Source organism: Kitasatospora sp. NPDC018058 (genome assembly GCF_044327205.1).
GTDB lineage: Bacteria > Actinomycetota > Actinomycetes > Streptomycetales > Streptomycetaceae > Kitasatospora.
The window spans coordinates 1-56,857 of record NZ_JBIRFA010000036.1; the positions used below are offsets into that span (position 1 = coordinate 1).

The 56,857-nt window shown below is 70.1% G+C and carries 49 protein-coding genes and 3 pseudogenes (1 of these 52 cut by a window edge); 28 read left to right on the plus strand and 24 right to left on the minus strand.

What is annotated here, in order from left to right; translation table 11 throughout:
- Positions 1-401 precede the first annotated feature (401 nt).
- The 3 genes from ACH4E7_RS34795 (at position 402) to ACH4E7_RS34805 (ending at position 3,458) form a co-directional block, all read left to right on the plus strand.
- The gene (locus ACH4E7_RS34795; protein WP_396253163.1) at positions 402-1,412 is read left to right on the plus strand and encodes a hypothetical protein; all 1,011 of its coding nucleotides are present in this window, start codon (positions 402-404) and stop codon (positions 1,410-1,412) included.
- Between the two features lie 243 nt (positions 1,413-1,655).
- Positions 1,656-2,057, plus strand: coding sequence for a hypothetical protein (locus ACH4E7_RS34800; protein WP_396253164.1), 402 nt, complete (start codon positions 1,656-1,658; stop codon positions 2,055-2,057).
- Positions 2,058-2,114: 57 nt separating this feature from the next.
- A complete protein-coding gene (locus ACH4E7_RS34805; RefSeq protein ID WP_396253165.1) occupies positions 2,115-3,458 on the plus strand; it encodes an endonuclease domain-containing protein in 1,344 nt (447 codons plus the stop codon).
- A 225-nt stretch (positions 3,459-3,683) separates the two neighbouring features.
- On the opposite strand, the gene ACH4E7_RS34810 is transcribed toward ACH4E7_RS34805, so the two are convergent.
- Positions 3,684-4,490: a pyrroline-5-carboxylate reductase dimerization domain-containing protein gene (locus tag ACH4E7_RS34810; RefSeq protein WP_396253166.1), complete on the minus strand. Its 807-nt coding sequence runs from the start codon at positions 4,488-4,490 to the stop codon at positions 3,684-3,686.
- Positions 4,491-4,614: 124 nt separating this feature from the next.
- Between ACH4E7_RS34810 and ACH4E7_RS34815 the strand changes: the two genes are divergently transcribed.
- Positions 4,615-5,022 (plus strand): hypothetical protein, encoded by a 408-nt coding sequence (locus tag ACH4E7_RS34815; RefSeq protein WP_396253167.1) that lies wholly within the window; start codon positions 4,615-4,617, stop codon positions 5,020-5,022.
- A gap of 119 nt (positions 5,023-5,141) precedes the next feature.
- Here ACH4E7_RS34815 and ACH4E7_RS34820 read toward each other — a convergent pair whose 3' ends face one another.
- Together ACH4E7_RS34820 and ACH4E7_RS34825 are read right to left on the minus strand one after the other, a co-directional pair.
- Positions 5,142-5,963, minus strand: coding sequence for an ABC transporter permease (locus ACH4E7_RS34820; protein WP_396253235.1), 822 nt, complete (start codon positions 5,961-5,963; stop codon positions 5,142-5,144).
- Between the two features lie 17 nt (positions 5,964-5,980).
- Positions 5,981-6,946, minus strand: coding sequence for an ATP-binding cassette domain-containing protein (locus ACH4E7_RS34825; protein ID WP_396253168.1), 966 nt, complete (start codon positions 6,944-6,946; stop codon positions 5,981-5,983).
- Between the two features lie 318 nt (positions 6,947-7,264).
- Here ACH4E7_RS34825 and ACH4E7_RS34830 point away from each other — a divergent pair, with 318 nt between their 5' ends.
- The 7 genes from ACH4E7_RS34830 (at position 7,265) to ACH4E7_RS34860 (ending at position 16,227) form a co-directional block, all read left to right on the plus strand.
- Positions 7,265-7,708 carry a pyridoxamine 5'-phosphate oxidase family protein gene (locus tag ACH4E7_RS34830; RefSeq protein ID WP_396253169.1) on the plus strand — a complete coding sequence of 148 codons (444 nt, stop codon included), beginning with the start codon at positions 7,265-7,267 and terminating at the stop codon, positions 7,706-7,708.
- A 44-nt stretch (positions 7,709-7,752) separates the two neighbouring features.
- Entirely contained in the window at positions 7,753-10,812 is a 3,060-nt protein-coding gene (locus tag ACH4E7_RS34835) for an amino acid adenylation domain-containing protein (RefSeq protein WP_396253170.1), read from the plus strand.
- A 43-nt stretch (positions 10,813-10,855) separates the two neighbouring features.
- Entirely contained in the window at positions 10,856-12,079 is a 1,224-nt protein-coding gene (locus ACH4E7_RS34840) for a cytochrome P450 (protein WP_396253171.1), read from the plus strand.
- Positions 12,080-12,165: 86 nt separating this feature from the next.
- On the plus strand, positions 12,166-13,398 hold the full coding sequence (locus tag ACH4E7_RS34845; RefSeq protein WP_396253172.1) for a cytochrome P450: 1,233 nt from the start codon (positions 12,166-12,168) through the stop codon (positions 13,396-13,398).
- Between the two features lie 195 nt (positions 13,399-13,593).
- The gene (locus ACH4E7_RS34850; RefSeq protein ID WP_396253173.1) at positions 13,594-14,694 is read left to right on the plus strand and encodes a hypothetical protein; all 1,101 of its coding nucleotides are present in this window, start codon (positions 13,594-13,596) and stop codon (positions 14,692-14,694) included.
- A 294-nt stretch (positions 14,695-14,988) separates the two neighbouring features.
- A complete protein-coding gene (locus ACH4E7_RS34855) occupies positions 14,989-15,315 on the plus strand; it encodes a hypothetical protein (protein ID WP_396253174.1) in 327 nt (108 codons plus the stop codon).
- Between the two features lie 285 nt (positions 15,316-15,600).
- Complete coding sequence (locus ACH4E7_RS34860) at positions 15,601-16,227, plus strand: TetR family transcriptional regulator (RefSeq protein ID WP_396253175.1); 627 nt, start codon at positions 15,601-15,603, stop codon at positions 16,225-16,227.
- Positions 16,228-16,257: 30 nt separating this feature from the next.
- Here ACH4E7_RS34860 and ACH4E7_RS34865 read toward each other — a convergent pair whose 3' ends face one another.
- The 4 genes from ACH4E7_RS34865 to ACH4E7_RS34880 are packed head-to-tail and all read right to left on the minus strand — an operon-like array spanning position 16,258 to position 19,384.
- Positions 16,258-17,439, minus strand: a complete 1,182-nt coding sequence (locus tag ACH4E7_RS34865; protein WP_396253176.1) for an NAD(P)/FAD-dependent oxidoreductase — start codon at positions 17,437-17,439, stop codon at positions 16,258-16,260.
- Between the two features lie 34 nt (positions 17,440-17,473).
- Positions 17,474-17,668, minus strand: a complete 195-nt coding sequence (locus ACH4E7_RS34870) for a ferredoxin (protein WP_396253177.1) — start codon at positions 17,666-17,668, stop codon at positions 17,474-17,476.
- A 32-nt stretch (positions 17,669-17,700) separates the two neighbouring features.
- On the minus strand, positions 17,701-18,936 hold the full coding sequence (locus ACH4E7_RS34875) for a cytochrome P450 (RefSeq protein ID WP_396253178.1): 1,236 nt from the start codon (positions 18,934-18,936) through the stop codon (positions 17,701-17,703).
- On the minus strand, positions 18,899-19,384 hold the full coding sequence (locus tag ACH4E7_RS34880; RefSeq protein ID WP_396253179.1) for a hypothetical protein: 486 nt from the start codon (positions 19,382-19,384) through the stop codon (positions 18,899-18,901). Before ACH4E7_RS34880 ends, ACH4E7_RS34875 begins: the two co-directional genes overlap by 38 nt.
- 257 nt (positions 19,385-19,641) lie before the next feature.
- Between ACH4E7_RS34880 and ACH4E7_RS34885 the strand changes: the two genes are divergently transcribed.
- From ACH4E7_RS34885 to ACH4E7_RS34895, 3 genes are all read left to right on the plus strand, one after another.
- Complete coding sequence (locus tag ACH4E7_RS34885; protein ID WP_396253180.1) at positions 19,642-21,255, plus strand: alkaline phosphatase family protein; 1,614 nt, start codon at positions 19,642-19,644, stop codon at positions 21,253-21,255.
- Between the two features lie 286 nt (positions 21,256-21,541).
- The gene (locus ACH4E7_RS34890) at positions 21,542-22,597 is read left to right on the plus strand and encodes a DUF2599 domain-containing protein (RefSeq protein ID WP_396253181.1); all 1,056 of its coding nucleotides are present in this window, start codon (positions 21,542-21,544) and stop codon (positions 22,595-22,597) included.
- A 409-nt stretch (positions 22,598-23,006) separates the two neighbouring features.
- Complete coding sequence (locus tag ACH4E7_RS34895; protein ID WP_396253182.1) at positions 23,007-25,256, plus strand: multicopper oxidase family protein; 2,250 nt, start codon at positions 23,007-23,009, stop codon at positions 25,254-25,256.
- Between the two features lie 182 nt (positions 25,257-25,438).
- Here ACH4E7_RS34895 and ACH4E7_RS34900 read toward each other — a convergent pair whose 3' ends face one another.
- Together ACH4E7_RS34900 and ACH4E7_RS34905 are read right to left on the minus strand one after the other, a co-directional pair.
- Complete coding sequence (locus ACH4E7_RS34900; protein ID WP_396253183.1) at positions 25,439-26,164, minus strand: YoaK family protein; 726 nt, start codon at positions 26,162-26,164, stop codon at positions 25,439-25,441.
- Positions 26,165-26,509: 345 nt separating this feature from the next.
- Positions 26,510-26,770 (minus strand): annotated as a pseudogene (locus ACH4E7_RS34905) (SDR family oxidoreductase); the annotation flags it as partial.
- 3 nt (positions 26,771-26,773) lie between these two features.
- Between ACH4E7_RS34905 and ACH4E7_RS34910 the strand changes: the two are divergent.
- Both ACH4E7_RS34910 and ACH4E7_RS34915 read left to right on the plus strand, forming a co-directional pair.
- Positions 26,774-26,860 (plus strand): annotated as a pseudogene (locus tag ACH4E7_RS34910) (transcriptional regulator); the annotation flags it as partial.
- A gap of 197 nt (positions 26,861-27,057) precedes the next feature.
- Entirely contained in the window at positions 27,058-27,537 is a 480-nt protein-coding gene (locus ACH4E7_RS34915; RefSeq protein WP_396253184.1) for a hypothetical protein, read from the plus strand.
- A 269-nt stretch (positions 27,538-27,806) separates the two neighbouring features.
- On the opposite strand, the gene ACH4E7_RS34920 is transcribed toward ACH4E7_RS34915, so the two are convergent.
- Complete coding sequence (locus ACH4E7_RS34920; protein WP_396253185.1) at positions 27,807-28,409, minus strand: TetR/AcrR family transcriptional regulator; 603 nt, start codon at positions 28,407-28,409, stop codon at positions 27,807-27,809.
- A gap of 76 nt (positions 28,410-28,485) precedes the next feature.
- Between ACH4E7_RS34920 and ACH4E7_RS34925 the strand changes: the two genes are divergently transcribed.
- Positions 28,486-29,307 (plus strand): class I SAM-dependent methyltransferase, encoded by an 822-nt coding sequence (locus ACH4E7_RS34925; RefSeq protein WP_396253186.1) that lies wholly within the window; start codon positions 28,486-28,488, stop codon positions 29,305-29,307.
- A 63-nt stretch (positions 29,308-29,370) separates the two neighbouring features.
- Here ACH4E7_RS34925 and ACH4E7_RS34930 read toward each other — a convergent pair whose 3' ends face one another.
- A complete protein-coding gene (locus ACH4E7_RS34930; protein ID WP_396253187.1) occupies positions 29,371-30,411 on the minus strand; it encodes a transporter substrate-binding domain-containing protein in 1,041 nt (346 codons plus the stop codon).
- An 853-nt stretch (positions 30,412-31,264) separates the two neighbouring features.
- On the opposite strand from ACH4E7_RS34930, the gene ACH4E7_RS34935 reads away from it, so the two are divergent.
- Positions 31,265-31,888 (plus strand): LURP-one-related/scramblase family protein, encoded by a 624-nt coding sequence (locus tag ACH4E7_RS34935; RefSeq protein WP_396253188.1) that lies wholly within the window; start codon positions 31,265-31,267, stop codon positions 31,886-31,888.
- 460 nt (positions 31,889-32,348) lie between these two features.
- On the opposite strand, the pseudogene ACH4E7_RS34940 reads toward ACH4E7_RS34935, so the two are convergent.
- Both ACH4E7_RS34940 and ACH4E7_RS34945 read right to left on the minus strand, forming a co-directional pair.
- Positions 32,349-32,597: pseudogene (locus ACH4E7_RS34940) on the minus strand (esterase); the annotation flags it as partial.
- Positions 32,598-33,000: 403 nt separating this feature from the next.
- Positions 33,001-34,494, minus strand: a complete 1,494-nt coding sequence (locus ACH4E7_RS34945; RefSeq protein WP_396253189.1) for a hypothetical protein — start codon at positions 34,492-34,494, stop codon at positions 33,001-33,003.
- A 286-nt stretch (positions 34,495-34,780) separates the two neighbouring features.
- Between ACH4E7_RS34945 and ACH4E7_RS34950 the strand changes: the two genes are divergently transcribed.
- From ACH4E7_RS34950 to ACH4E7_RS34960, 3 genes are all read left to right on the plus strand, one after another.
- Positions 34,781-35,404: a TetR/AcrR family transcriptional regulator gene (locus ACH4E7_RS34950; RefSeq protein ID WP_396253190.1), complete on the plus strand. Its 624-nt coding sequence runs from the start codon at positions 34,781-34,783 to the stop codon at positions 35,402-35,404.
- 184 nt (positions 35,405-35,588) lie between these two features.
- On the plus strand, positions 35,589-35,828 hold the full coding sequence (locus tag ACH4E7_RS34955) for a hypothetical protein (RefSeq protein ID WP_396253191.1): 240 nt from the start codon (positions 35,589-35,591) through the stop codon (positions 35,826-35,828).
- Complete coding sequence (locus tag ACH4E7_RS34960; RefSeq protein WP_396253192.1) at positions 35,828-36,274, plus strand: hypothetical protein; 447 nt, start codon at positions 35,828-35,830, stop codon at positions 36,272-36,274. Before ACH4E7_RS34955 ends, ACH4E7_RS34960 begins: the two co-directional genes overlap by 1 nt.
- A gap of 138 nt (positions 36,275-36,412) precedes the next feature.
- Here the strand turns inward: ACH4E7_RS34960 and ACH4E7_RS34965 are convergent, their stop codons facing one another.
- Positions 36,413-37,264 carry a DUF4389 domain-containing protein gene (locus ACH4E7_RS34965; protein ID WP_396253193.1) on the minus strand — a complete coding sequence of 284 codons (852 nt, stop codon included), beginning with the start codon at positions 37,262-37,264 and terminating at the stop codon, positions 36,413-36,415.
- Positions 37,265-37,637: 373 nt separating this feature from the next.
- Here ACH4E7_RS34965 and ACH4E7_RS34970 point away from each other — a divergent pair, with 373 nt between their 5' ends.
- Positions 37,638-38,402 carry a VOC family protein gene (locus ACH4E7_RS34970; protein WP_396253236.1) on the plus strand — a complete coding sequence of 255 codons (765 nt, stop codon included), beginning with the start codon at positions 37,638-37,640 and terminating at the stop codon, positions 38,400-38,402.
- Between the two features lie 151 nt (positions 38,403-38,553).
- Here the strand turns inward: ACH4E7_RS34970 and aspA are convergent, their stop codons facing one another.
- Positions 38,554-40,038: an aspartate ammonia-lyase gene (gene aspA, locus ACH4E7_RS34975; protein ID WP_396253194.1), complete on the minus strand. Its 1,485-nt coding sequence runs from the start codon at positions 40,036-40,038 to the stop codon at positions 38,554-38,556.
- 173 nt (positions 40,039-40,211) lie between these two features.
- Here aspA and ACH4E7_RS34980 point away from each other — a divergent pair, with 173 nt between their 5' ends.
- Both ACH4E7_RS34980 and ACH4E7_RS34985 read left to right on the plus strand, forming a co-directional pair.
- The gene (locus ACH4E7_RS34980; RefSeq protein ID WP_396253195.1) at positions 40,212-40,661 is read left to right on the plus strand and encodes an Lrp/AsnC family transcriptional regulator; all 450 of its coding nucleotides are present in this window, start codon (positions 40,212-40,214) and stop codon (positions 40,659-40,661) included.
- Positions 40,662-40,896: 235 nt separating this feature from the next.
- Entirely contained in the window at positions 40,897-42,615 is a 1,719-nt protein-coding gene (locus ACH4E7_RS34985) for a cytochrome bc complex cytochrome b subunit (protein ID WP_396253237.1), read from the plus strand.
- Here the strand turns inward: ACH4E7_RS34985 and ACH4E7_RS34990 are convergent.
- From ACH4E7_RS34990 to ACH4E7_RS35000, 3 genes are all read right to left on the minus strand, one after another.
- Positions 42,575-42,976: a cytochrome c oxidase subunit 4 gene (locus tag ACH4E7_RS34990; protein ID WP_396253196.1), complete on the minus strand. Its 402-nt coding sequence runs from the start codon at positions 42,974-42,976 to the stop codon at positions 42,575-42,577. The two genes, ACH4E7_RS34985 and ACH4E7_RS34990, sit on opposite strands and share 41 nt — an antisense overlap.
- Positions 42,973-44,676 (minus strand): cytochrome c oxidase subunit I, encoded by a 1,704-nt coding sequence (ctaD, locus tag ACH4E7_RS34995; RefSeq protein ID WP_396253197.1) that lies wholly within the window; start codon positions 44,674-44,676, stop codon positions 42,973-42,975. Before ctaD ends, ACH4E7_RS34990 begins: the two co-directional genes overlap by 4 nt.
- 225 nt (positions 44,677-44,901) lie before the next feature.
- Positions 44,902-45,192, minus strand: coding sequence for a helix-turn-helix transcriptional regulator (locus tag ACH4E7_RS35000; protein ID WP_396253198.1), 291 nt, complete (start codon positions 45,190-45,192; stop codon positions 44,902-44,904).
- A 280-nt stretch (positions 45,193-45,472) separates the two neighbouring features.
- On the opposite strand from ACH4E7_RS35000, the gene ACH4E7_RS35005 reads away from it, so the two are divergent.
- Positions 45,473-45,697: a hypothetical protein gene (locus ACH4E7_RS35005; RefSeq protein WP_355675121.1), complete on the plus strand. Its 225-nt coding sequence runs from the start codon at positions 45,473-45,475 to the stop codon at positions 45,695-45,697.
- A gap of 278 nt (positions 45,698-45,975) precedes the next feature.
- Here the strand turns inward: ACH4E7_RS35005 and ACH4E7_RS35010 are convergent, their stop codons facing one another.
- The 3 genes from ACH4E7_RS35010 to cynR all read right to left on the minus strand — a co-directional run bounded on the left by ACH4E7_RS35010 (position 45,976) and on the right by cynR (position 49,268).
- Complete coding sequence (locus ACH4E7_RS35010; RefSeq protein ID WP_396253199.1) at positions 45,976-46,893, minus strand: SigB/SigF/SigG family RNA polymerase sigma factor; 918 nt, start codon at positions 46,891-46,893, stop codon at positions 45,976-45,978.
- 360 nt (positions 46,894-47,253) lie between these two features.
- Entirely contained in the window at positions 47,254-48,159 is a 906-nt protein-coding gene (locus tag ACH4E7_RS35015; RefSeq protein ID WP_396253200.1) for a hypothetical protein, read from the minus strand.
- Between the two features lie 188 nt (positions 48,160-48,347).
- Positions 48,348-49,268 carry a transcriptional regulator CynR gene (gene cynR, locus ACH4E7_RS35020; protein ID WP_396253201.1) on the minus strand — a complete coding sequence of 307 codons (921 nt, stop codon included), beginning with the start codon at positions 49,266-49,268 and terminating at the stop codon, positions 48,348-48,350.
- Between the two features lie 127 nt (positions 49,269-49,395).
- On the opposite strand from cynR, the gene ACH4E7_RS35025 reads away from it, so the two are divergent.
- Positions 49,396-49,989 (plus strand): carbonic anhydrase, encoded by a 594-nt coding sequence (locus tag ACH4E7_RS35025; protein WP_396253202.1) that lies wholly within the window; start codon positions 49,396-49,398, stop codon positions 49,987-49,989.
- Positions 49,990-50,102: 113 nt separating this feature from the next.
- Positions 50,103-50,573 (plus strand): cyanase, encoded by a 471-nt coding sequence (cynS, locus tag ACH4E7_RS35030; RefSeq protein ID WP_396253203.1) that lies wholly within the window; start codon positions 50,103-50,105, stop codon positions 50,571-50,573.
- Between the two features lie 251 nt (positions 50,574-50,824).
- Here cynS and ACH4E7_RS35035 read toward each other — a convergent pair whose 3' ends face one another.
- Both ACH4E7_RS35035 and ACH4E7_RS35040 read right to left on the minus strand, forming a co-directional pair.
- A complete protein-coding gene (locus tag ACH4E7_RS35035; protein ID WP_396253204.1) occupies positions 50,825-52,453 on the minus strand; it encodes a B12-binding domain-containing radical SAM protein in 1,629 nt (542 codons plus the stop codon).
- On the minus strand, positions 52,446-52,679 hold the full coding sequence (locus tag ACH4E7_RS35040; protein ID WP_396253205.1) for a hypothetical protein: 234 nt from the start codon (positions 52,677-52,679) through the stop codon (positions 52,446-52,448). Before ACH4E7_RS35040 ends, ACH4E7_RS35035 begins: the two co-directional genes overlap by 8 nt.
- Positions 52,680-52,931: 252 nt before the next feature.
- Between ACH4E7_RS35040 and ACH4E7_RS35045 the strand changes: the two genes are divergently transcribed.
- Positions 52,932-55,490, plus strand: a complete 2,559-nt coding sequence (locus ACH4E7_RS35045) for a collagenase (RefSeq protein ID WP_396253206.1) — start codon at positions 52,932-52,934, stop codon at positions 55,488-55,490.
- Positions 55,491-55,829: 339 nt separating this feature from the next.
- On the opposite strand, the gene ACH4E7_RS35050 is transcribed toward ACH4E7_RS35045, so the two are convergent.
- Positions 55,830-56,857: the 3' portion of a putative Ig domain-containing protein gene (locus tag ACH4E7_RS35050; protein ID WP_396253207.1), read on the minus strand. It continues 883 nt past the right edge of the window; 1,028 of the gene's 1,911 nt are visible here — the last part of the coding sequence; the start codon falls outside the window, past its right edge — the gene reads right to left on this strand; the stop codon is at positions 55,830-55,832.

Consider the following 56,857-nt stretch of genomic DNA (forward strand, 5'->3'; position numbering starts at 1 on the left):
CCCCCAGCTCCCTGGCGATCTCGGTGACGTTCCGGTGCGGCGACGAGCGCACCAGCGCGACCGCATCCCGCTTGAAATCCGCCGTATACCGCTTACTCATGTTGCTCTTGGTTCCCACCTGAGACTGCTTCCTCCGGGCTCACATGTCCCAGTGTCCAGGTGTCCGAGCCAAGGGTGGAACTTCCCGGGGGAGGCCGGATGATCCGTGGGATGGATGTGATCCGCGCGGGTGACGGGAAGTCTTGGAGCTTCGGCAATCCGGATACACGGGGGTCACAGTGGCTGTTCCTGCGAACGCGGAGGTAGGTGGCATTCATGGGCCACCGACCGCAAGCCTGGGGCGAACGTTGTGGTGGCGGCGGTGGCCCATGTGGGTACCCACGGCCGCTGCCGTGTGGGGCGTGTTGTACGCCGCTGTCGAGGTCACCTGGGCGGTGACGGGCACCACCGTGCAATGGAAGGAACACGCCTCGTACGCGCCGGCGGTCCAGCTTCTCCTGGCGGCCCTCGCGCTCCTGGCCGGCGGCGCCTGCCTGGCCAGCACCCGAACTCTCGCCAGGCCTGGCCGGGTTGTGCTGGCGACGGCGCTGATCACGGCGCTCCCGGTGTTCGTCGTGGGGACGAACGGACTGCCGATCTATTTCGTGACGATTGCGACGCTCTCGGGGGTCGAGAGCGCCACCGGGCTGGCCCAGGTGCTGTTGAACACGGCCGGCGCCGCCCTTCTGCTCCTCGTCGGTTTGTCGTACCGCCGACGGCTGCGCGGCGACTGCCCGCGATGTGGGAGGCCGCACGCCGGCGCAGCCGACGGCCCGCTTGCCTACCCGACCGCCTCCCGGGCCCCGAGGCGGACCCGCGTCTCGGTGTACCTGCTCATGTGCGGACTTCTGCCGTGGGCGGGAGCCAAGACCATCTGGACGCTGGGCGGCAACGCGCTCGGCGTCGCGGGCGATGACTGGCAGAGGACGACGAGCGTCGGCGCGTCGGGCCCGGCGAAGGCAACCGCGTCGGCGGGGGTCGACGTGACCGTGCTGGCCGCGCTGGTCGGGATCTTCCTGCTGCTGGGGTTGCTGTACGTGTGGGGGCAGGTGTTCCCCCGCTGGACGCTGTTCCTGTCCGGACGACGGGTCCCGCGCCTGCTGCCGCTGATTCCGGCCTGGCTGACCGGTATCCCCCTGACGATGTACGGGGTCTGCCTCACCATCATGGCCCCGCTCATGGCTGTCGGCGTGCTGCCCGAGATCAAGCCGTCCCTGCCGTTCACCTCCAGCTCGGGGATCACCTGGTTTGTCGAGTTCGGCGGCCTGGCATTCGGCGGTCTGGGCATCGGCCTCGTCGTGGCCGCTCGCTCCTATGCCGCCCGCACCCGCCCCGTCTGTGCCAGCGCCCCGGCAACGCAGCGGCCCGGGTAGTCGGGTATCGGGATGTCAGCTTCCTGCCGGCGATCGACGCGCAGTTGGCGGCGGTTCCCGATCGAAGCCCTCAAGCGCATCGCGTAAGGCCGCTCCCGCCTGGACTGAACGGCCCGACCACCGGAGGGGGTTGACGTTCATGGCCGACGTGGCTCCGCAGTGTCGGCGAGGCCGGCGGCGCGCGGTGAGGTAGGTGCTCCAGTCGCGTTGAACGTGACGAGCCCACTTCAGTGCGGTGTGGATGTGGACGTCGAGGAGGTCGGCCAGCACTGGTGCGGGCAGGTCGGTGGCGAGGGCGATCAGGGCTGCGGTGCGCGCCGCTCTGGTGTGGACGCCCTGACGTACGAGCTGGTCGTTGAACGCTTTGCGGCTGAGTGGGTGGCCGGGCACGACGCCGCGGAACAGCCACGGGGTTTGGTCGGTGAGGGTTCGGGTCAGGGCAGAGCGCTGGCGTGGCGCGTCGGCGAGTGGGTGAAGGAGTTCGGCCAGGCGGGGTGGGATCCACAGTCTCGCTTGGCCGAGCTGGAGGAACGTCTTTCCCATTGCGGTGCCGTGGATCTGGTCGGTGGTCAGATGTCGCAGACGTTCACCGGGGATGCCGTAGAGGAGGACGAGGGAGCCGACGGCGCGGACCTTCAGCGGTAGGGCGGTGTCGGTGAGGCAGCGGACCGTTGCCGCGTTGCAGGCCGTTAGCCTGTCGGTATGTCGGAGCGTGTCATGCCCGGTCGCACGGACGGCCTGATCACCCTGGTCGCCGCGGACGCTCTGTGGGTCGATTTGACGGCCGACAGTGCTGTGCCGACGGCTTCTGGGGCATTCACGTGCTCTCCTGCCCGTGCCCGGATGGGGTACGTCCTGCTCGGCGGCCATGTGGTGGCGACGGTGAGGACGAGCGGCGGTCAGTGGAGTGTTCCGGAGGTTGAAGTACGCCAGGCGGCCGCGGAACTGAACGCGGTTGGGATGGATCGGCAGGACCTGGTCCGCATCGGTCCGTTTCGTGGGGCGCCGAGGCAGGAGTGCAACGAGGAAACGCCGCTGCGTTGGCGCCGGCGCATCACGGGGGAACTGCAGGAGCTGGGCGGCCCCGAGCAGGCAGCGCGACGTGAGGTCGGGCGGCCGTACCATCTGGCGGGGATCGACTGGCGACGGATACTCGTGGAGCAGACCCGCGATGGAACGCAGCGCACGTGGTGGCTGCCGCGCGCTGTGGTCAGGCTGCTGGACGCGGCCGAGCACGCCGAAACGCGGTGGGTGCAAGCCGCGCGGACCCGCCAGGCAAGCGCAGCCGTCACCGAGCCGCCCTCCCATCCCCGGCAGGCCCGAGACGCCGGCGGTCGGCAGACGACGAGCCCCGAGGGCCCCACCTCCTCACTGCGCCCGTACGACAAAGAGCTGGAAGGCCAGCTGTACTCGGTGCTCAGCAGGAAGCCCGGTACCTCCCGCAGGGTGGCCGGGTGGGCGTGCGCCGTTTGCCGCACTGCGCCCGCCACCGTGCTCGACCACTGCCACGAACACGGCTACGTCCGCGCCCCCGTCTGCCAGTCCTGCAACACGCAGGAACGCCCCGACCACCTGTACAGCGACGACATTCGCGTGGCGAACCGCTACACACGCCTCTTCCACACCGACGCCGAGACCTGGCTCCGCCACTGGCACCGCTGCCCCGGCTGCCGCGCACGCACCACCCTGCCCCTGCCGCACCTCGCCGCATGGACCGCCCACATAGCCTGCCGATCAATGCGCCCGACCCACCGCGCCCCCCGCGGGCGCAAGCCCTGCGGTGTCCTGCGCGTGTCCTGGACGGGCAGTCAGAACGCGCCCCGTTCCTGCCTGCTCACTGTCGCCGTCGACTTCTGCCCCTCCGGCGAGCACCGTGTCCTGGCGCGAGTCCCCTACCGCGAAGCCACCGAGCGGTTTCGTGCCTGGTTGGCCGAGACGGCCCCCGCCGTGGCCGCCGCGGCCGGCCCTGACCACCTGGACGGCCTCCCTGCCCCGTTCCGGCCCATCATCGCGGACACCAGCGGCGAGGACCTACAACTGTTTTGAGCGGACACCGGGAGACCTGACACTCCACCGTCACCTCGCACCTGCCGGCCCCGACCCGTTACGACCACGAGAGCTACCGCGACCAGGTACGTGCCCCGCAGATCACCCCGCACATCGTCCGGCGCGGCACCGGGCACCGGTCCGGCCTGGGCGTTTCCCGTGGGGTACCGGTCGGGCGCAGCCTGAGCCCGGAAGAATGCGCCGGTCGGCCCTCGTGCCTCGATGTCAGTGCAGGTGCTGGCCGGACCGCTCGTTGTCCTGTGTTGCCTGGAAAGCAGCACGCCATGCCGCGATGAGGCCGTCGCGGGCTGCATCGATCCCGGAAGCGGTGTTGCCGCCGGGAACCGCGACACGGTCGATCACATCGGACAAGGATGCACCGCCGCCGACCAGGAGGCCTGCTGCCTCCAGGCTGCACATGGCGAGCTGCTCCGCCACCTCCCGCGGCAACGAGGCTTTCCGCTGGCACTGAGCCTGGGCCATCGCCGCTGCGGCCGCTGCCAGCAGGGCCGGACCACAGGACGCCAGGTCGGTTGCGGCGCGGCCCTGGTCCTCGGTGATGACGAACGGGGTGGAGAACGTCCGCAGCAGCGCCAGGAGGTTCTCGATCGCAGGCTCGGTCATACCGGGCCCGGGCACCAGGAGCGTCGCGCCGGCGCCGATCTCGTTGCCCGCGCTGGGGATCAGCTTGGCCACCGGGCCCGGCACCGCCTCGGCCAGAGCGGACAACGGCTGCCGGTTGCTGATGGTGACCACGATGTGGTCGGCGGTCAGGCACGGTCGCAGGTCGTCGAGTACGGCGGGCAGGGCCGCCTGCGGCGTGCACAGGATGATCAGTGCTGCGGAGCCGGGCAGTTCCTGCAATGACGCGATCTGCGTGCCAGGGACGACCTGCTCGAACCGCGCGATGCTCGAAGCGGAGCGCGCGCTGGCGTAGACACGGCCCGGCCCGACAGCCCGACTGAAAGCCGCCGCCAAGGTCTGGCCCATGCGGCCCAAGCCGACTATTCCCACCGTTCGGAGCTCGCTCATGGCCGCAAGCATCGCAGATCATCAGCGCCATGGTGGACCTGCTGACCGGGGAGCAGTGCGGGTGGCCACGCGACCGCGTCACCGCGCTCGAGGATCCACGCCGCGGGACGCAATTGTCGAACTGGTGCCGCTGGTCCGGAACATCACCGATGTGCTGCTGGTCTATGACGTCGGCCACGGCATGCGCACGGGTGACGGACAGCTCGCCCTCGCGCTCACCGGCACCGTCGCCGACCCGGAGATCCTGTCGGACTCGGCGCTGGTCTACCCCCGGCTGATGGAGGTGCTGCGCGGCTCGCCCGCCGCCACCAAACCGGTGATCCTCGACTGTTGCCACGCCGAGCTCGGCCTGGACGCCGAGTACCACTTCCAGTCCGCTCTTGCCCAGGGCCAGGGCTGCCGCCGGGCTTGCCGTGCCGCAGAGGACCGGGGATTCTCGAGTTCCTTGAGGACGCGCTCCCGGGTCGCGGTGGCCATGGCGGGATCGTGGTCGAACGCGCAGGTCCAGTGGGTTTCGGTGACCTGGGCTTGAGTGTGCATGACGTCGCCGAGGATGAGCAGGCGCCGGGGGTCCTTGCCCGAGGGGTCGGTGACGACCAGGCTGAGGTGTCCGGGGGTGTGGCCGGCGGTGTCCAGAGGGCGACGGCCCGGTCAGCTGGTCGCGTTGCGGTACTTGCGCACCGCCAGCCAGGAGAACAGCCCCATGATCAGCAGTGACCAGAGCGCGGACGCCACGATCGGATGCTGTATCGGCCAGACGTGCGCGCCGTCGGCCCCGGGGTTGCCGAACAGGTTCCGGCAGGCCTGGACGGTGGCGCTGAACGGGTTCCAGTAGGCGATCGTCTGCAGCCACTTCGGCATGGTGTCCACCGGCACGAAGGCGTTGGAGAGAAACGTGAGCGGGAAGAGCCAGATCAGGCCGGCCGAACTGGCCGCCTCCGGGCTGCGCACCGACAGTCCGATCAGCGCCCCGATCCAGGAGAAGGCGTAGCCCAGCGCGAGCAGCAGCAGGAAGGCACCCAGTGCCCTGAGCACCCCGCGGTGCGCCCCCCACCCCACCGGCATCGCCACGATCGCCAGCACCAGCAGGGTGAAGGCGCTCTGCGCCAGGTCGGCCAGAGTCCGCCCGGCGAGCACCGCCGAGCGTGCCATGGGCAGCGAGCGGAAGCGGTCCATCAGGCCCTTGGTCATGTCCTCCGCGATACCGGCGGAGGCGCCCTCCACCGCGAAGGTGACCGTCTGGGCGAAGATCCCGGCCATCAGGAACTCGTGGTAGCCGCCGCCCGGTACGTCGATCGCGCCGCCCAGCACGTACGAGAAGAGCAGCACGAACATCACCGGCTGCAGCAACCCGAGGATCACGATCTCGGGGATCCGGGTCATCCGGCGCAGGTTCCGCTGGGCGACCACCCAGGAGTCGCGTGCCATCTGGACGACTCCGCCGCGCGGCTGCGGGATCGCCCGTCCCCTCATCACGGTGTCGACCACGGTCAGACCTCCTTGTCAGGGTCGGTCTCCCCGGCCGTGTGGCCGGTGAGGAAGAGGAAGACGTCGTCGAGGGTGGGCCTGCGCAGGCCGATGTCGTCGATGAGGATGCCCCGCCCGTCCAGCTCGCGGATGACGTCGGCGAGCACCCGGGCGCCCCCGTCCACCGGCATGGCGATCCGCCGGGTGTGCTGCTCCACGCTGGGCCGGCCCCTGCCGTACGGGGTGAGCGCCGCGACGGCCGCACCGATCAGCTCGCGCTGGTGGACCACCACTTCCACCCGCTCACCGCCGATCCTGGCCTTGAGGTCGTCGGCGGAGCCGCGTGCGATCACCCGGCCGCGGTCGACCACGGCGATGTCGTGCGCGAGGCGGTCGGCCTCTTCCAGGTGCTGGGTGGTGAGCAGCAGGGTGGTGCCCTCCGCCACCAGCATCTCGATGACCTCCCACAGCGCCAGCCGGTTGCGCGGGTCCAGACCGGTGGTGGGTTCGTCGAGGAACATCACCGGGGGCCGCACCACCAGCGCGGCCGCCAGGTCGAGCCGGCGGCGCATACCGCCGGAGTAGGTCCTGGCCAGCCGGTCGGCCGCCTCGGCGAGGTTGAACCACTCCAGCAGCTCCCGGGCGCGCGCCTTGGCGGCCCTGGTCCGCATCTGGTAGAGCTGGCCGACCATCTGGAGGTTCTCCCGGCCGGTGAGGTACTCGTCGACCGCCGCGTACTGGCCGCACAGGCCCATCAGGCTGCGGACTCGGGCGGGGTGCCTGAGCACGTCCACGCCCGCCACGTAAGCGCTGCCGACGTCGGGCCGCAGCAGAGTGGTGAGGACCCGTACTGTGGTGCTCTTGCCCGAGCCGTTGGGGCCGAGCAGGCCCAGTACCGTCCCCTCCGGCACGTCCAGGTCGACCCCGTCCAGGGCCCGTACGTCGCCGAAGGTCTTCACCAGGCCCTCGGCCCGGATGGCCGCCCTCATGCGCCTCCTCCTTCTGCCGGTGAACCACCTGACGGCCGGCGCTGACAGGACCCCTCATTCTGCTTTCCGGCAGGGGAGCGGCCCGGTAGCCCACGCGCTGGCGGGCCCCGTGTTGGCAGTGGCCCGTCCGGCACCCCGGATGCGAGTCACCCAGGTGTGGTGGAAGCCTGGGAGAGGGACCGGAGCGGCCGAGTCGCCGGGTTCCCGAAGGCCGTATGCACCGGCCGAGGGGGTGCGGAGCCGCACGGACCCACGGACACCGGACGCGTTTTCCGTCGGACCCTCTGCCGAATCGAGGCGGTACCAGTGGATCTCAGGATGTCGGTCGAAGCCCGGGAGGAATTCCTCGCCGGAGTGCACGTGGGGATCCTGGGGGTGGACGATCCACGCGACGGCGGTGGGCCGTTACTGCTCCCGATCTGGTACTCCTACCGGCCCGGCGGACTGGTGACGGTCCAGACCGGGCGGGAAACGCTGAAGGCCCGGCTCATCCGCGGCGCGGGCCGGTTCAGCCTGTGCACGCAGAACGAGACGGCACCGTACCGGTACGTCAGCGTGGAGGGGCCCGTGGTGGCCGTCGAGGACCCGATCCCGCCGGCCGAACACGAGAAGCTGGCCCACCGGTACCTGGACCCGGACACGGCGACGGCGTACCTGGCGGCCAACCGCCGGCAACTGACCGACAACATCCTCATCCGCATGAGGCCCGAAAGATGGCGGACCGCCGACTTCGCCGCCTTCGCCAAGGAGTTCGAGCATTAGCTGCTCGTGCCACCCGGACATGCGGCAGAGAGCGGGACATTCCGATGAACACCCGGGCCATGACGCACCAGGCGGCGGACGAGCACGCCGAGAAGGTGGGCTGTCCACGCGACCGCTGTCTCCACGAGCTGTTCGACGTCTGGGCGGCACGCCGCCCGCAGGCCACCGCCTGCACACAGCACGGCCGCGGCATCAGCTACGGCGAGCTCAGGATCCGCTCCGACGCACTGGCCACCCGGCTGCACGACTCCGGTGTGCGGCACGGCGACCTGGTCGGAGTGTGCGGGGCACGGTGCCCGGAAGCGCTGGTCGCCTTCCTGGGCATCCTCAAGACCGGCGCGGCGTACGTCCCACTCGACGACACCTCACCGCCGGCGCGACTGCAGGCGATGGCCGAGGACGCGGGGGTGCATACCGTCGTCGTACTGCCCGGCAGCGCCCGCCGCATCCGGCGCGTGCGCACCCGTGTCGCCCTGGGCGGCCCGGCACGGGCCGTACCCGGGTCCGCGGTACCGCGGACCCGGGTACGGCCCACCGACTGCGCCTACGTGATGTTCACCTCCGGCTCGACCGGCCGCCCCAAAGCCGTGGCGATCCCGCACCGCGGAGTCGTGCGGCTGGCGGTCTCCGACCTGGTCGGCCAGCGGCCTCGGCCCGGTGAGCGGGTGCTACACGCCTACGGCCTCTCCTCGGACGCCTCCACGATCGAGATCTGGCCCGCGCTGCTCGCCGGCGCCTGCATCGTGATCGCCGACCAGGAGGAACTGCTGTCACCGGCCGCTCTGGAGTCACTGCTGCGCTCCGAAGACGTCGGCATCGCCTATCTCACCACCGGGGTGTTCCACCACATCGCCCGCACCAGGCCGTCGGCACTGCGGTCCCTGCGGTTCACCTCGGCCGGCGGTGAGGCGATGGACCCGGAGCTGGCCCGCGCGGTACTTTCGGCCTGCCCGGGCACCACCGTGGTCAACTTCTACGGCCCGACCGAGAACAGCGTCGTCTCCACCGCACACCTGGTACACGATCTGCCGCCCGAGGTGACGGCCGTGCCGATCGGCCGCCCGCTGGAGAACTCCACCTGCCAGGTAGTGCGTGCGAACGGCACCCCCGCCGGCACCGGCGAGGAGGGCGAACTCCTCGTCGGCGGAGACGGGCTCGCACTCGGCTACCTCGGCGACCCCGAGCTGACCGCAGAACGCTTCGTCGACAACCCCGTCGAGCCCGGTACGCGCCTCTACCGCACCGGTGACCGGGTGCTCCGGCGCGCGGACGGCGCACTGGAGTACCGGGCCCGGGTCGACAGGCAGATCAAGCTGCGCGGGCACCGCATCGAACCGGAGGAGATCGAGACCCGGCTGCGGGCGGATGACGCGGTGGGCGAGGCCGTCGTCGAACGGGACGGCGACACACTGATCGGGTACATGACACCAGCTCACCCCGGCCAGGCACTGCCCCTGGACCACATCCGCGATTCCCTCGCCACCTGGCTGCCCGCCGTCGCGGTACCCGCACGGCTGGTGGAACTCGCACAGTTCCCGGTCACCGCCGGAGGCAAGGTCGACCGCCACCGGCTGCGCAGGCTGGCTGCGACCGAAACCGCCGCCACCCCGGCACCGGCGGACGGCCCCGGGCCCGGGCCCGGGCTGCAGGACACAGTGGCGCAGGTCTGGCAGGTGGTACTGGGCGTACACCCGGCACCGGACGACAGCTTCTTCGCCATCGGCGGCGACTCCCTGCTCGCAGCCGAGGCCGTCACCCGTACGCTGACCGCCTTCGACCTCGACGCCCGGCACGGCCGCACCCTGGTCCACAGCCTGCTGCGATCCCCCGCGCTGGAGGACTTCACCGCCGCCGTCGCCACCATCAGGGACCGGCCCGGCAAGGCGGGCGCCGACACGGGACCGGTGGACTTCCGCGCCGAAGCACAGCTGGGCTTCACCCTGCCGGCGCAACGCGGACCGGACCCCGACTGGCGGCGCCCCGGTGAGGTGCTGCTCACCGGCGCCTCCGGCTTCGTCGGCGCGTTCCTGCTGGCCGCGCTGCTGCGCCGCACCGACGCCCGGGTGCACTGCCCGGTACGAAGCCGGGACCGTGCCCACGCCCGGCAGAAGGTGACGCGGTCCCTTGCCCGCTTCGACCTCGCCACCGCCGAAGCCGCCGACCGCATCGTGTGCTTCCCCGCCGACCTCGCCGAGCCTGGCCTCGGTCTGGAACCAGGCCGCGCCGACGAGCTCGCCGACACCCTCGACCTGGTGATCCACTCGGCCGCGCAGGTCAACTTCCTCTACCCGTACGAGGCGCTGCGCCGCACCAACGTGGAAGGCACCAGGGAGATCGTCCGGCTGGCGGCCGGGCGCGGCGTGCCGCTGCACTTCCTCTCCACCATCGCGGTGCTGGCCGGCTTCGGAACTGCCGGCGTACGGCACGTCGACGAGGACCTGCCGCTCGACCACGCCGACCGGCTCACCATGGGCTACGCCGAGAGCAAGTGGGTCGCCGAAGAGGTGCTGCGCAACGCCGCGGACCAAGGCCTGCCGGTGGCGGTCTACCGGCCGTACGAGATCACCGGCGACCGGCACACCGGCGCCTGCAACACCGACACCGCGATCTGCTCGCTGTTCAAGACGATCAGCGAGACCGGGCTGGCCCCCGACATCCCGCTGCCGCTGGACTTCGTCCCGGTGGACTACCTCGCCGACGCGGTGGTGCACATCGCCACGGGGCACCGCACCACCCGCCGGACCTACCACCTGACCAATCCCCGCGCGGCGCGCCTGACCGACATGCTCGACCGGATGGACGCGGGCGGCCACCGGATCAGCCGGCTCCCCTACGAGGAGTGGGTGGGCGAGCTCGTCCGCCATGTCGCGCAGCACCCCACGAGCCCCACGGCCCCGTTCGTCTCCCTGTGCGTGGACCGCTGCAAGCAGGCGGACATGTCCGTCAAGGAGATGTACTTCGAGGGCACCTTCCCGACCGTCGGGCGGGCCAACGTCGAGCGCGACCTGGCCGCCGCGGGCCTGCACTGCCCTCCGGTCGACGCGGAGCTGCTCGACCGCTACCTGGAGTACTTCTACGCCGCCGGCTACATCGAGCGCCCGTGACCGCAGCACCCCCGCAAGCAGCACCCTCGCAAGAGGAGCGAGCATGACCTCACAGCCAACCAGCACGCCGGCACCCGGCCCCGAGCTGGACGTACTGGAGTTCCCGCTCCCGCCGCCGGGCACCATGGGCCCGCCCGAGGAATGCGCACGGCTACGCGAATGCTGCCCCATGGCCAGGGTCGGGCTCCCGATGGACGCGACCGCCTGGTACGCCACCCGGTACGAGGACGTCCGGGAGCTGCTCGCGGACCCCCGGCTGATCAGGCCGACCATCAACGACTGGCCGCCCCGCCCCGGGCAGGCCGCGGACGACGGGCCCCGCCTGATCACCATGGCGGAACTGGACGGCCCCCGGCACGTGGCGCTGCGCAGGGCCGTGGCTCCGGCGTTCAGCTTCCGAGCCGTCCAGGACCGACTGCCGCGCATCCGCGAACTCGCCGAGCACCTGCTGGAGGAGTTCGAGGAAGACGGCCGCGCCGGCGACCTGGTCGCCGGATTCACCGAACCGTTCCCGCTGCTCGTGCTGTGCGACCTGGTGGGCATCCCCTTCCAGGACCAGGACTGGTTCCTTCCGGTGCTGGACGCGGCCCTCGCCGGCATGGTGACCTCCGAGGACGCGAACAGGGTCACCGACCTGCTGCGCGCGTACATGGCCGAGCTGATCGCACGGAAGCGGAGCCGACCCGGTGACGACGTCCTGACCCGGCTGGTCGGCCAGTGCGACGGCGGAGTGCTGACCCATGACGAGGTGATGGCCTTCGGGCTGTCCATGCTCACCGTCGGCTTCGGCATCAGCGGCTTCTTCCTGGCCGACTCGGTGCACACCCTGCTGGAGCGGCCACAGCTGTGGGCCCGCCTGCGCGACCGCCGCACCCTCATGCCCGGGGCGGTGGAGGAGATACTGCGGTACATGCCGGTGATGAACGGCACCGTGCTGCTGCTGGCCACCGAGGACATCGAGGCAGGCGGGCAGAGCATCCGCGCGGGCGAAGCCGTCATCCCCGTACTGGCCTCCGCCAACCGTGACGGGAGTGTGTTCGCCGACGGAGACCGGCTCGACCCGTGCCGCGCGGACAACCCCCACCTCGCCTTCGGCCGGGGAGCCCACAACTGCGTCGGCGCCCACCTGGCGCGCGCCGAGCTGACCGTCGGACTGGAGGCATTGTTCGACCGCTTCCCCCGGCTGCGTCCGGCCGACGGGCACGAACCCCTCTGGGACGACCAGTCCGTCACCAAGGCACCACTGACGCTCCCGGTCAGCTGGTGAACCCGCCCGCAGGCCCCTCGCACCCGGTCAAGCCCGGATGACCGAGCCCTCGCGCCCGGCCGCACACGAGAAGGGGAGGTCCACCCGTGAACACCACATCGGAACCTGTCGTCGACGCCCCCGTCATCGACCTTCCCCTCCCGCCGCCGGGCACGATGGGGCCACCCGAGGAGTACGGCCGGCTGCGCCAGGAGTGCCCGTTGGTCAAGGTCCGGCTGCCGATCGGCGCCACCGCCTGGTACGCCACCCGGTACGACGACGTCAAGGAACTGGTCGCCGACTCCCGGCTGATCCGGCCGAGCATCAACGACTGGCCGCCCTGCCCCGGCCAGGCCCCCGGTGACGAGCCGGGCCTGGTCACGATGATGGAACTGGAAGGCCCCGGGCACGCCGCCCTGCGCAGGACATTGAGCGAGCCGTTCAGCGTCCGGTCCATCCGGAGCCGGCTGCCGCGCATCCGGCAGTCGGCCGACCGGCTGCTCGACGTGTTCCTCACCGGCGACCAGCCCGGCGACCTGGTCGTCCGGTTCCTCGAGCCCTTCCCCGTCATGGTGATGTGCGACCTGGTGGGCATCCCCTACGACGACAGCCAGTACTTCCTGCCCAAGGCGGACGCCGCGCTCGGGGCCCTACTCACCCTGAAGGAGGGCCGCGAGGCCACCTCCCAATTGCGCGCGTACATCACCTCGCTGCTCGAGGGGAAGCGGCGCGAGCCCGATGACGACGTGCTCACCAAACTGGTCCGCGAGTGCGAGCACGGCACGCTGGACCATGAGAGCGCGGTGAGCTTCGGGCTCTCCATGCTGGTCGCCGGATACCGCACGAGCACCATGTTCCTGGCCGACGCCGTGCTGACCCTGCTGACCGTGCCCGGCGAGTACGCACGCCTGTGCGACAACCGCGACCTCATGCCCGGCGCGGTGGAGGAACTACTGCGCTATGTACCGGTGATGAACGGCGTCGTCGTCCTCCAGGCCGTCGAGGACATTGAGCTACACGGCCGGACGATCCGCGCCGGCGACGCCGTGCTGCCCGTACTCGCCTCCGCCAACCGCGACGGGAGTGTGTTCGCCGACGGAGACCGGCTCGACCTGTGCCGCGCGGACAACCCCCACCTCGCCTTCGGCCGTGGAGCGCACAACTGCATCGGCTCCCACCTGGCACGCGCCCAGATGACCGTATGCCTGGAAGCGCTGTTCGACCGGCTCCCCGACGTGCGCCTGGCCGAAGGTCACCAGCCCATCTGGGAGGACGAGTCACCGAGCAAGTCACCCATCACCCTCCCCGTCAGCTGGAGCGCCCCCGAGACCGCCGCGTAGGCGGAAGCCCTGGCGATGTCCCATCGCCGCCGCAGGCACGTCAACGGCGCGCCGCGCCTCGGTGGCAACGGGCAATTCTGCATTGCAAATTGACGACGATATGACTAGCAAGGAAGAACGTGTCCGAGATGGTCGAATTGTAGTGACCTGCGAGGATTGCGACCTGCTGTGATACTCCGACGGGAGGCCGGAATCATGCACGTGCGGAGCCGGATCGCAGTCCTGGCGGTCGCCGCCCTACTCGCCCTCGCGGCGATCGGCCACGCCGGCGCGGCGAGCGTGGTCACCATCACCGAGGACAGCCTGACCCCCACCAGCGCCGCCCCCAACACACCCACCACAGCCACGCTGAAGGTCCACTCCTCGGTCTGCGTCACGGTACGGCAACTCGGCGTCGCGGTAAGGGACTCGAAGGGCAACAACTACGACTACCCCGGATCGGTCCTCAACGCGACGATCTGTCCGAGCGGCTACACACTCGTCACCGGGTCGCGGACCTTCCCCGCCGGCACCTATACGGAGTTCGGCTACTACAAGGACGCGACGGGCTACCACAACCTCACTCAGGCCACCCTCATCGTGACCACACAGGGAACCGGAGGCGACCCCACCCAGGGCAAGGCGCTCACCTTCAACGAGAACTTCACCTCCCCGATCGTCTGGGGCCAGCGCTGGGTCGGCAACACGACCAGTGCCTACCAGTACGGCAACCACAACCCGAACGACGACAAACTCGACTGGCTCAACACCGCCAACGTGACGTCCGGCAACGGCAGCGTCACCTTCACCGCCCAGCCCAGCACCCACACCCTGGAAAACGGCAAGCAGGCATGGAACACCGGGCTGATCACCACGGAGAGCTCCAGAGAGGGCTTCCAGGTCAGGACCGGCGACTACATCGAGACCCTGGTCAGCATGCCGCCCAACCTGGGGGCCTGGCCCGCGCTGTGGAGCTGGAAGAGCGGCGACACCGAGATCGACAAGTACGAGTACCATCCCGACAACCCCAACATGCTGGAGCTGACCAACCACATCAACCCGGCCCACGACTACTACACCGACTCCAGCGCGGTGGGCCCCAACCGCTGGGTGACGATCGGCGCGGTCTACGGCGCCACGTCGGTCGACTGGTACATCAACGGCACCAAGGTGTTCTCCGACGGCAAGGGCGTGGGGGCGTCGTTCTCGGCGTACATCATCCTCAACCTCTCCATCGACGCCGGCACCTGGCACCCCGCGCCGGCCAACAGCAACCCGATCAGCTTCTCCGCCAGGTACGTGCACGTGTGGCGATGAGAACTCCTCCCCACCGCGCCCCGGACTCCCGGCGCCACACGATTCCTCAAGAGTCGCCCGCGTTCCGCGAGCGACTCCTTTCGAAAGCAGGTGAAGGCCATGTCCCGTAGGCCCCAGCGGCGTGGTCGGCGGACCGTGTGGCCACTCCTGGCGGCGTGCGCGCTGAGCGCGGCGTCCAGCGCCGGCGCCGCGACGCCGGCCGACGACCACACTGCCGAGCGTGTCCCTGGCAGTGACCGGGTACCGGTCGTACACATCGACCCCGATCCCGACCCCGTACAGGTGGGCGGGAGCGTGACGGTGCGGGCCCTGCTGGCCAACCACGGCCCGGACCGGACGGCTTCGCCACTGACCGTCACGGTCGTACTGCCCGAGAACACCACCGCCGCCGGCTCGTTCTTCCCCGGCACCTGCCTGGCCGATTCGGCCGGTGTCACCATCACCTGCACGTTCCCCGCCGGTCTTGGTGTCCATCGAACGGCTGTCGTGATCATCCCCGCCCGGATCTCGGCGAGCGCGCCACCGTCGTCAAGGCTCGACGGCGGCAAGGTGACCGTCGCCAACACTGACGACCCGGACGCGAAGGTCCGCACCGTCAAGTTCGCCATCAGGACCGCCTGACCCGCCCCGGGTCTCCGGCGGCCCAGCCACTGACCCGCGGTGTCATTCCGGGGCGGCGCGTTCCTCCTGAGGGGGGAACCTCACCCCGTTCGCGTGAAGCGAAGCCTGCGGAGCAGAGAGCCGCTGCACCCTCACCAGCCGAACGACCGATGTGAACAGCGATGCTCAAGCGGGAGGAAGTCGAGCAGGGCACCATGCACAGTCACGGTTCGGTCAGCCGGGCGACGGGCGGCTTCGGGCGTATGCACGGACCGGCTTGATCGTCGTCTCGCGTACTGTTCTCGCATGGCTCGATCCGATGGCGCCCCTCCTGCCGGGCTGCGGGAACGCAAGAAGGCCCAGACCCGGGAAGCGCTGCGTGTCGCGGCCGCGCGACTGTTCGCCGAGCGCGGCTTCGCCGAGACGACGGTCGCGGAGATCGTCGAGGCGGCCGGGGTGTCGCCGCGGACGTTCTTCCGCTACTTCGACAGCAAGGAGGACCTCCTGCTGCCGGACCTTACGGAGTCGTTCGACCGGATGGTGCAGGAGCTGGCCCGCCGTCCGCTCGAGGAGCCCGCGTTGGTCGCGTTGCGCGAGGCGGTGCTGGCGGCGGTGGACAGCGCTCCGCACACCACCCTGGTCGCGTTGGCCCATCCGCTCGAGGGCGCGGAGGCGGTGGTGACGGACCGGCTGGTGTACGCCTTCGTGGAGTTGGAGAGCCGGCTCACCAAGCTGCTCGTGGAGCGGCTGCCCCCGGGACCGGATGTGGATCTGCGGGCCGCCGTGGTCGCGATAACGGCGATGTCGGCGATGCGGGCGGTGGTTCGTACGGTGCGGGAGCGGCGCAAGACGGAGGAGGTGCCGGTCGGCACCTTCGCCCGGCTGCTGCCGACCGCGTTCGCGGTGCTGGCCGAGGCGAGCGCGGACCTCTGATCGGCCCGTGCCCGCCCCGGCCGCGGTCGGTCAGCCGGCCTGGGCTGATGGCTGGGTGAGTTCGGCGAGGTGGGAACGCAGTGCCCGCGGGCTGTTCCAGCCGAGCACACCGGTGACGTGGCCGTCGGTGCGGTAGCGGGCGACGAAGGAGCGCTGCGCCGGGTCGCCGTGCACCACCTCGATCTCCGCGTCCGGGGTGCAGATCCCGTACGCCTGGATCCTGGCGTCGTACTGGTCGCTCCAGAAGTAAGGGAGCGGCGCGTACGGTTCGCGGGCGCCGAGCAGGTTGCGCGCTGCGGCGATGGCCTGCTCGGCGGCGTTCGTGCGGTGTTCCAGCCGCAGGGTGGTGCCGAAGCGCGGGTGATGCCACCTGGCGACATCGCCGGCGGCGTAAATGCCGGGTGCCGCTTGGCAGTAGGCGTCGCAGAGCACCCCGTCGGTGATGTCCAGGCCGGTACCGCGCAGCCAGTCGGTGGCAGGGGTGGAGCCGATGGCCACCACCGCAGCGTCGGCCTCCAGCACCGTGCCGTCGGTCAGTCGCAGCCCGGCCAGCCGCCTTTGTGATCCCACCAGGGAGTCGACCCGGGCCCCGGTGTGCAGCCGTACTCCGTGGTCGGTGTGCAGCTCGGCCACCAGTCGGCCGAGGTCCTGGCCCAGACGTTCGGCGAGTGGGGCCGGGCCCTGGCAGATCAGGGTGGTCTCCACGCCGAGGCTGCGGGCGGTGGCGGCGACCTCGGTGCCGGTGAACCCGCCGCCGACGACGGCGAGCGTGGGCCGGCGCAGCAGGTGCTCGCGCAGCCGCAGGGCGTCGTCCAGGGTGCGCAGGACGTGAACGCCGTCGAGGTCGTGCCCGGTGGGCAGCCGGTGGGGTGTGACACCGGCGGTGATGATCAGCCCGTCGTAGTCGAGGCTTGTGCCGTCGTCGAGTCGGACGGTGCGCCGGGCGGGGTCGAGTGCTACGGCCCGGCTGCCCGGCCGCAGGTCGAGATCGAGCCGGGCGTAGTCGTCGGGGCCGCGCAGGGCGGCGGCGGTCGGCTGCCAAGTGCCGGCCAGGATCTGCTTGGACAACGGCGGCCTGTCGTACGGGAGACGGGACTCGGCGCCGAGCAGGGTCAGTCGCCCCTGGTAGCCCTCGCGGCGCAGCGTCTCCGCCGCCGTCAACCCGGCGGTGGAGGCGCCGACCACGATCACTCGGCGCAGCTCGGAGTTCATGCGCTCGCCTCGCCCGGTGCGGAGCTTCGCTGGCTCACTGGGCCTCCACCCGGATGGCGGCGGCGGGGCAGCGGGCGGCCGCGTCGTGGAGCGAAGTGGCCAGCTCGGCCGGTGGGTCGGCGTCAAGAAGGATGGCGATGCCGTCGTCGCGCTGGTCGAAGACTTCGGGGGTGGTCATGACGCAGGTGCCGGCGCCGCAGCAGCGGTCCTGGTCGAGGGTGATGTGCATGGGGTGTCCTTGCCGGGGGGTCTGGGCGTGGTTCACCAGGTGACGGGCAGCTGGTGCAGGCCGTAGATGATCATGTCGTCGCGGAACGGCAGCCGGTCGGCCGGGACGGCGAGCCGCAGCCCGGGGAAGCGGGCGAACAGTGAGGTGAGGGTGATCTGCAGTTCGGCGCGGGCGAGTTGCTGGCCCAGGCACTGGTGGGGGCCGTAGCCGAAGGCGACATGGGCGGCGGGGTCGCGGGTGATGTCCAGCCGGTCCGGGTCGGCGATGCCGAGGGCGGGGTCGCGGTTGGCGGAAGGCAGTGAGGCGACCACGTACTCGCCGGCCTTGATCGACCGGCCGCCGAGGGTGAGGTCCTCGGCCGCCACCCGGACCAGGCCGAACTGGATGATCGTCAGATGGCGCAGCAGTTCCTCGACCGTGCGGACGGCCAGGGCCGCATCCGCGCGGAGGGCGGCGAGCTGGCCGGGGTGCTCCAGCAGCGTCAGAGTGCTGAGCGCGATCATGTTGGCGGTGGTCTCGTGGCCGGCGATCAGCAGCAGTGAGCCCAGGACGGCGAGCGCGATGTCGGTCAGCGGGCTGTCCGGATCGGCGTCGGCCTCGGCGATCAGGGTGCTGAGCAGGTCGTCACCCGGCTGCTCGCGCTTGGCGGCGACCAGGGCGGCCATGAAGGACGCGAGTTCCGCCCTGGCCTGCTGCCCTTCCTCGGGCGAGGACTCGATCGCCAGCAGTTGCCCGGCCAGACGGTGGAAGGTGTCGCGGTCGTCGTAGTCGACGCCGAGCAGCTCGCAGATGACCAACGAGGTCACCGGCAGGGCGAGTTCGGCGACCAAGTCGACCGGTCCACCGGCCCGCTCCATAGCGTCCAAGTGCTCGTCGACGATCTGTTGGATCCTGGGCCGCAGCTGCTGGACGCGCTTGACAGTGAACGCCCGCATGACCGGGCGCCGGTAGCGCGCGTGCTCCGGCTCATCCAGGCGCAACAGCGCGCCCGGGAGTGGATGCTCGGGCAGGGCGGCCGGCGTGGGGCGGACGTGTGGCGCCGCGGTGCTCAGCCGCGAGCTGAACCTGGGGTCGGACAGTATCGCGCGGACGTCCTCGTATCGGGTGGCGAGCCATCCGGATCCGCCACCGGGGAAAGAGATCCGGCTGATCGGAGCCTGTTCGCGCAGCCGGGCATACTCCGGCGCCGGGTCGAAGGGGCAGCCGCGCTGCCTGGGCAGGCCGGGCCGGTCACTCGGGACTGGCCGGCTGACGGCGGTGTCGCTCATGGGTTCCTCCAGTGGTTTCTACGGGGGACGGGAGGTTTGCGGACATGGCGGCATGGCGCCGGTGCAGGGCCGGTCCGCCGAGCGCGATCGCCAGGAACAGGCCCGCTCCCACGATCAGTTGGGCGTCCGGCGTCCACCGGTCGAGGATGAGCCCGGCACCGAGCGCCAGAACGACCAGCAGCACCTTGCCCAGAATCAGGTTTCGCAGCGGCAGCCGGAGTGGCGCGACCGAGCCCCTGCGGCGACGGCGCTGCCATCTGACCGCCTGCACCAGGGCGGCGAACACAGCCATCTGGGCCAGCAGGAACAAAGCCCGCTGCCACGCCGGACCGTTCTCCACGAACGCCCAGCGCCAGCCGAAGTAGGCCCCGGCCGCCGCGTAGCCGATGTGGATCAGGCGACAGGCAGGGACGCGGTTCCCGCTCGCGAAAAGTGGCACAACTGCCACAATAGAGAAAGTGGCACAAGTGTCAAGATGTGCCGTCCGTGAAGCCACCCCGGCGTGGCACTCGGACCATCGATCCCCTGCAGTACACCTGGCGGGCCGGGCCCAGAGCACGGAGTCGGAGCGACCGACCCGCCCAGTCACTGTCAACCTCCTCGCGGAGGGCGGGAGTTCGTCGATATTCACCGACGAACTCTTGTACGGACATGCTCAGCTGGGGGACAGTGGCGGCCATCACCCGCCTCGTTCGAGGAGAACCCGTGCGTCTGCCACGCCTCGCCACCGGCCTCGCCACCACCAGCCTGCTCTTCGGGCTCACCGGCGTCGTCAGCACCGCAAGCGCCGCTACCGACGCCCACCCCGCCGCAGCGACGACCTCCGTCCCCAGACCCGACCACGTCGTAGTGGTGCTCTTCGAGAACACCTCGCAGAGCTCCATCATCGGCAACTCGCAGGCCCCGTACTTCAACCAACTGGCGAACACCGGCGCCAACTTCACCAACTCGTTCGCGATCGAGCACCCCAGCGAGCCGAACTACCTGGACCTGTTCTCCGGCTCCAACCAGGGCATCACGGACGACTCCTGCCCGCACACCTTCAGCACCGACAACGAGGGCGCCCAGCTGATCGCCAAGGGGCTGAGCTTCACCGGCTACTCGGAGGGCCTGCCCTCGGTCGGCTCGACGGTCTGCACCTCGGGCAACTACGCACGCAAGCACGTCCCGTGGACCGACTTCAGCAACGTGCCGGCCGCGGACAACCAGCCGTTCAGCAGCTTCCCGACCGACTTCACGCAGCTACCCACGGTCTCCTGGGTGATCCCCAACCTCTGCGACGACATGCACGACTGCTCGATCTCCACCGGCGACACCTGGCTGAAGAACAACCTGGACGCCTACGTCCAGTGGGCCAAGACCCACAACAGCCTGCTGATCACCACCTTCGACGAGGACGACAGCGCCGGCAACAACCAGATCGCCACCTTCTTCAACGGGCAGCCGATCAAACCGGGCGCCTACAACGAGCAGATCAACCACTTCAGCGTGCTGCGCACCATCGAGGACATGTACGGCCTGCCCTATGCCGGTGCCGCCGCCCAGGCGACCCCGATCACCGATGTCTGGAACACCGGCACAACCGGCAGCGTGTCGGTGACCGCGCCCGGCAACCAGACCGGCACCGTCGGCAGCGCCGCCTCCCTCCAGCTCCAGGCCACCGACACCGCCGGCGGCACAATGAGCTGGAGCGCGAGCGGCCTGCCGGCCGGCCTGTCGATCAACGCCTCGACCGGCCTGGTCAGCGGCACCCCGACTACCGCCGGCACGTCCAACGTCACCGTCACCGCCACCGACACCACCGGCGCGAGCGGCAACGCGTCGTTCAGCTGGACCGTCAACCCGGCCTCCACCGGCTGCCCCTCACCCGGCCAGCTGCTCGGCAACCCGGGCTTCGAGACCGGCAGTACCGCGCCGTGGACCATGACATCCGGCGTGCTCAACAACGACACAGTCAGCGAGCCCGCTCACAGCGGCAACTGGGACGCCTGGCTGGACGGCTACGGCGCCGCGCACACCGACACGCTCAGCCAGACCATGACCATCCCGGCCGGCTGCAAGGCCAGCTTCAGCTTCTGGCTGCACACCGACACCGACAAGACCGGCACCACCGCGCAGGACAAGCTCACCGTCACCGCCAACGGCACCACCTTGGCCACCTACTCCAACTTGGACGCCAACACCGGCTACGTGCAGAAGACCTTCGACCTCTCCTCCTACGCCGGTAAGAGCGTCACCCTCAAGTTCACCGGCGTGGAGAACTCCTCCTCGGCGCAGACCAGCTTCGTCATCGACGACACCACGCTGAACGCGTCCTGACGAACGCACCGTCCCAGCACACCGGGGCCGTGGCCGATCCAGGTCACGGCCCCGGCCGTTCGGCGCAGGGTCGGGCCACCAGCCGCCCACCCCGGGCGGTGCGACCGGCTCGTGGCGGCCTCGCTGTGGGCCGCCGAGGAGATGCTGACGGCGAGGACCTGTGCCAGTGCGCCGCTGGCGCACCGGGCAGGCGGCCCCGATCGGCGTGCGAGGACCAGTGCGCGCCGGCGGAGTGCCGCGCGTGCGGGGTGTACGGCACGATCGACGTCCGCGGATACTGCTGGCCATGAACAGGCCAAAAGCTGCACGTTTCCTCGCCGCACTCGCCGCTTGTGCGGCCAGCGCCTCCCTGCTGGCGGGCGTCCAGGCCACCCCCGCGTCCGCAGAAACCTTCTGCGGCTCCAACTACTCGGTCGATGGCGCCATCTGGACCGAGTACACCCAGACACCCGGTGTGCGGAAGGCCCTCGGCTGCCCCACCAGCGATGAACTCGGCCTTCCCGACGGGGTCGGCCGCCGTCAGGTCTTCGACAACGGCTCGATCTACTGGAGCCCGAACACCGGGGCGCACGCCGTGTGGGGTCTCATCCTCCAGGAGTGGGGTCAGCACGGCTGGGAAGGCGGCTACATGGGGTACCCGCTCACCGACGAGCTGAAGAACCCCGATGGGATCGGCGTCCGCCAGGAGTTCCAGAACGCTACGGTCTACTGGTCCCCCAACACCGGAGCGCACGCGGTACACGGCAACATTGGATGGTGGTGGGGACAGTACGGGTACGAGAAGGGGTCGTACGGCTACCCCACGAGCGACGAGTACAACACCGAACACGTCGGCGGCAATGTCGATGACAACAACGGCATTCGCCAGGACTTCCAGTCCGGCAAGTACATCTTGTGGAGCGGTGGTCAGGCCGACGCCTTCGAGGCCTGCCAGACTGCGTGCATCGGCTACGGCGGCATCACCAACACGAAGTGGGTGAAGAAGACCGAGGTCTACATCAACTGGACCAACAGCCGCTACACGTCCGTCCACGTCACCCCGACGGCCGCCGCGTTCAAGACCGTCACAGGGAACGATGACGCCGCCAGTGACGTGAATGACGACTGGAGGCAGGTGTGGTCCAACACGCTCATGTTCCCCGGCGCCACGCAGACCGAGAAGACCTCGACCTTCCAGCAGCTGCTGTGCCACGCGGAGTTCTCCTACCCCAACACCAGCGGTGGGCACCTCGGCGGTCCGACGTGGGATCTGGAAACCTGGCGCCCTGAACTCACCGGGGACGCTGAGACGAAGGTCAACAAGATGCTCCGCTCCAGGTGCAACTGGGACACGGACTCGTAGCACCTGCCTCCCAAAGCCCCTCGTCAGCCTCCGGGCGATTCTGGGGATCGTCGCAACACGCGGCTAGTTGATCAAGCCGCGAGCAGTCCGTGCAGGCGCTCGGCTGGAGTCTTCCAGCCGGGCGTTTTGCGTGGCCCGTTCATTGAGCTCGTCGGCGACGGCGGCGAGATGGTAATGGGCCGAGCCGGTAGCCGATGCCTCGCAGGACGTCGGCGGTGGTGGTGGCGCCCACGGGTACGCCCCGGACCGAAATACCGACGTGCCGTACGCGCACTCGGGACCTTCGGACAGGTGGCGCCCGAGCGGGTGACATCGAGGTGTCGATGGCCGAGGCCGACGTGTCGGCACGTCAAGTTGGCTTGGTCCGGTTACTCCATGAGGCGGTTTGCGACAGTGTTCGGGAGGTGTGGTGGCGCTGAGGATGTCGGTTCCGCGACTGGGTGGCGGGGCGAGGAGGCGGGCGCGTGCCGCGACGGTCGGTGTGCTGGCGGTGTTGTCGAGTATCGCGGTGGTCGCCCCGGCGTTGGGAGCACCGCGCGTGGGCGGTTTGGTCCCGCAGACGCCCCTGCCGGGGGAATGCATCCCCCAGTTCGCAACTCCGCTACCGGCCTTCGGTCCGGCGGGGTCGACGCCCAGGGTCGATGCGGCGACCCACCGGGATCTGACCGTCGCCATGACGGAGACCGATCAGGAGGTGCTTCCGCAGGGCCGGCAGGACACCTGTGGCCTCGGGGTGACGTTCGGCAAGACCCGGGTGTGGGCCTATGAGACCTCGGACACGACCAGCAAGCAGGTCCTGGGTCCCGCGCACTGGCCGGCGGTGACGATCGAAGCCGAGAGGCACACTCCCGCGCGGGTCACCTACGAGAACAGGCTGCCGAGTTTCAATCCGTCGAATCCGTACGGTCCCGGGCTGGTGCAGGGTTTGATGAAGGTCGATCAGACCGTTCACTGGGCCAATCCCTTGAAGACGCCGGGCGCCGGAATGCCCATGAACTGCGACGAGCCTCAGAATGCGGACAATCCGGTGTGTCAGGCCTACACGGGACCGCAACCCGCCACCGTGCACCTGCACGGCGCCGAGATCAGTGCCTGCTACGACGGCGGTCCGGACACCTGGTTCACGCCGAACGGTTTGCAGGGGTCGCAGTACTGTTCGGACGACGAACCCACTCCGGGCAAGGCCGTCTACACCTACCAGAACTCCCAGGAACCCGGGACGCTGTGGTTCCACGACCACGTCCTCGGGGCGACCCGCAACAACGTCTACGGCGGACTGGCGGGCTTCTACTTCCTCAAGGATCCGAAAGAGGAGCCCAAGGGCCTCCCGAGTGGTCCCTACGAGATCGAGATGGCTCTGCAGGACCGCGTCTTCGACACCAACGGTCAACTGCTCGTCATCCCGCCGTCCAACCCGGACTACCACCCCTTCTGGGGTGTACGCGAGTTCGGAGACGTCGCGACCGTGAACGGAGCGGCCTGGCCGTACCTCCAGGTGGAGCCGAGGCGCTACCGCTTCCGCCTCCTCAACGGCGCCAACGGGCGGCGCTTCGCCCTGCACTTCGGGGGCGCTCCCGTGTACCAGATCGGTGCCGACGACGCGTACCTGGACCGTCCCGTGCCGGTCAACGGCACGGCGTGCGCGGGAGGCGCATCCACGACCGAGTGCAGCGACCTGGACTTCATGCCCGGCGAGCGCGCCGACATCATCGTGGACTTCACACAACTGGCCGGGAAGACCGTCACCGTGACCAACACGGGAACGCTCGACACACCCCTGCCGCACATCATGCAGATCCAGGTGACCAAGCCCCTGACGGGCCGCGACGAGAGCTGCGATCCCGCTCGCTCCGTCCCGGATGAGTGCCTCTGCGCCCGCCCGGTACCCATGGTCCACCTGACCGGCCCGGACGGCAGGCCGCGCACCAAGATCGACAAGGTCAGGCAGTTCGTGCTCAACGAACTCAACACCTCCAGCACGCAGCCGAGAGGGGGGAACATCGAGCAGTACCTCAACAACACCCTCTACGACGGGCGCGAGTCCCCCAGCATCAAGCGGGAGTTCCCGAAGGACGGCATCAGCGAGCTGCCGGAGGTGGGATCGACCGAACTGTGGCAGTTCATCAACGCCGAGGACGTGCCGACCGCCTACCACCCGATCCACACGCACCTGGTGCAGTTCCAGATCGTCAGCCGCCAGAACATCGACTACGAGAAGTACATGAAGGCCTGGGACGGGTCCTTCCCGAGTTCCTGCAAGCCCTCCGACGTCGACTTCTGTCCGGGCTATGGTCCGCCACTGTCGTACCGGAAGCCGAACGCCGACGGGGCGGTCGGAGGGAACCCGGCGATCAGTCCCTTCCTCCAGGACCGTCCGATGCCACCGGACCCGGGTGAATCGGGGTGGAAGGACACGGTCAAGGCGTTCCCCCGTCAGGTGACCACGGTCATCGTGCGTTTCGCTCCGACCAGCGTCCCCGTGCACCGCTCCAAGCCCGGGGTCAACCTGTTCCCCTTCGATCCGACGGTCGGCCAGTACGTCTGGCACTGCCACGTCCTCGGTCACGAGGACAACGAGATGATGCGACCGTATCGAGTGGTCAGCGGTCGGAAACACGGCTGGGAAGAGGAGAAGGCCGGCGAGAGGAAGACGGGTTAGGACAGGGAGCACGGCGAGGGGCCTTCCCCGAAGCCGGCTGGATTTCGTGACTGCCCGTCAGCGGTGCTGGCGGGCAGTTTTCCTTGATCAGAACGATTTCGGGCATGCCCCCTGTGTCATTCACCAGTCGTCTGATCCACGCATTGACGGGTCGAGGGAGTCGGGCTTCCGCTTACCGCCGTTCAGGCTTCGCGCGCTGATCGTCGATTGCGTTCCGCGAGTGCGTACCCGGTCCCCGTGAGTACCACGCACCCGACGGTGACCAGCAGCGCCCAGGCGGCGCCGTAGCCGCGCAGCAGCACCGCGCCGGCGCCGGCACCCAGCAGCAGCGCGGCGACCGCGGCGACGCGCCTGCCGGTCCGGACGTTCGGGCCGCCGGCCAGGCTGGACTCGGAGGCCAGACCGACCAGGGTCATGGTCAGCATTGTGGTGGTCAGATCGGGAATGGCGAGCTTGCGGGCCGTGGTGTTGCGCACGCCCATGGCCAGTGCCAGCAGCACGATGGTGACGGAGCGCGAACCGATGCCCCGCACCCCCGTCGTGGCGGCCACGCCCGTCGCGCCGGCCAGCAGTACCGCCTCGGCACCGAGCACGCCCAGGATCCGCCGGGGTCCCTCGGGCACCGCGAGTTGAAAGCGCCCGGTGGCCGCCGCACCGGCCAGGAAACCCGCGAGCGCGATGAGTGAGGGTACGAGAGTGAAGCCGGGGGTTCCGACCGCGGCGAAACCGATCAGGATGACGTTGCCGGTCATGTTCGCGGTGAAGACGTGGCCGAGCCCGAGAAAGCTGATCGCGTCGATCAGGCCGCTGATCAACGTCAGCGCGATGGAGACACGTACTGCGAGCGGGCCGGTGTCCGGGCGGCGCGACCTGGCGGCCATCGCGTTGTCCCCGCACCTGCGCCTCATCGCCGGTCCCTTCCAGCAGGCAGTTCCTGGGCCAGTCTGCGCGTGGGCCGACGTGCGATACCGCCCGGAGTAGGCCAGTCGGCTCCACCGCCCTCTGGACAACACCGCCCACACCCCAGGAGCGCTTCAAAGCTTTGGTGATCTTGCAGACGGGCTGGTCAGGGGTTGGGTGCCGATCCCCTGCGGGTAGCCTCAGAAGCAGGTCAGGTCATACGTCCGCTTCCCGCGGACCACGTTCTTCGATCTCGTAGACACGACCACCACCGTCCGCGGCCTCATCCGTAGAACCTGGACCACCCACCGCTGGGACAGCCGCCCTCGATGCCGCCCATGACTGATCACCGATCACCAAGGGACGGGTGTGCCGTCCCAGGAGAAGAAACCACCGGTGGGGCCGTCGTCCGGCAGCAGGGCCAGGCGGGGGGCACCCCGGGCGGCCTCGGCCGGGTCGCCGCCGGCAGCGGCGGCCCTGGAGTTGAGATCGGTGGCCCGCAGGCCGGGGGCGAGCGCGTTGACCTTGAAGCCGTCCTCGGCCAGCGTCTGGGCGTAGAGGACGGCGAGGGCGTTGAGGGCGGCCTTGGAGGACCGGTAGGCGGCGGCGTCCCCGCGCTCGTGCCCGAGGATGACCAGGAAGTCGTCCTGATCACAGCCGACCCGGGATCACCCACCGTGCGGGCCCTGCAAACGCTGGCCTGAAGTTCCCCCACCGGCCCGTCCGCCGCCGGCTCAAGCAGCTGCCCCGCTTCGCCGTCACCAAGGGAGGCGAGTACCTCTTCATGCCCGGCATCCACGCCCTGAAGTGGATCGCCGAACTCGACACATGACCCCCGGCCAGCCACAAGGCCGTGGCTCACCACGCAGAGCAACCCGCCTGCCCCGTGAAGGGAATCGAGATGACCGCGAACACCGACAAGCCGAGCCGTCCCGGGATGAAGTTCGGCCGGACCAGCGAGTTCACCCTCTTCTTCAAGGCCAAGCCCGGTCATGGGAAGCTGATCCGCGAGGTCTTCGAACGGCCCGGCTTCGAGGACCGCCGCAAGGAGATGAGCGCCCGCATCGGCACCCTGCACGACGCCCGGTGGGTCCTGTTCGACGACGACACCTGCCTGATGTCCGCCACGAACTTCGACGGCGACTGGGACGCCTACATCGACGACTTCGCCGCCCAGATCCCCGAAATCTTCGACACCATCCTGGAACACACCGGGGACTACCCGGGCATCAAGGACCCCGACATCAAAGACCACATCGTCGCCCACCAGGCCACAGCCTGCTCCTACTTCCGCACCATTCCCGACACCACGGTCAAAGACCTCCAGAAGGCACTGCGCGTCCAAGACGCCTTCCAACGCCTGCTCGACGAGGCCAACTGACCCGAGCACGAAAGTACGGCGCAGCGAGCACCCGTGGCTGCGAGCAATGTCGCCGCGGTGAACCCGCCGATCCGGGTTGACGGAGGCAAGCCATGGCAGCGAGCGACTTCGCCCACCGGATGGCCGGCCGCACGCTCCTGGGCCGTGTCGGCCAGCCCGAGGAGGTCGCGAACGTCGCACTCTTCCCGGCCTCCGACGAGAGCTCCTACGTCACCGCTCCACATCCCGCCGGTCTCTTTGAGTGGACCGCTGCGGGTTGCACGTCAGGTTCAGCGTGGCCGCCGTTGCACGACGTCGGCGAGCACCGTGGTCACCAGCTTGTCGACGGTCGCCGTGGTCGGTGGGTCGGAGTCGCGGTCCGCGAACAGGAGATGCCCGCCTCCGACCAAGGAGAGGGTGAGCGAGTCGATGTCGGCGTCGGCCGAGATGCGGCCCATCGCGCGTTCGTCGGCCAGGTAGGCGGAGACCGCGGTCGTGACCTGGGCGAGGATCGCGATGCCGCCTCCGGGCCTGGCGTGCCGCAGCCGCGCCCGCAACTCGTCCCGGAAAGTGATGAGCGGGATGATCGCCACCGGAACCGGTCCGAACAGGGTGGTCAGCGCACCGGTGAGGTTGTCGGCCACGGTGCCGGTCCCGACGGCCTCGCGCAGCGCATGCGCTTGCGTCTCAAGCCGCGCGGCCCGGTCGAGCACGAGCTCGGTGAGGAAAGCGTCGAAGTCGGTGAAGTGCCGGTGCAGGACGCCTTTGGCGCAGGCCGCCTCGTCGGTGACGGCCCGGCTGGTCAGCCCGTTCGGGCCATCCCGCAGCAGCACGCGCTCGGCGGCGTCGAACAGCTGCTGCCGCGCGTCGCGAAGATGTACCCCGGTCGGCACTCTCAGATCCTCTCGTGCGCCAGGCTCCTGGCATCCGTCCATTGGCATGTGGGCGCTTGCCCACTAAAGTGAACGCATGCCCACTTTACCGCGAGAGCAACCCGAGCCGGCGCAGCCCCATCAGGCTCGGCGGACGGCCGAATCGTTCGGCACGGACGCGCAACGCTACGACCAGGCCCGACCCGACTACCCCGATGACCTGGTGACGCGCATCGTCGCCGCGAGCCCGGAGCCCGCCGTGCTCGACGTCGGCTGCGGCACCGGCATCGCGGCCCGTCAATTCCAGGCCGCCGGCTGCAACGTGCTCGGCATCGAGCCGGACGCACGAATGGCCGACCTCGCACAAGCCCGCGGCCTGCGGGTCGAGGTGGCGACCTTCGAAGCCTGGGAGCCGGACGGCCGAGTGCTCGACGCGTTGATCGCCGCCCAGTCGTGGCACTGGGTGGACCCGGTCGCCGGCACCGTGAAGGCGGCCCAGGTGCTGCGTCCGAACGGGCGCTTGGCGATCTTCGGGCATGTATTCGAACCGCCCGCCGAGGTGGCCGAGCCGTTCGCCGCAGCTTTCCGGCGGGTGGCGCCCGACTCCCCGTTCAGCGATCAGCCGGCTCGACGTCCGCTGGAGATGTACCAAGCGGGGTACGCGAAGATCGCCGACAAGATCCGCGAGACCGAGCAGTTCGACGACCCGGAACAGTGGCGGTTCGACTGGGAAAAGCCCTACACGCGCGACCAATGGCTGGACCTGCTCCCCACTACCGGCGGCCTCACCCGACTCCGTCCCGATCAACTGGCCGAGATCCTGGGCGCGGTCGGCCATGCCATCGACGCCTTGGGCGGCCGCTTCACGATGCACTACACCACTCTGGCGACCACCGCCGTACGCGCCGACACCCCTTGATCCACACGGTGCCGGGGGTCCCGCGGTCGGCCGCCCCGAGGAGGCCCAGGTTCCCTGCCGGGGTCAGGGGTTGGCGTACTGCGCCGTGGGTGGCTGCATTTCGGGGTGGCCGGGGACGTTGGGCTTGATCCAGTGGTCGTAGCTCTGCCGCCAGGCGCCGCTCTTGCGGTAGTCCTCCAGGACCTGGTTGACCCAGGAGGCGAGGTCAGGTTCGCTGGGTGAGATGGCGACGCCGTAGGGCTCGTCGGAGAGTTGGTCGCCGACGACGGTGGTCTGCGGGTCCTGGGCGGCCAGGCCGTAGGCGATGGCGTCGTCGGTGAGGATCGCATCGTCGTTGCCGAGTTGGAGCTGGACCAGGCAGTCCAGTTCCTGGTCCTGCTTGTCGAGTTTGGCCACCTTGTACTTCTGCTGGGGCGCCGGCAGCGCGGTGTCCGGTTCCAGCAGGGTCTCGGCGGTGGAGCCGGCGGCGACGCACACACGCCCGCCCTTCATCGCGTCGGGCCCGCTTTCACCCTGTTTCGTCTGCGCGACCGGCATCAGGACTCGCTGTCCGGCTTCGAAGTAGACGGTGGACATGGCCACGTCCTGGCTCCGCTTGCAGGTGATCGTCATGGTGTGCACGACCAGATCGACGCGCTGGTCGCCGGTGGCCTTGAGGCGCGGTTGGCGTTGGGCGTCGTCGAGTGCGACCCAGCGGACCTTCGGGTTTCCCAGCGAGGCGACGATCGCGTTCGCGAGGTCGATGTCGAAGCCCTGTGGTGTGGCGCCGTCCGGGCCCAGGAATCCCCAGTCGTAGTCGTTCAGGTCCACGCCGATGTTGATCGTCCCGCGGGCCTGGATCGCTTTGATGGTCGGCCCGTAGGGATCCTTCTTCGGTGGGTACTTGCTCGCCTTGCAGGAGGGGTCCGAGCCGGGGGCGGTGTCGGCCGCGAGCACGGGCGAGGGTGCGGTCGGCACGCTGGCGGCCGTGGTGGTCCGTGTGGCGGCCGGCCGGCTGGGTCCGCCTGTCGTGAGGGCCGCCACCATCAGGGCGGTGAGGCCGAGTATCGCCGTGGTTCCGCGAAGCCGCATCAGGTGTTCTCCGATGGTTTCGTTGCGGGTCATCGGTACTCCGCCGGCCGGCGTCCGATGCCGGTCAGCACGCCGACCGTGGCCGGCGGTGTGACCACGATCCGGTCGTTCACCTGCCAGGCCGTCAACGCTCCGGCGGCGATGACCGGTGCGGTCAGTGCGGTCGCAGCCAGCCGCAGGTGCCCGGGCGGTGTGCGCGCCGGCGCCCGCCGGCGAATCCACGCTCGCCGCGTCCCGACCCGGCCGTCACCCCTCGGGGCGCTGACGGCGACGTCTCTGTATCCAATGCCTCACTCCCACCAAGTGCGCGTGGAAGATATGTGATGACACATCGAAAGAAATGGCAAGAGGCCTGGGCTGTTTGGTGAACCCTGACACCCGCAGGACGCGGGCTGCGGCTCTGACGATTCCGCTCCCGCAGCCCGAATCACGAGGCTGGGACGGGACGGACCGGAGAGCCTGGCGCTCGTTCTCTGCACGGGCGTTGAGTGGCCCGGCGGGGGCGGGCCGGTGTGCCGCGTGGCCGTCAAGGCGGGCTTCCGTCCCGAAGGCGCGATGCGGGCCTTCTACCCACGACGACGGCGAATGCCCACGCCGCATCACCGCCACTGGCAACGACGACCTGGACGACCCGCTGACGGTCACCGCCTTCGGCGCCACCTACGCGATCAACTGACGCACCCTCGCCCGGCCCCGAGGCACCACACCCCGGGCCGGGCGCCGTCCGGCGGGCGCACCTTGGCTGACCTGCAACAACTCCGTCAAGCAACAACCTTCTGCACGCTCTGTGCAGATTGTGCAACAGAGCCCGAAGAGGGCTGTCCGCCACCCGAATCCCGTCCCTAAGATCACCTCCGCTAACGCACCTCACACGGGACGAGAGAACATGAGCAACGAGTTCGGCGGCCTGCTCGGCATCGCACAGCAGCTGTTCAGCGACACGCCGCAGCAGGGCCACGGCGAACACCACGACAACTTCCTGATGGACCTGGGGCAGAAGCTGATGGACGGCCACCAGCCCGTGCAGGAGGGCGTCGTCTACGACATCGACGAGAAGTTCTTCTCCCCGACCCACGACTTCTGGATCAAGCGCAACGGTGAGCGTGTGTTCCAGGTCGACGAGAAGATGTTCAGCTTCAGCGGTGCGATCGCCCTCCAGGACTCTGAGGGCAACGAGCTGTACCGGATCTCCGAGAAGATCATGACGCTCCGGGACATCCGCTACATCAAGCGCGGCGAGCAGACCATCGCCACCGTGAAGAAAGCGCTCTTCTCACCGCTGGTCTACAAGTTCACCGTGACGTTCGAGAACGGCGCGGAGATCCACGTCACCGGCAACATCACCGATCACCAGTACGCCATCACCTACGGCGAGCAGGAGGTCGCGCACATCTCCCGCGAGTGGTCGCTGCTGAGCGAGCACTACTCGGTCAAGATCATCCCCGGCCAGGACGACGCGCTGCTCCTCACCATCGCCGCCTGCGCCGAGGCCATGGTCCTCGACGACTGATCCACCCCGCGCCACCGCACGACGCCGACGCCCCTCGCCCACCGCCACCACCGGACGAGGGGCGTCGCCGGTTCGTACGGGGGTCACCAGTGGTGCGCGAGGAGCCGCGCGGGCAGCCTCGGTACTACCACTTGGAGCCCGGGCCGCTCGCCGAGGTCGAAGAGTGGCTCCACTCGTTTGAGCGGCCTTGACGGGCGCGGATGCGGGCGACGACCTGGACTGGGACATCTGCCTCTCCCTCAGCGCGGCCGCCCTGGAACTCCTGCTCCCACCCGCCGAGTTGGAGCGTGCTCACGCCGCGGCTGCCACGTTCGGCGCCCCGGACGAGGCGCTGACGGACGGCTCGGGCTGGGCCGCGCTGGAGATCGAGGCCGGACGGCTTCCCGCCTCGCCCCTGCTGCCCTTCGGCGCCCCCGGCACCGACCAGGAGCCCTGGCGCGCGCTGCTGACCACCGGAGTCCGGCAGCGGTCCGGTGGCACCGACCGGTTTGACGATGCGGGCCTTGACCGGGCCGGTCGGGCCGCCCTGGACCGTGATCCACTCCTCGTCCACCGGCAGCTTGAAGATCTCGCTCGACTGGACCTCGTCGACCGCCTTGCGTCCCTCGGCGGGCGCGAGGTCGAACAGGTACGGCGGGTTCGCGGTCGCCGCGGCGAAGTCCGCCGCGGCCTTCTCCAGCACGGGGGTGACGGGCGTGTCAGCGGGCATCGTCGCCTCTCTCCACGGACGCGATGGGGATCGGCCCGGCGCGGGCCACGCGACCATTCACCCACCGCCCCCGGGAGGTCGCCGCCCGACCGCCGTGCCCGCCGGCACCGGTCGGCCGCCGGAGGCGCCGACGCCTCCTCGGGTACGGCGGGCAGGATGGCCGGTACCGGCCTGACCGCGGCACGCGACGGCCCGCCCGGGGCCCGGCTTAGCCGGCCGGGGCCCGGGCGGGTGAGAGGGCGGGGCCGTGAACGGGGCCAGGAAAGCCGGCCGTTGCAGTCCGGCAGCTCGAAGGCCGCCCGGCGTGGCCGCCGTCGGGGTCTGCCGCCACGGCTGCCACGGCGACGAGCCTCGCCCCGCCACTCACATCAGGGGCACAGCCCTTTCGTCTGACGCTCGTGGGTCAGTTCTTCGGTGCGGCGCTCGCAGTCGCGTTGCTGTAGGAGCCGGCCACGATGGGCCATTCGTTCTGGTAGAGCTTGAACGGCAGGTCCTTCTCCAGCAGCGGGGTGCCGAGGATGGCGATGCGCGCCATGACGGCCCCGTTCACGTCCAGCCCGCCGTAGAGGCCGGCCTTGCCGGTGACCGTCGGCTTGCCGGCGCTGGAGTCGATCGTGACCGTGCCGTCCACGGCCGCCCGCAGGTACGGCTCGACGGTGGCCTTCACGCCCACGGTGTCGTAGAGGGCGACCGAGCCGTCGGCGACCAGGCCGGTGCGGACGTTGGCGTTGCCGTTGAAGGTGGCCTTGACCGGGGAGACGGTGGTCTTGACCGGCTCGGTGGCACTCGTCCAGCCGGCGGCCTTGGTGTAGTCGGCGTGGATGGCCCAGTCGCCGTCGATGTTCTGCGTGGTGTCGACGGTGACGGTGCCGTCGGCGGAGATCTCGGCGTAGACGGTGAGGTTGAGGGTGATCACGACGGGCACCTGGGCGACCATGATCGTGGGCGTCGCGGTGAGCTTGGCGATCGGTATCTTGACCGGGCCGGTGGAGCCGGTGAGTCCGGCGGTGACGTGCCAGTTGGCGTGCGCGCCGAGGTCGAAGCCGACCTTGGCCTGGTCGGCGCCGAGGATGCCGTGGGTGCCCTGGTAGCTGAAGTCGATGCTCGGGTCGAGTTCGAGCGAGCCGGAGAGCGTGGCCTTGCCGCCGCCGGGCAGCGGGACGCTGTCGTTGGCGTCCAGCTTCAGCACGGCCGAGGCGGCGCCGTTGCCACCGTCCGGCCGCGGCACGTAGGAGGCCTTGAGGTCCTTGAGCTGCGGGGTGACCTTGATGCTGTGCGGGTCCAGGGCGGTCTTGACCTTGGCCCAGGCCTGGCCGAGCAGCTCGGAGATGGTGGCCGGGCGGGTGCTCACCTCGACCTTCCCGGCCGCGGCCGGCTTGACGTCGGTGATCGCGAGCAGCGCGCCCTGCGGCGCGGCCGGTGTCGGCGGGCTGTCGATCAGCTGACCGGGCTTGACCGCGGCGGTGGCCGCGGCGGACGCCGACGGGCTCGGGCTGCCCTTGACGGTGTCGGCGGCGGCGAGGACGACCTTGCCGGTCTGCTTGTCGTAGGAGTCCAGCTTGAGGTCGGGGCCGCCTGCCGCGACGGGCTGCCCCGACGGGGAAGGGCCGGCCGGGGTCGCCGCGGGCGTGCCCACGGCGGCCGGGGCGACCGGGGCGGCCGGGGTCGCCTTGGGCGCGCCCGAGGCGGTCGGCGTGCCCGACGGATGATCGGCGGCCGGGGTCACCAGGGTCACCTTCGGCGTACCGACGGGGGCAGGATCGGTCGTGACCGGCGCGGCCTCGGCAGCCGCAGTGGAATCGGTGGACGGGGCGGTCGGCGCCGTCGGGTCGCAGGCGCTGAGCGAGAGCACCACGGATGCGGCGAGCGCGGACAGCGCAACGGTGCGCATGGACATGCGGAGGGTCACCTTTGACGTAAGGCGGGCAGGAAGGCAGGCGACTGCCGGCAGCTCAGGGGTGGCCAGGCCGGAAGTGGCTGCTTTCGCCGTCGACCGGAGCAAGCGTCAGAAGCGCTCTCGAAGGCCGGATTCGGCGCCTCACAGGGCCAGCAGGTATCCGGCCCGGCCCCCCTAAAACTAGAACCAGTAGTTTTGCCTGGGCGAGAACGTACACTAGATCGAAAAGCGTGCTCAAACCGGGGGAGCGCCGGACCGGCGCGGACGGAGTGAGGGAAAACAGCAGATGGGCAGACCGTCGCGACGGCTCGTGACCAAGGAGCGGATCATGCAGGCCGCTCTCGACCTGGTCGACGAGGAGGGCCCTGACGCGCTGTCCACCACCCGCGTCGCCGCCCGGCTCGGCGTCAAGGGGCCGTCGCTGTACAACCACATCTCCGGACGCGACGAGATCATCGACGGGATCTGCGAACTCGTCGTCGCCGAGATGGACCTCGACATGAGTGTCCGCCCCTGGACCACCGCTCTGGACACCTGGGCCCGTCACTACCGCGCCGCCCTCGCCGCCCACCCGAACACGGCCACGCTCTTCCGGACCCGGCCGGCCCAGTCCCCCTCGGCACTACAGGGCTACGCCGACGCCTTCACCGTGCTGCGCGAGGCAGGGTGGCCCGAGGACCACCTGCTCCCGATCGTGCACTCGATCCAGAGCCTCATCATCGGCTCCTTGCTCATCGTGAACACACCACGCGATCTGCTGGAACCCGTCGAGGAGTTGCCGCCCGGACTCGACCCCCTCCTCAACCCGCCGCCCCATCACCGCGACCTCACCTTCGAGATCGGCCTGGCCGCACTGATCCGAGGCTTCCAGGACACCCTGAAGCGCCTCCGCACGCACCCCTGCTCCTGAGCCCCTCGGCTCCGGCGGGCCGGCACGTACGCCCGAAACGGCCAGGCAGGGCCTGGCACGAACCGTCTCACTCCAATCGGCCAGCAGCGCTCGCCCCGCCCGGGCCCCGGTGACAGCGTCGTCCATGAGCCGGCGCCGCCGGTGACCGGCCGACTGTCCCGAGAGAAGGCGAGAAGGAAGGGCCATGACCAGAGAAGGACTGCGCGTCACCGTCCAGGGCGACCTGCCCCACGGCGTGATGGAGAGGATCGGGGATTCGGTGCGACGGGCCGTCCTCGACGAGGTCGCGGAACTCGATCTCGCGCCCCCGCTTGTCGAGGTGCCGTTCGGCGAGCACCACTCTCCCCACAACCCGGTGGACGCGGTGGACGCGGTGATCCGGCGGCCGGGTCCGATCGGGATCGTCATGGCGCCGGAGGAGTAGTGGACGCCGGAACCGGTGCGGCCGGGACCGGGGCGACGTGCCCGAGCAGCCTCTGCGCTCCGGGCCACCTGCTGCTCGGCATCGTCCGGCCCAACGGGACCGTCGCCGCGCTGCGCCGCCCGCTGACCGTGGACGCCGAGTTCGCGGCCCGGGCCTCCGCTCCCGGCCTGCGTCCGCCCGAGGCACGGTTCCGCTTCGCCGGTCCCTGCGTCGGGGCGGCCTGCGGTCAGTGGGAAGCGGAGCGGTGCACGCTCGGCGACGCGCTGGCCGCCGCCGCGCAGGAGATCGGCGCGGACGACGCGGGCGGCCCGCTGCCTCCGTGCGCCGTTCGCCCGACCTGCCGCTGGTGGCAACAGGGCGGCCCCGCCGTGTGCCACGTCTGCGACCGGATCGTGCACACCTCGAAGGCGGCTGGCGAGGCCTCCCCCGTCCCCCGCCGCCCCTGACCCGGGACGGCGGGGGCCCGCCGCTCTCCCCCGGCCCGCCCGTCGAGCGCAACCGGCAACCGCCCGGGTGCCGATGGTCGGCACCCGGCTGCCCACCTGGACGGTCCTGGTCACATCGAGGCACCTGTCGTCCCGGCATCACCATCCGAGCGGCTGCACCTGGCCGAGCGGGCTCCGAGGAGCGCGGTCGGCGGGGCCCGGCACGAGGGGCGCGATGACGTGCTGGGTCGGGTTGGTGCCGTCGTCGTTGTCGTCGCCCGAGTTCACCGAGACGGTGATCGAGCTTGTCCAGGACACCACGCCGAGGAGGATGAAGGCGACGAGCAGGCCGCGCCCGGCGCCGCTCAGGACCAGCGGGCGGGTGGCCGACACCGGGCCGTCCGGCTCGCTGCCCGGCTCCTCGCCGAACAGGCGCTTGGGGTAGGCGGAGGAGAGCATCACCAGGTAGGCGGCGTAGCGCATCCGGTAGCGCAGGATCGCGGCCGTCGCCTCGTACAGCGGCTGCGGCATCCGGCCGAGGACCAGCACCACGAACCAGATGATGAACGACACCATCCACCACCCCGCGTACACCAGGCCCTGCACGATCGAGGCCGGGATGACGAGGATGATGCGGAACAGGACGGCGAGCCGGTTCAGCTCACCCGGCCGCAGCCCGACCTGTACCGGGTAGTCGGGGGTCCGGAACCGGAACGGCGGGTAGCGGTCCACGGTGAGCATCAGGTACGCGGTGACACGGGTCTCGTACGGGACGAACGCGGTCAGGTAGTCCGCGACGAAGCCGGGCAGCCGGCCGAGGACCAGCGCGCCGAACCAGCCGATGACGGTGACGAAGAACGCCACCACCGACAGCACCCACACCACCACGAACTGGGGGATCAGCAGCAGGGCGCGCAGCAGCACCGTCCAGCGGTTCTGCGGGCCGGGCGCCGGCATGTCCAGCACCGGGAGCCACTCGCGGCTGACGGGGGCGGGGGGTGCCTGCCACATCCGGGCCTCCACGGTCTCGGGACGACGGGACCCGGCGGTCGGGGGCGGCCGGGTGCCCTCCGAAGATCGCAGCACCCCGCCCGCGCCGCGCGCCGTGCTGCGCCGGACGGGTCAGCCGGCCGATGCGACCCGGCCACCCCCGACCCCGCCGGGTCCCGAGGAAAACCTCAGACGACGTTCCAGTCGTTCGAGTCAGGGGTGCCGGAGGCCGTCGTGGGCGGCGAGGGCGGAGGCGACGCCGCCGGGGCTTCACCAATGCCGACCTGACGGTACGTCAGCCCATTAGACTCGCCATCCGTCATCTGACCAGCGCAAATGGCGAACCGCTGGTGCGGTACCAGAAAACCACGTCGAGAGGGGCAGTGCGTTGAAGGTGGTCGAGATCATCCCTGGTTCCCCGTGTTGGGCACAGCTGAGCGCCCACGACCTACCCGCAGCCCAGCAGTTCTACGGGGAACTGTTCGGCTGGACCGCCGAGACCGACCCGGACCCGCAGTACGGCGGCTACACGACCTTCTCCCACAACGGCGCGCCCGCCGCGGCCGTGGCCCCGCTGATGAACCCGCAGCAGCCGGTGATGTGGCTGCTGTCCTTCGCGGCCGACAACGTCGACGACACCTGCGCGGCCGCCAAGGAGGCGGGCGCCCAGGTGTGGATGGGGCCGATGGAGGTCGGTGACCTCGGCCGCTGGGCGCTGCTCAGCGATCCGACCGGCGCGCCGTTCGCCGTCTGGCAGGCCCGGAGGTTCACCGGCTTCGGTGTGGTGGACGAACCGAACGCCTTCGGCTGGAGCGACCTGTCGACCCGGGACAGGGACGCGGCGGTCACCTTCTACAAGGGTGTCTTCGGCTGGCAGGTGTGGCCGCACGACATCTACCCGATGGTCGGTCTGGCCGACCGGATGTTCGGCGGTGTGATGGCCATGGACGCCTCCTTCCCGCCGGAGGTCCCCTCCCACTGGAACCCGTTCTTCCAGGTCGCCGATGTGGACGCGTCCGCCGCGACCGCGACGCGTCTCGGGGCCGCGGTCCTGCACGGGCCCGTCGATGTGGAGATGGAGAACGGCCCGAGGATCGCGGTGTTCCGCGACCCGCAGGGTGCCACCTTCGGCGTCTTCGCCCCCCGCGCCGACAGCTGACCTGCGTCGGCCGACGCGTGCTCCGGCCGCCGTGTCGAGGCGGGCAGGCACCCACTCCGCCTCGACACGGCGGCTCGCAGCTCGGGTTCCGGGAGTCCGAACCCTGCGCGCCAGCGGCGGAGACGGTCCGTCGGGCACGTCAGGAACGCCGTCAGCGGGCGGCGGCGCGGGCGTGCGGGCGGGCGAGGTTGTCGGGGTGGAGGATCTCGCCGAGTTCCGTCTCGGTGAGCAGGCCCCGGCGCAGTACCAGGTCGTGGACGGAGGCGCCGGTGGTCAGTGCCTCCTGGGCGATGGCGGTGGCGTTCTCGTAGCCGATGTGCGGGTTGAGGGCGGTGACCAGGCCGATCGAGTGCCCGACCAGGTGGGCGAGGTGGTCGCGGTTGGCGGTGATGCCGGCCACGCAGCGCTCGGCGAGGGTCCGGCAGCCGGCCCGCAGGTGGGTGAGGCTCTTCAGCAGGCTGTGCGCGATGACCGGTTCGAAGGCGTTGAGCTGGAGCTGGCCGGCCTCGGCGGCGAAGGTGACGGTCAGGTCGTTGCCGATCACCTCGAACGCGATCTGGTTCACCACCTCGGGGATCACCGGGTTGACCTTCCCCGGCATGATGCTCGAACCCGCCTGTACCGCGGGAAGGTTGATCTCGCCGAGGCCGGTACGCGGACCGGAGGAGAGCAGCCGCAGGTCGTTGCAGGTCTTGGAGAGCTTCACGGCGATCCGCTTGAGCACGCCGGACAGCTGGACGAACGCGCCGGCGTCCTGGGTCGCCTCGACCAGGTCTCCGGCGACGACCACGGGGATGCCGGTGATGGCGCCGAGGTGGGCGCAGGCGGTGGCCGCGTACGCGGGGTGGGCGTTGAGACCGGTGCCGATGGCGGTGCCGCCGAGGTTGATCTCACGGATCAGCTCGCAGGCCTCGGCCAGTCGACCGCGGTCCTCCTCCAGCATGACCGCGAAGGCGGCGAACTCCTGACCGAGCGTCATGGGTACGGCGTCCTGGAGCTGGGTGCGGCCCATCTTGAGGACGTCCGCGAACTCCTCCGCCTTGGCGGCGAACGCGTCCCGCAACTCGGCCATGGTGTCGAGCAGTTCGCGGGCGGCGAAGTGCAGGGCGACCTTGACCGCGGTCGGGTAGACGTCGTTGGTGCTCTGGCCGGAGTTGACGTCCTCCAGCGGGTGCAGGAAGCGGTACTCGCCCTTGGCGTGGCCGAGGATCTCCAGCGCGCGGTTGGCCACGACCTCGTTGGCGTTCATGTTGGTCGAGGTGCCCGCGCCGCCCTGGATCACGTCGACGACGAACTGGTCGTGGAACCGCCCGCCGCGGATCTCCTCGCAGGCCTGGGCGATCGCCTCGGCCTTGCGGTTCTCCAGCAGGGCCAGGTCCCGGTTGGCCAGCACGGCGGCCTGCTTGACGCAGGCCAGCGCGGTCACCAGCGACGGGTAGGCGGAGACGGGGGTGCCGGTGATGGGGAAGTTCTCCACCGCCCGCAGCGTGTGGACCCCGTAGTACGCGGAGGCCGGGACGTTCCGCTCGCCCAGCAGGTCGTGTTCGGTACGGACCTCGGGCCCGGCATCGGAATCGGCATCGACGTCGGTGCCGGCGCCGACGGGCACGGTGGAACTGCTGGGGGCAGGCTGCATGGGGTTCCGTTCCTGGGGTTGGAGACTCGGTGGCCACGGCGACTTTCGGGCGCGGACCGCCGTGCTGGGCGCGGGCCGCGCGGCACCGCGTACGCAAGATTAGGCCGAATCGTCCGCAATCGGTTTGCCGATTCAGGCCCGATGTGGCTCACCACGTGGTGGATAATCGCGTCATGGACCATATCGACAGGGCAATCTTGCGCGAGCTCCAGCTGGACGGCCGACTGACCATCCAGGAGCTCGCCCAGCGGGTCGGCCTCACGTCGTCCCCGTGCATGCGACGCGTGCGTCAGCTCGAACAGGACGGGGTGATCGAGGGCTACCGCGCGATCGTCAACCCGAACGCGGTCGGCCGCGGCTTCGAGGTGCTCGTCTCGGTCGAACGCGACACCCGCTCGGTCGCGGCCTTCGAGGCCGAGCTGTCGGAGATCCCGGACGTCGTCGAGGCCTACCGGCTGATGGGCAGCCCCGGCTGCCTGCTGCGCGTCGCGGTCGCCGACCTCGCGGCCTACGAGAAGCTCTGGACCGACCGGCTCACCACCCTCACCGGGGCCACCGCCGTCAACTCGCAGATCATCATGAAGCCGATCAAGCAGCCGCGCGGCCTGCCGGTCGACCGTTGAGCCACACCCGCGGGTCAGCGGAAGGAACAGGTGACGCGGGTCAGCTCCTCTGATCCTCTGACACCGCGGGCTCCCTGGCGGAGCCGTGCGGTGGTGCCCGTGGGCGTTGCTCCGATGGGGTGCTCCGGCGTCGCACGGAAGAGGGGGCGCCTCGACCTGCGCTCCTGTGGAGGCGTTTCGCACTAGGTTGCCCGATATGGACGGCAATCAGGGTTACGACAGGTCCGCGGACCGCATGCCGGACCGCAGCTCCTGGGTGCGGACGAGTACGCCCGAACCGTCGGCCGGCGAGCGGGCCGCACGGGTCGTCGACCGGCGGCTCCCGCTCATGGAGGCGGGCAGGGAACTGCTGCGCAAGGTGTTCCCCGACCACTGGTCGTTCCTGCTGAGCGAACTGGCGCTGTACAGCTTCGTCGTCCTGCTGCTGACCGGGGTCTTCCTCACCTTCTTCTTCACCCCGAGCATGGGCGAGATCGTCTACGACGGCTCCTACCTGCCGCTGCGCGGCGTCCGGATGTCCGAGGCCTACGCCTCTACCCTGCACATCAGCTTCGAGGTGCGCGGTGGCCTGCTGGTCCGCCAGATCCACCACTGGGCCGCGCTGCTGTTCGTCTCCGCGATCTGCGTGCACCTGCTGCGGGTGTTCTTCACCGGCGCGTTCCGCCGCCCGCGCGAGCTGAACTGGGTGATCGGCGTGACACTGTTCAACCTCGCGCTGCTGGAGGGGTTCTCCGGCTACTCGCTGCCGGACGACACCCTGTCGGGCACCGGGCTCAGGATCGCCGAGGGCGTCCTGCTCTCCGTGCCGGTCGTCGGCACCTACCTCAGCTTCTTCGCCTTCGGCGGCGAGTTCCCCGGGCACGCGATCATTCCGCGGCTCTTCTCCATGCACATCCTCCTGGTGCCCGGCCTGCTGCTGGCGCTGATCGGGGCGCACCTGACGCTGGTGGTCGTGCTGAAGCACACCCAGTGGGCGGCGCCGGGCCGGACCAACCGGAACGTGGTGGGGCTGCCCTTCTTCCCACAGTTCCTGGCCCGCACGATCGGCCTGGCGTTCACGGTGGCCGGTGTGCTGGCCCTGTCCGCCCTGCTCGCGGAGATCAACCCGATCTGGCGCTACAGCGCCTACCGGCCCGACATCGCCGGGGCGGGTGCGCAGCCCGACTGGTACATCGGGTTCATCGAGGGGGCACTTCGGCTGATGCCCGCCGCGGAGACCGGGGTGCTGGGGCACACGGTGTCGTGGAGCGCGTTCCTTCCCGCCCTGGTGGTGCCCGGTCTGCTGTTCGGGGTGCTGTTCGTCTACCCCTTCGTCGAGCGGTGGATCACCCCGGGCAGCGGGGAGCACCACCTGTGCGACCGGCCGCGCGACAAGCCGACCCGCACGGCGTTGGGGGTCGCCGGGATCGCCTTCTACACGGTGCTGCTGGTCGCCGGCGGCAACGACGTGATCGCGTACACCTTCGGTGTCTCGGTCAACGCCCTCACCTGGGCGCTGCGGGCGGCGCTGATCCTGCTGCCGCCGCTCTCCTTCGTGCTCACCCGGCGGCTCTGCCTCGCCCTGCAGGCCAGGGACCGCGCCCGACTGCTGGACGGGGACGAGACCGGCCGGATCGACCAGTCGATCGACGGCGGTTTCAGCGGGAACCGCCGCCCGGTGCCGGCGGCCGAGCGCCACGCGATGCTGGTGCGCGACGCGCCGCTGCCGCCGCAGCCGTCGGCGGGGGCGCCGCGAACGGAGCGGGTGCGGGCCGCGCTCGGCTCCTGGTACTACGGCGACCGGGTCGCCCTGCCCACCGTGGAGCAGGAGGAGGGCCGCGTCGAGGCCGTCCTCACCGCCCCGGCCCACCCGCGCCCCGCGACGGCGCCCGCGGCCCCCGAGGCCGGCCGACTGGGCCGGCTGCTCCGGAGGGTCAGGCCCCGCCGTCGTCGTGGTCCCGGTACTGGAAGATGAAGCCGAACACGGCGAGTGCGAGCACCAGCGCGCCGAAGACGATCAGCCACCGGGCGAAGACCAGCCCGAGCGCGAAGGCGGCCAGGCCCGCCGCCGCGAGCACGGGATAGCCGCTGCGGGGCGGGAAGAAGCCCACCGGGCCGGCGGTCTCCGCGATCTCGGCGTCCTTGCGGTCCTGGGCCCGGCCGCCGCCGCTCCGCTGGTGCTGGATGAACCAGAACAGCGCGACCAGTCCCGACATCAGGAAGGCCACGGTCAGGATCGCCTTGCCGGCCGGTTCGCGGGCCCAGAACCCGTAGATGAGTCCGGTCACCGCGAAGAACACCGTCATGACGGCGAACAGCCATCCCTCGGCCTTCATCGCCCTTTCCCCCGTCCGTCCCGGCGGCCGTACGGCAGGTCGGCTCCGCCGCTCGACTCCGCCTCCGTCGGGACCTCGGGGTGGTGCAGGTCGAACGCCGGGGACTCGGAGCGGATCCGGGGCAGCGCGTGGAAGTTGTGGTGCGGCGGAGGACTGGAGGTGGCCCATTCGAGTGACCGGCCCCAGCCCCACGGGTCGTCCTGGGTGATCCGGGCGCCGTGCCGGGTGGTCGTCCAGACGTTGTAGAAGAACGGCAGGTTGGAGATCCCGAGCAGGAACGCGCCGACCGAGGCGACCACGTTGAGGGTGGTGAAGCCGTCCACGTCCAGGTACGTCGCGTAGCGGCGCGGCATCCCCTGGGCGCCCAGCCAGTGCATCACCAGGAAGGTGGTCTGGAACCCCGTGAAGAGGATCCAGAAGTGCACCTTCCCCAGCCGCTCGTGGAGCATCTTCCCGGTCAGCTTCGGCCACCAGAAGTAGAAGCCCGCGAAGGTCGCGAACACGACCGTCCCGAACAGGACGTAGTGCAGGTGGGCCACCACGAAGTAGCTGTCGGTGACGTGGAAGTCGATCGGCGGCGCGGCCAGCAGCACCCCGCTCAGGCCGCCGAACAGGAAGGTCACCAGGAACCCGATCGACCACAGCATCGGGGTCTCGAAGGACAGCGAGCCCTGCCACATCGTCCCGATCCAGTTGAAGAACTTCACCCCGGTGGGCACCGCGATGAGGAAGGACATCATCGAGAAGAACGGCAGCAGCACCTGCCCGGTGGCGAACATGTGGTGGGCCCACACCGACATCGACAGGGAGGTGATGGCGATGGTCGCGCCGATCATCCCGTAGTAGCCGAACAGCGGCTTGCGGCTGAAGACCGGAAGGATCTCGCTGACGATGCCGAAGAACGGCACCGCGACGATGTACACCTCCGGGTGGCCGAAGAACCAGAACAGGTGTTGCCACAGCAGTGCCCCGCCGTTCGCCGGGTCGAAGGCGTGCGCGCCGAACTTGCGGTCCGCCTCCAGCAGCAGCAGGGCGGCGGTCAGCACGGGGAAGGCCAGCAGCACCATGATCGACGTGAACAGCACGTTCCAGGTGAAGATCGGCATCCGGAACAGGGTCATGCCCGGCGCCCGCAGGCAGGTGATGGTGGTGATGAAGTTGACCGAGCCCAGGATCGTCCCGAGACCGGCCACCACCAGTCCGAGCGCCCACAGGTCCGGGCCCGTCCCCGGTGAGTGCTCCGCCCCGTTCAGCGGCGCGTAGGCGAACCAGCCGAAGGCGGGAGCCCCGTCCGCGGTGAGGAAGCCGCTCAGCACGATCAGCCCGCCCAGCAGGAAGGCCCAGTAGGTGAAGGCGTTCAGCCGGGGGAAGGCCACGTCGGGTGCACCGATCTGCAGCGGCATGATCGCGTTGGCGAAGCCGGCGAAGGTCGGGGTGGCGAACAGCAGCAGCATGATCGTGCCGTGCATGGTGAACATCTGGTTGTACTGCTGATTCGACAGGAACCCGGTGTCGGGGCCCATCAACTGTGACCGCATCAGCAGCGCCATGAGGCCGCCGACCAGGAAGAACCCGAAGGCCGTCGCCAGGTAGAGGTTTCCGATCACCTTGTGGTCCGTGGTGAACAGCCAGCGCAGCAGCGTCCGGCCACGCCGGACGCGGACGTGTACGCGGGACGGCGCGGTGTCAGACGCACTCATGAAACCTCCGCAGCGAAGCCGATGACGCACCCCCCGGGCCCGTCGTCCGCCACGGAGTACGCGGCTTCGCGCGCCGGGAGCGACCCTAGCGGCGGCCGACCGGCGCGTCGGGACGCCACGCTGCGCGATCGCGGTCGCCGCCGCCCGGGGTCCGCCGTCCGAGTGTGGATCCTCCCGAAGGCCACGGGCTGCCCCGGCTTCCCGCACCCGGGGCGCCGCCCGACGTCAACGCAGCAGCACGGCGAGCAGTTCCGCGAGGGTCGGGCCGGCGTCCGCCGGATGGCGCAGCTGCTTGCCCGCGATCACGTGATAGTGGTTGACCCGCCCCTGGCGCTCGTGGGTGAGGTAACCGGCTTCTTCCAGGTCGGCGATGATCCGCTGCACCGCCCGCTCGGTGAGCAGGCACCGGGCGGCGATATCGCGCACTCTGATGCCGGGGTCGCGGGCGATCTGCACCAGTACACGGGCGTGGTTGGTGAGGAACGTCCACCCCAGACCCGCCGGCCGGTCGATCATAGTCTCAGCGTACGACCAGGTTTTCGTGCTCGCGGATGTGCGTGAACACCGGAACCCGGGGGGGTGTCGGCGGCGTGCAGGGGTCCGTCGACGTCGACGGACCCCTGCACCGTGCCCATCTGCGCCCCGTCGCGTGACTGCGGCCGGGCCGATCCCGGCGGACCGCACGTGGGCCCGGCCGGTACCCGGTGTAACCATCCCACTGGGTCCGGCCCGGTGGCCGGCCGTGGTGTCGCGGGGTTGCATGGGGGTGACCTAGCCCCGAGACCCGGAGGTCGCCGTGTACGAGATGTGGGCCGAGCACGACCCGGCGGTGTCACCGCCCGGACTGGTGTGGCACGTGGTGGCCAAGGACGACGCCACGGCGTCGCTGTGCGGGCGGGTCCTCGAACCCTCGCAGCGGGTGGTTCCGACCGACAGCGGTACCGGCCCGGCGCTGCCGGACCGGTACTGCGACCCCTGCCTGGTCACTGTCCGTGAGGTGATCTCCGCTACCGATCTCTGACGCCCCCCTCGGGGCATCGGCACCGCGTGGAGGCCCGGATACCGGGCCCCTGCGCCCGGTGCGCCGAGGACGGTGGCGATCTCGTCGGTGATCTCCACCTGGAGGAAGCCGTCCGCGCTTCGACGACGTCCCGGCACGGGTCCTCCTTGCCGGTGCGCTCGTTGACCCGCTTGTTGCGCGCCCGGCCACCGACGCCCTTCACGCCCCGTCCCGTGGACGGCCCCCCGCAGCGCGGCTATCCGCTGCGGGGGGCCGGAAACGCCCGGCGGAGGGGAAAGTCAGCCGACTTCCTCCGGTTCGTCCGCCCAGCCGGGCGCGTCGCGGTCCTCCAGCTCCTCGCGCAGCCAGGTCAGCGTGGCACTCAGCAGCCGGGAGACGTGCATCTGGGAGACCCCGATCCGGTCGGCGATCTCGGACTGCGTTCGGCCCTCCCAGAAGCGGAACTTGAGGACCTTCTGTTCGCGCTCGGGCAGTCGGGCGAGGAGCGGGCGGACGGCGGTGCGGAAGTCGGCGAGTTCGATGCCGGGGTCGCAGCTGCCGAGCCGGTCCACCAGCGTGCTGCCGCTCTCGTCGGTGTCCTGGTCGCGCAGCGCGTCCAGGGAGCTGGGGCGGTAGACCCGGCCGGCCACCAGTCCTTCGACGGCCTGCTCGACGCTCAGGTGCAGGCCCTCGGCGATCTCCTCGGGCTGCGGGAGGCGGCCGAGCTCCTGTTCCAGCCGGTCCGAGCCGCAGGCCACGGTCAGGTACAGCTCCTGCATGCTGCGGGGGACCCGGACCGGCCAGGAGGTGTCGCGGAAGAAGCGCTTGATCTCCCCGGCGATGGTGGGGATGGCGTACGTCACGAACTCGACGCCGCGGTCCGGGTCGTAGCCGTCGACGGCCTTGATCAGACCGATCGTGCCGACCTGCAGGATGTCCTCCATGTCCTCCGCGCGGTGCCGGAAGCGGGCGGCGACGAAGCGGACCAGCGGCATGTTGAGCTCGATGATCGTGCCGCGTACGTAGCTGTAGGCGTGGGTCTCCCGCGCGAGGCCGTGCAGGCGCTCGAACAGCGCGTCGCTGAGCTCACGCGCCTCGGTCTTGCCCATCGAACGCAGTTCGGCCTCGGTCGGTCTCGGCGGCAGGTCTGGCGGGGTGCCTGAGGGTACGGCGACGTCCTGATCGCCGGGGTGAGCTGTTTCCAGCGGGATGCACACTGCTTTCTCCTGGCATCGGGGGAACGCCCGGCAACGCCCGCGGGCCGGCGCTCACGCGCCGGAGGGGGCTTCTTCCTCAGGGCCTCCGCCGGGTTCTTCGGAGGCCCCGGTGACACCTGGTTCCGGTGCCGGGCGGCCGGTCGCTGCCCGACCGCCGCATGGACGTTCTACCCGATACACGACATCGAATTCATGTTTCAGACGGTTTCTTGTGGTTTCTCCGGGTATGCGCGCCCAGGCAACCGCCTCGACACGAGAGGAGGGGCGGCCATGCCCCGATAGTCCAGCCGCGCCGCAGCCCAGGGGGGGCGCCCTGGCGACTCAAGGCCGGCGCCGCGCTCTGGGGCCTTCGGCTGCGCCTCAGGCCAGGGCCTTGGCCTGCCAGTACCCGAACTGCTGGAGCGGATCGCCGTCGAGCGACCACGGCCAGGCGGTGACGGTGTCGCCGATCCGACGGAAGGTGTCACCGGCCTCGCGCACGCGGCCGGCCTGGACCAGGGCGTAGGCGAGCAGGTTGAGGTCGGCCAGGGCCGCCGCGTGGCGCAGGCGGCCCTCGCGGGGCCAGGTGGCCAGTGCGGTGTCCAGCGCGCCGGCGGCCCGGATGTGCGTCCACTGGCGGCGGGCCATCAGCGCCTCGACGCCGCCCTTCGCCGTCGTGCGGGCGTGCTCGTCGACCAGAGCGGTCAGCTCGACGCCCACGACCGGTGCGACCGGCGGCACCGAGGCGCGGAGCGTTTCCACGAATTCCAGCTGACTGCTGCGCGAGCCGCACTCCTCCGGCGACAGGTAGCGCAGCATCTGCAGATAGGCCTCGCGGTTCCAGGGATCGCGCGCGCTCACCTCGGCCCAGACGGCGAACAGCTCGCGCGACTCGGCCCGCATCAGGCGCAGGATCCCGAGCAGCACCACCCAGGGCTCCGGATCGGCGGGAACGGCGTCGGCGGCACGGTAGCAACACTCGGCGGCCGCCCAGGCGTCCGCCATGCCCCCGGCCTGCCGGCCGCGGACCAGCTCGACCCACGCGTCGAAGACCAGCGGGTCCGCACTGCGCGGGCGGCGCCGACGCCAGGACCGGGCGAACGTCGACGTCGCGGCGGCCTCGGCGAGCACGGCGAAGCGGTGCCCACGGCGGTCCCAGTCGGTGCCGGCCTCCTGGAGCAGCCGCTCGACCTGGTCGATCTGGATGTCGTCCGGCCCCAGCCGCCCGACGGAATTCAATTGTCGCCGCACGCGGCCGAGTTGGACGTCATCGAGTTCCGTCCGCACGCGCGGACCGGAAGTGCGGAGTCTTCGGAATATCGACACGCGCCGCAGCGTAGGACGCTGGAGGAAATTCGGAAAGCCCTCGAGAGCGAATTGTTATTCAAAGGCTGGCGGGCCGGCGTAGTGATCTTCATGAGAAAAGTGATTTCGCGTCAGTAGAAAAGAGAAAAGCCCGCCACCGCCCCGCGCGCTCAGGACGCGGGCGGATATCCGCGGGTGCGCACGAGGTCTCGGGTGAGGCGGGTGAACGCGCGCGTGGCGGCGCTTTCGTACGCGTCGGCGCGCCGCAGGAGCGTGACGACCCGGGCGGGAAGGGCGGGGTCGAGCGGGACGGGGACGAGGCGAGGGTGGTCGTGGGTGACGGCGTCCGGCAGGACGGTGACGAGCGGCGTGCGCTGGACCACCTCGGTGAGGGCCTGGATGGAGTTGGCCTCGACGGCGATGCGCGGGCTGACGCCGTGCCGTTCGAGGTAGGCGTCGATATGACCGCGGGTGGCGAAGTCGGAGCTGAGCAGGGCCAGTTGCCGATCGTCGAGCTCTCGCACCGGTAGCGGGCCGGCGAGGTCGGCACGGTCGGCGGCGACGTGACGGGGGCCGGTGACCAGGGTGAGCGCCTCGGTGAACAGGGCGGCGGCGGTGATACCGGGCAGATGGGGGCCTCGGAAGGCGATGCCGAGGTCGAACTCGTCGTCCAGCAGGCCGGTTTCGATGCGGCCCTGGGTCGTCTCCCGTACGGTCAGCGTGATGCCGGGGTGGCGGGCGTGGAGTTCGGCGGTGAGCGGTCCCACGAGGTACGCCGTGAACGTGGGGGTGACCGCCAGCCGCAGTTGCCCGCGCGAGAGGTCCTGCACGTCGTGCACGGCCCGCTCGGCGGCGGCCAGGTCACGCAGCGCGCTGCGCGCGTGGTGGGCGTACGCCTCGCCGGCGTCGGTGAGGCGCACGGTGCGACCGGTGCGGTCCAACAGTTGCGTGCCGAGGGTCCGCTCGAGCTGCTTGATCTGCTGGGACAGCGTGGGCTGGGAGATGCGCAGGCCCTCGGCCGCGCGGGTGAAGTTGCCGTGCTCGGCGACGGCGAGCAGGTAGCGCAGGTGACGCAGTTCCGGGGAGGCCATGGGCACAACTATAGATGGCATCAATAACAACTATGGATGATGCGTCTTGGACACTATAGATGCAGGTCATGCACAGTGGATCTCGCCAGGCCCCACGGGCCGGGCCGCCACGAAAGGGAGTGACCCCGTGCATGACCTCGCCAAGGGCGTCGCGCGTTTCCAGCAGGACGTCTTCCCGGCCAGGAAGGAGCTCTTCGCCCATCTGGCCACCCACCACACACCCCACACACTGTTCATCGGCTGCTCCGACGCCCGTGTCGTCCCCGAGCTGATCACCGGGTGCGAGCCCGGCGAGCTGTTCGTCATCCGTACGGCCGGCAACCTCGTCCCCGCTCACACCCCCGGTGCCGACGGTGTCGCGGCGAGCGTCGAGTACGCCGTCGCCACGCTGGGCGTGCGGGACATCGTCGTCTGCGGGCACTCCGCGTGCGGCGCGATGACCGCCCTCGCCCACGGCCACGACCTGAGCGGCGCGCCGGCGGTCGCCGACTGGCTGCGGCTCGCCGCGGCCTCAGCGGCCCGTACCGCCACCACCGCGGACGTGCCGGCCCTGGTACGGCAGAACGTGCTGGACCAGCTGGCGAACCTGGCCACCCACCCGGCGGTCGCCCGCGCCCTGGCCGAGCGACAGGTCACCCTGCGCGGCTGGGTCTTCGACATCGCCACCGGCCGCGTCGAGGAACTCCGGATCGTCGGCTCCACCGCCCCGGTCGCCGCCTGACCTCAACGCCCTTCCCAGGCCCGCCCGTTCAGTGCGGACGGCGCCCCTCCCCCTGAACCCGCCCGCTTCGCGCACCCGATGCGCGAAGGGGCACACCGTGAAAGGAACCACCCATGGTGCACGCCCAGTTCGACCCCGCCACCCGCCAGGCGCTGGCCGCCGCCGCGGTCGAGGCCAAGACGCGCAAGGACCTCACCTGGCAGCAGATCGCCGACGCCTCCGGCCTGTCGGTCGCCTTCACCACCGCCGCCGTGCTCGGCCAGCACCCCCTGCCGGAGAGCTCCGCGAGGGCGGTCGCCGAACTGCTGGGCCTCGACGAGGACGCGGCGATGCTCCTGCAGACCATCCCCACCCGCGGCTCGATCCCCGGCGGCATCCCCACCGACCCGACGATCTACCGCTTCCACGAGATGCTCCAGGTCTACGGCACCACCCTCAAGGCCCTGGTCCACGAGCAGTTCGGCGACGGCATCATCTCCGCGATCAACTTCAAGCTCGACGTGAAGAAGGTCGCCGACCCCGAGGGCGGAGAGCGCGCCGTCATCACCCTGGACGGCAAGTACCTGCCGACCAAGCCCTTCTGATCGATGCCCACGGCGGGACGGGCCGCGACCTTTTCGCTGTGGATTGACTCCGAGGCGACGTCAGTCCGGACGTGCCACGTCGGCCTGCTCACTGCCGCGACAGGGAGCAGGCCGACGACGGAGCTCAGTCGTGGAGGTGCGCGCCCCCGCGAGGTAAGGACGACATTCCGTTCCTCGCCGGGGACAGCCGGTGGTGGGCACACGTGCGCGACGGACTCCGGGACCGGTGTTCCAGGTGGGGTGCCCGTCGGTCAGTGGACCTGAGGTGCCAGTACCGGACCACGGATGGCGTTCAGCTGCACCGCCTCGGTGAGGGCTTCGACGTTGCCCAGGAAGTAGCCGTTGCGCAGCTCCAGCAGCCGGGTGCGGACGCCTTCGCAGGTGGCCCGCGCGGCGGCCGGATCGAGCAGCGACCGGTCGCCGTGCTCGAAGGCGGTAGCGGAGTCCTCGACGAGCCGGAACAGCGCCTCATTGCACTCCGCCGTGAGCGCGGCCAGCGCACGGCGGTACTCCTGCCCACCGACGAGGCCGGGGACGAGTCGCTCGACCGTGGTGAACTCGTCCCAGGCCCAGTGCAGTTCGTGGGAGACGCCCTCGTCGCTCACCCACTGGCCCGAGACCGGCTTCAGCTGCCGGTAGTAGTCGGTCAGCCGCGGGTCGAGGAAGTCGTAGTCCGGGCGGGTCACATCGCCGCGCAGCCGGCCCTCCAGCTTGAGCCGGTCCCGGATCGGCGTGCCCCCGTAGGGCAGCATGCGGCAGAAGGTCGCGGCACTCGAACCGTCGCCCACGATCTGCCGCAGGAAGCCGATGTTGCCCCGCACCGAGTCGAAGGTGCTGGACGGGTCGAAGAGCATGAAGCCGTACATGAAGTGCAGGCCGACGTCCTTCAGGGTCTGCACACCGGTGAGGTTCTGCTCGACCGTCAGCTGTTTGTGGAGGATCTCGAGGCCGGCTTCGACGCCGGACTCGATGCCCATGTAGACGAGGAAGAGCCCGGCGTCCCTCAGGTCGGCGAAGAGCTCGGGCTCCACGTACTCCGCCCGGCAGCTGATCTTCCAGATGACCCGTTCGGCGAGGCCGGTCTCGTGCATCCGCTCGGCGAGCTCGTCCACCCACTTGCGGCCGGCCCTGCCCCAGAGGGGGAAGTCGTCGTCCTGGAACAGGAAGACCCGGGCGCCCTGCTCACGGTGGAGCAGCAGCATCTCCTCGATCACCGTCGACGCCTTCCGGACCCGGACGGTCTTTCCGGGCGCCGTCCGGTAGAAGGTGTGGATCGAGCAGAAGGAGCAGCGGCGGGCGCAGCCACGGCTGGCCAGCAACGGAACCGTGGGGAATCCGACGATCCGCTCCGGCTCGTACGGCCGGTACGGGAAGGGCAGCGAGTCGAGATCCTGGATGAGCGGCCGGGTGGGGCTCTCGGTCACCTTCCCCTCGGACAGGAAGGCGAGACCGGGGGTGGGGCGCCAGTCCGCACCGGCCGCGAGCCGGTCCACCAGCTCGACCAGGGTGTGTTCGCCCTCGTAGCGGGCGACACTGTCCAACTCCGGCATCTGGGCGAGCAGTTCGTCGTGACACAGGCTGGCGTAGTGCCCGCCCATGGTGAAGTGGCCGGTCACTCCGGCCCGACGGAGCTCGGTGGCGACCCGGCGGAACTGCGGCAGGAAGAACTGGAAGATCAGCGAGAAGCCGACGACGAGGGGCTGCGCCCCGCCCTCCGCCGGAGCGAGCCGGGCCGCGATCCGCTGCGGCCCGTCCCGTACGTCGATCAGCTCGACCGTCCGGCCCTGCTCCTTGAGGACCGCGGCCAGGTACCCCATGCCGAGGTTGCCCTGGTCCTGATAGCCGATCAGCACGACCTCGGGTGCAACGTCCCTAGCCATTGGCGCCGGCGATGAGGGAGGCGGCCTTCCTGGCCCCCTCGGCGACCGCCTGGTGAACAGCCGCAACCGCCTCCAGGCGTACGGCGATCAGCTGATTCCGCGTGTCCGGCGCGAGCTTGTCGAGGATGAACTCCATGTCGATGGGGTCGCCCGGGTGCGTCGGACGGTGCGGGAACGGCCACGCCAGGAAGGAGGGGACTTCGGCGCCAGGGTTCGGTGTGGACATGGTGGACGGCTCCTCGGGCGGGGGTTGCAGGGTGTGCGAACCACCGTAGATCACCGAGAGTCACCAATTGTGATCCTCGGTCATCAACGGCGTGTTGCCGGCCTTCCACCCGTGCGACGCCTCTTGCGATGACATATAACCTGTGACATTGTTCTGACCCTCAATCCGGTGACAGGTCACACGTCAACTCCCCCCCTCCGCCTCGTGACTGACGCCCCGTTACCTCCCCCACCTCAGGACAAGGACACCGCAGTGCGTCTGCGCCAATCCCTTCCGCTCCTGGTGGCCGCCGCCCTCGCCGGCTCTGCCACCCTGCTCCCGACCCCCGCCCTCGCCGCGTCCGCGGCACCCGCGCCCGCCTCGCCGGCGGCGGCCACCGCTGCGGCGTCCTCCACCGCCACCGCGCCGAAGCCGTTCGGGCCCGAGGTCGCCGCGTCCTCCACCGAGGACATGGGCCGCACCGCCGCGCCGCTGGCGCCGACGCTGCTCGGCCAGGCGCTCCAGCCGGCCGGGACCGCCGTCCAGACCGCCCCGCATCCGAACGCCCCGACGACGGCCAAGCACGCACTGACCGAGCAGGCCCCCGCCGCGCCCAGCTGTACGCCCGCCGACTTCGGCTCCCGCAGCGGCGCCGGCCTGGTCTCCTTCGTCCAGGGCTCGACCACGGACTGCGTCAAGACGCTGTACAACGTCACCGGCACCGACGCGGGCAACATCTTCAAGCAGTCCCAGATGCTCACCATCGCCAACGCCTTCCGGGCCCAGGCGGCGAACTACACCGGCGACAACTCCGCCGACATCCTGCAGCTCGTGCTCTTCCTGCGCGCCGGCTACTACGTCCAGTCCAACAACCCGAGCGCCGTCGGCCCCTACGACGCCACGCTCACCGCCGCCGTCAAGGCCGGCCTCGACGCCTTCTTCGCGAGCGCGCACCGGACGGACGTCAGCGACGCCAACGGCTCGATACTCAGCGAGGTGCTGATCCTCACCGACAGCGCCAACATCCAGGCCCAGTACCTGAACGTCTACAAGCAGGTCCTGAACGGCTACAACAACGGCTACAACGCGTTCCCGAAGATGGTCAGCGCCGTCAACGCCGTGCTGTGGGCGCCGCTGTGGCGGGCCAACTGGAACCCCACCTACGTCAGCGCCGTCACGGCCGACCCGAGCGTCATCACCACGCTCGCGAACTTCGCGCAGAACCACAAGGACCTGCTCACCACCCCCAACGCCTTCCTCGACGTCAACGCCGGCAACGACCTCGCCCGCACCGCCGGCGACGGCGGCAGCGTCGAGACCTTCACCAAGCCCCTGGTCAAGCAGGTGCTCGACACCACCCCGATCTCCGGCGCCGTCGGCAAGCTGTACGTGTACACCGCCTACAACGCCAACCAGTACGACAACGCGCAGTGCTCCTACTACGGCACCTGCGACCTGCCCGGCAAGCTCACCGCCGCCGTCCTGCCCGACACCCTGGTCTGCGACAACCGCACCATACGCGCCGAGGCCCTCTCCCCCGCCGACCTGGCCACCGTCTGCGCCAGCCTGCGCGGCGAGGACGGTTTCTTCCACAACCTCGTCAAGGACGACGGCCCCGTCCCCGGCCAGTACGGCAAGACCATCACCCTCGCCGTCTTCTCCAACCGGGACGACTACCTCACCTACTCCTGGGCCATCTACGGCAACTCCACCGACAACGGCGGCCAGACCGTCATGGACGTCACCGACCCCAACAACCAGCCCGTGTCGGTGATGTACCAGAAGGCGTGGAACGACGGCTTCCCCGCCAACGTGTGGAACCTCAACCACGAGTACACGCACTACCTCGACAACATCTACGACATGAAGGGCAACTTCACCACCGAGACCTCCGTCCCGGACATCTGGTGGATCGAGGGCGTCGCCGAGTACGAGTCCTACGCCTACCGCGGCACCACCGACACCCAGGCGATGACCGAGGCCGCCACGCACCGGTACAAGCTCAGCACCGTCTTCCAGAACACCTACGGCAACTCGGACACGGTGCGCACCTACCCGTGGGGCTACCTGGCCGTGCGGTACATGATCGAGAAGCACCCGGCCGACGTCTACACGATGCTCGACCACTTCCGCACCGGTGACTACCAGGGCGGCTACGCGGTCTACAACAACCTCGGCACCTCCTACGACGCCGACTTCGACACCTGGCTGAACGCCTGCGCCGCCGGCGCCTGCTACGCCGACGGCCCCACCGCCCTGTTCGGCCAGTCCGTCGACGGCGCCACCGTCACCCTGACCGACAAGTCGGTCGAGACCAACTCCCAGGCGTCGCTGGCCTCCTGGCACTGGACCTTCGGTGACGGCAGCAGCTCCGACGAGCGGAACCCGGTCCACAGCTACGCCACCCCCGGCACCTACACCGTCGCCCTGACCGTCACCGACAGCGCCGGCAAGTCCGCCAGCACCCCGTCGTCGGTCACCGTCACCACCGGCGCCGCCCTGCCGACGTGCACCGACCCGCGCACCGACGCGCTCGGCCAGAACTGCTCCCGCCCGAACCAGGCCCGCACCGCCGGCAACCTCGACTACTTCTACGTCTACCTGCCGGCCGGCACCACCACCCTGAAGGTCTCCACCTCCGGCGGCACCGGCAGCGCCTCCCTCTACTACAACCAGGACACCTGGGCCTCCCCCAGCGCCTACACCGCCTCCTCCACCAACCCCGGCACCACGCAGACGCTCACCGTCACCAACCCCGCGGCCGGCTACCGGTACATCAGCCTGTACGCCAACACGGACTTCAGCGGGGTGTCCGTCAGCACCCAGTACTGACGCGCTCCCTACGCTCGGGACCCACCCCGCCTCGGGCGGGGTGGGTCCCGTACGTCCATGTGATGCCCCTGTCGGGCGGCCGCCCGGCGCCGGCCGTCGGTTCCGGTGCCGGATGCCGCAGACTCGCCGTCCACACGGTCGGCCGCTACCTCGGGCCGAAGGTGTTGAGGAAGACCACCGGTTCCCCCGCGAAGCGCCCGGCCGCGTCCAGCTCCAGGAGTGCCGCGAACGCCTTGGCGGTGTACGTCACTGCCGGGGTTCCGTGCTGGTCGGGCGGACACCCCGAAGGGGGTGGGCCCGGCGGCTGGTGCCGCCGGGCCCACCCCCGATGAAGCGGGGTCAGCTGGTCTGGATCGCGGTGTCGTCGATCACGAAGCTGGTCTGGAGCGAGGAGTCCTCCACCCCGGTGAACTTGAGGGTGACGCTCTGCCCGGCGTAGGCCGACAGGTCGACCGTCTTCTGGGCGTAGCCGGTGTTCTTGTCGAGGTTGGAGTACGTGGCCACCGTGGTGCCGTTGACGGTCACGGTGAGCTTGTCGTACTGGGTCGTGCTGGTGGTCTCGGCCGTGTCGATGTGCAGCCAGTAGCTCAGGGTGGCCTTGCAGCCCGCCGAGATGGTGACGGCCTGCGAGAGGCTGTCGGTGTGCGCGGTGCCGTAGCCGTCCAGCCACGCCTTCCAGGAGCCGCTGTGGGCCGGCTCGGACGCCGAGTTGTCGATCACGCCGCTGGTCGCGGTCCACGGCGCGGCCGAGCCGGTCTCGAAGCCGGGGTTGCCGAGCAGCTGTGCCGGGGTGCAGGAGCCGCCGGAGCCGCTGACCGTCCAGCCGAAGCTGGTGGAGCCGGTGGCGCCGGTGGTGTCCTTGGCGGTGGCGGTCACGTTGTAGTTGCCGGCGGTGGTGGCGGTGCCGGTGATCAGACCGGTGGCGGAGTTGATGGACAGACCGGTCGGCAGGCCGGTGGCCGAGTAGGTGAGGCTCTGGCCGGAGGCCGAGTCACTGGCCTGGACCTGCAGGCTGACCGAGGAGCCCTGCGCGGTGGTCTGGTTGCCGGGGTTGGTGACGGTCACCGTGTTGCCCGTCGAGCCGCCGCCCACGATCGGGTGGGAGATGGCGCAGGAGTTGGTGTCGTTGGACCAGCTGGCCTGCTCGGCCCAGGTGCCGAAGCTGCCGAAGGTGATGTTGGCCGCGCCGCCCGCGGTGCCCGGGGACAGCCAGGCGCACTCGTCGGAGTTCTCCTGGCCGTTGTAGGAGCTGCCGGACACGTGGTTGGTCCAGCCGCCGGCCGGGTTCTGGTCCGACATCATCTCGTGCCACTCGTGGCCGAGCGTCATGGTCCAGCCGTCCAGCGTGCCGGGCGAGTTGACGAAGC

What these genes read in the sequence shown, in the direction of transcription:
- ACH4E7_RS34805 (WP_396253165.1), top strand. Translation starts at nt 2,115, where the DNA reads ATGTCGGAGCGTGTCATGCCCGGTCGCACGGACGGCCTGATCACCCTG.
- ACH4E7_RS34810 (WP_396253166.1), bottom strand. Translation starts at nt 4,490, where the DNA reads ATGAGCGAGCTCCGAACGGTGGGAATAGTCGGCTTGGGCCGCATGGGC.
- ACH4E7_RS34820 (WP_396253235.1), bottom strand. Translation starts at nt 5,963, where the DNA reads ATGAGGGGACGGGCGATCCCGCAGCCGCGCGGCGGAGTCGTCCAGATG.
- ACH4E7_RS34825 (WP_396253168.1), bottom strand. Translation starts at nt 6,946, where the DNA reads ATGAGGGCGGCCATCCGGGCCGAGGGCCTGGTGAAGACCTTCGGCGAC.
- ACH4E7_RS34830 (WP_396253169.1), top strand. Translation starts at nt 7,265, where the DNA reads ATGTCGGTCGAAGCCCGGGAGGAATTCCTCGCCGGAGTGCACGTGGGG.
- ACH4E7_RS34835 (WP_396253170.1), top strand. Translation starts at nt 7,753, where the DNA reads ATGAACACCCGGGCCATGACGCACCAGGCGGCGGACGAGCACGCCGAG.
- ACH4E7_RS34840 (WP_396253171.1), top strand. Translation starts at nt 10,856, where the DNA reads ATGACCTCACAGCCAACCAGCACGCCGGCACCCGGCCCCGAGCTGGAC.
- ACH4E7_RS34850 (WP_396253173.1), top strand. Translation starts at nt 13,594, where the DNA reads ATGCACGTGCGGAGCCGGATCGCAGTCCTGGCGGTCGCCGCCCTACTC.
- ACH4E7_RS34860 (WP_396253175.1), top strand. Translation starts at nt 15,601, where the DNA reads ATGGCTCGATCCGATGGCGCCCCTCCTGCCGGGCTGCGGGAACGCAAG.
- ACH4E7_RS34865 (WP_396253176.1), bottom strand. Translation starts at nt 17,439, where the DNA reads ATGAACTCCGAGCTGCGCCGAGTGATCGTGGTCGGCGCCTCCACCGCC.
- ACH4E7_RS34870 (WP_396253177.1), bottom strand. Translation starts at nt 17,668, where the DNA reads ATGCACATCACCCTCGACCAGGACCGCTGCTGCGGCGCCGGCACCTGC.
- ACH4E7_RS34875 (WP_396253178.1), bottom strand. Translation starts at nt 18,936, where the DNA reads ATGAGCGACACCGCCGTCAGCCGGCCAGTCCCGAGTGACCGGCCCGGC.
- ACH4E7_RS34890 (WP_396253181.1), top strand. Translation starts at nt 21,542, where the DNA reads ATGAACAGGCCAAAAGCTGCACGTTTCCTCGCCGCACTCGCCGCTTGT.
- ACH4E7_RS34900 (WP_396253183.1), bottom strand. Translation starts at nt 26,164, where the DNA reads ATGAGGCGCAGGTGCGGGGACAACGCGATGGCCGCCAGGTCGCGCCGC.
- ACH4E7_RS34915 (WP_396253184.1), top strand. Translation starts at nt 27,058, where the DNA reads ATGACCGCGAACACCGACAAGCCGAGCCGTCCCGGGATGAAGTTCGGC.
- ACH4E7_RS34925 (WP_396253186.1), top strand. Translation starts at nt 28,486, where the DNA reads ATGCCCACTTTACCGCGAGAGCAACCCGAGCCGGCGCAGCCCCATCAG.
- ACH4E7_RS34930 (WP_396253187.1), bottom strand. Translation starts at nt 30,411, where the DNA reads ATGACCCGCAACGAAACCATCGGAGAACACCTGATGCGGCTTCGCGGA.
- ACH4E7_RS34935 (WP_396253188.1), top strand. Translation starts at nt 31,265, where the DNA reads ATGAGCAACGAGTTCGGCGGCCTGCTCGGCATCGCACAGCAGCTGTTC.
- ACH4E7_RS34945 (WP_396253189.1), bottom strand. Translation starts at nt 34,494, where the DNA reads ATGTCCATGCGCACCGTTGCGCTGTCCGCGCTCGCCGCATCCGTGGTG.
- ACH4E7_RS34950 (WP_396253190.1), top strand. Translation starts at nt 34,781, where the DNA reads ATGGGCAGACCGTCGCGACGGCTCGTGACCAAGGAGCGGATCATGCAG.
- ACH4E7_RS34955 (WP_396253191.1), top strand. Translation starts at nt 35,589, where the DNA reads ATGACCAGAGAAGGACTGCGCGTCACCGTCCAGGGCGACCTGCCCCAC.
- ACH4E7_RS34965 (WP_396253193.1), bottom strand. Translation starts at nt 37,264, where the DNA reads ATGTGGCAGGCACCCCCCGCCCCCGTCAGCCGCGAGTGGCTCCCGGTG.
- aspA (WP_396253194.1), bottom strand. Translation starts at nt 40,038, where the DNA reads ATGCAGCCTGCCCCCAGCAGTTCCACCGTGCCCGTCGGCGCCGGCACC.
- ACH4E7_RS34980 (WP_396253195.1), top strand. Translation starts at nt 40,212, where the DNA reads ATGGACCATATCGACAGGGCAATCTTGCGCGAGCTCCAGCTGGACGGC.
- ACH4E7_RS34985 (WP_396253237.1), top strand. Translation starts at nt 40,897, where the DNA reads ATGCCGGACCGCAGCTCCTGGGTGCGGACGAGTACGCCCGAACCGTCG.
- ACH4E7_RS34990 (WP_396253196.1), bottom strand. Translation starts at nt 42,976, where the DNA reads ATGAAGGCCGAGGGATGGCTGTTCGCCGTCATGACGGTGTTCTTCGCG.
- ctaD (WP_396253197.1), bottom strand. Translation starts at nt 44,676, where the DNA reads ATGAGTGCGTCTGACACCGCGCCGTCCCGCGTACACGTCCGCGTCCGG.
- ACH4E7_RS35000 (WP_396253198.1), bottom strand. Translation starts at nt 45,192, where the DNA reads ATGATCGACCGGCCGGCGGGTCTGGGGTGGACGTTCCTCACCAACCAC.
- cynR (WP_396253201.1), bottom strand. Translation starts at nt 49,268, where the DNA reads ATGGCCTCCCCGGAACTGCGTCACCTGCGCTACCTGCTCGCCGTCGCC.
- cynS (WP_396253203.1), top strand. Translation starts at nt 50,103, where the DNA reads ATGGTGCACGCCCAGTTCGACCCCGCCACCCGCCAGGCGCTGGCCGCC.
- ACH4E7_RS35035 (WP_396253204.1), bottom strand. Translation starts at nt 52,453, where the DNA reads ATGGCTAGGGACGTTGCACCCGAGGTCGTGCTGATCGGCTATCAGGAC.
- ACH4E7_RS35040 (WP_396253205.1), bottom strand. Translation starts at nt 52,679, where the DNA reads ATGTCCACACCGAACCCTGGCGCCGAAGTCCCCTCCTTCCTGGCGTGG.